This window comes from Paenibacillus macquariensis (assembly GCF_900156375.1).
Lineage (GTDB): Bacteria > Bacillota > Bacilli > Paenibacillales > Paenibacillaceae > Paenibacillus_AQ > Paenibacillus_AQ macquariensis.
Genome location: NZ_FTNK01000024.1, coordinates 1 through 57,671 on the forward strand (window position 1 = coordinate 1; position 57,671 = coordinate 57,671).

Sequence of the window (57,671 nt, forward strand, 5' to 3'; positions counted from 1 at the left end):
GGTAGTTATCCCAGTCTTACAGGCAGGTTACCTACGTGTTACTCACCCGTCCGCCGCTAAGTTGTTTTGAAAGCAAGCTTTCAAAACAACTCCGCTCGACTTGCATGTATTAGGCATGCCGCCAGCGTTCGTCCTGAGCCAGGATCAAACTCTCCAAATTGGTATTTAGAAAGAGCGAAATGCTCATTTTGAAACAAACTGGCGAGAATTTCCATTCTCTATCAAATGATTTCTCATTTGTTTTGATTTCACTTTCGTGAAATCTACTCACTCGTTGTTCAGTTTTCAAAGACCAATTATTTCGTTTCGTTAGCACCAGATGTTCTCGGCGACAACTTCTATATCTTATCATGTCCGGTTTGATAATGCAAGTGTTTTTTTCAAAACCTTTTTAACATTTTCATTTCTTCACTGAGTATTTCTTGTCCTCTCAGTTTCCGGATTTAAAATATACCACGCCCTTCTACATCTATGCAAGTTATAAATATTTACAATTATAATTTCACTCCTTTCACCATTAGAAGAGCAATGATCTACGGTGTAACTATCCCATATTTTTTTTGCTAATGAACCATTAATATAGATCCTACTTGTCACTTGAAAGCGCGTAATTCTGAAAGGGTTAAATTATAGCTATATAATGAAGGGATAACTTCATCCCCTGCAATTACCACACTAATATCAAATGTGTACAGATAATATGAGTGGATATAACGCATCTCAGTTTCATGTAAACAACCCCTCGTTCCCATTAGATTTCATGGATACGAGAGGTTGTATTAAATCCTTATAGTAGTCTACAAAGTAGGAGCATTTTCCCCACCCTGTCTAGAAATTGCAAATAATGCTACCCATATCAGAACAAATCCAAGGATTTGAGTCTGAGTGACGACAATGTCGAATACAATCCAATTGATAATCACACCCACCATAGGGAAACTCAACTCCGCAAGTGTAGCTACGGAAGCTTTAGTAGTCGTAAGTCCTTTATAATAGACCAGTAAACTGAGTAGTCCAGGTAATAGTGCTTGCCCAAAAAGATTCACAGCAACTGCAATCATAGCGGTCGATCCTGTTGGTAAATTCCAAATCCCGCCCTCACCCCAGGAGATAACAAGTAGTAACGGTAATGCTAGGATGAATCTCATCGAAGCTACTGTTTCATATTTCATCTGTCCGACCATCAGGCGACCCATCACGGTTGACCCTCCCCACAAAGCAGCTGCCCCGAGAGAAAGTAAGCTTCCCACTTGAACGAAGTCATTCCAATGTCCTACAGGAAATTCAAATCCGAAAGTAAGTAAATACGTTCCAAAAAGTGCTATAGGAAACAAGAGCGAGAAATTCTTCGGCAATCGTTCCTTCAATAACATTCTCGCCATAATAATTGCGAACAGTGGTTGTAACTTCTGAAGTAACAATACAGCATTAAGATTCCCATTAGCGAGACCCATTGTAAACAAAATCGTTGCTATCGCAGATCCACCCCAGGATATAAATAGTAGTGCAACAGCATGCCGCATACGCAATCCACGAAGTTCATGGCGATTCTTCCATAACACTGGAGCTACAAACAAGGCAATTATAATATGCTCAAGCAGAACAATCTGAGTTGAAGTCAGTGATTCCAATAAAATAATCCGGAATAACGGATCTACACCCCATAAAGCCGCTCCTAATACCACTAGCCAAAATCCACTCTTTGAACGTTTCTCTCCTACTGATACACTTGAATTAACACTCTCCATCTTCTCTGTCCCCTTCAACTGAATATGGGGTCTTACAGCAGAAATCCCCCGTCATCGACAGATGTCGACATTACGAGGGATGATCAAATAAGCGTGCGTGTAGCAAAAAAACCACATCATGCATTATTGTTGATCTTCTCCCATCCGGACTTTACCGTCGGCCTTGGAATCACACCAAGTCAGTCGCCTTCATCATTTCATGAAAGACGAGTCGCGGGCTATAAGTTCATAATGATGGATTGCCAAACCCAATCTCGCTTGGCTTAACAATCTGTCATAAAAAAGAACTCTCACCGCCGGTCAGGAATTTCACCTTACCCCGAAGATCCATATTCAATTTTGTATTTGTTATAGAATATCATCATCATACGATAACAATTGCTATATCTCTATTAAAATCGTCACACTGAAATTAGTCAATGATTTGTTTCTGTAAATTAAATATAATTTCCAAATAGATGTTTTCAGCGCTCATTATTCATTTACAGCATTATGAAAAATAAGTTGTACACAAACTGCAACATTTTTCTAGTATTACCCATCTATAGATGTAGAGGTGATACAAATGAAAAAACAATTATTCAAGTTCAATACCACTAAGACCGCTGTGGCTTGTGGTATCTTGGCAGCATCGCTGTCTTTTGGCACATCCGCACTTGCCTTCTCAGATCTGTCGGGTAACCCAGCTGAATCCAAAATCAATGCTCTACAAGCTGAAGGCGTAATAAACGGAATTACACATGATCTATTCGCTCCTAAGTCCAAAGTAACTTACGCTCAAGGAATTCAGTTATTAGTTAACGCTTTCGATTTACAACTGAATAACAAACAATCTAAAGCAAGTGTCTACTTCACTCAAGTAGCTGATAAAGCTTGGTATTCCCAAGCCTTCCTAATCGCTCAGCAGAATGGACTATCCGTCGATAAAATGGTAAATCCTACAGATCCAATGACCCGCGCTCAATTTGCACACTTAGTCCACCAAGCACTCATGACGAAAGGGAACTTCCCAGTAACCCTAATGTACATTAACATCTCAGACGGTGAAAAGCTCTCTCCAGATGTTTCGAACAGCTTGCAGGCTCTATTAAACATGAGACTTATCACTTTAAGTGATGATGGAAAATTCCGTCCAAACGAAGCCATTACCCGCTCCGAAGCAGCTGTATTGATATATGATGCTACGGAGTTCGTTAAGAAAATTGTACCTGTGAAAGAGGTCGTTACACCTACAAAGTCTTACGAGGGCATTGTTGCATTAGAAAAAGCTGCAGTTGGCGTTAACAAAGTATCCCTTACCGTTGATAATCTTCCTAACTCAGGTTATACGACCTCCATTAATCGTATTGAATTTGGCAAAGATCTGACTGCAACTCTGTACTTCAATATCAATCAACCCGATCCTGGCCAAATGAATTTACAAGTTATCTCTAAATCTACTGCCGTTACTTATGTACCATCCAATTATAAAGTAGTGGCAAAATACGAGGCTTCTTCCGTAATAGTAACTGATCCTTTCTCTTTGCTACTTCCTTACGGTGAAGGTCCAACGACTCCAATAAAGAACCCTGAAGATCTAATCGCTAAGTAAATAACGTATATTGTTCAACACGAAACCGTTCTTATATAGTGTATTGTAAACAAGCTTGTGTCTATTTATAACAAACAAGGCTCCTGCGGTAATCGCAGGAGCCTTGTTTGGTGTATGATTCATTTCATTCATTTGTTCTTCTACAATGTCTCACACAACATATTCACGATATTTCTCAATAACCATCGGTCTACATTCTATATTTAAGCGAGTACCTGCAGGATCGTATGCGGTAGATATCACGTGGGCGTGTTCATTAAGATATGAGACCACTTGTCCCTGTTCGTAAGGAATAAACATTTCGCAATGAATATAATCTTTAAAGACATGGGACGAAATGATATCTACAAGTTCAGTTAGACCCACTCTCTGTTTCGCGGCAAGGTAGATACTCTGATCCTTCACAAGAGGAATCGTGCAATCAACCATATCACACTTGTTATAAGCGAGCACGGTATCGATATCTGTGATGCCTATTTCTTTTAACGTGTTATCCGTAATATCCATCAAGTTCTCATGCTCGCTATTGGAATAATCAATAACATGAATCAGTAGATCCGCCTCAGCCACTTCTTCAAGCGTAGAACGAAATGCCTTAACTAGATGATGCGGCAGTTTACTTACAAATCCAACGGTATCCGTAAGTAGAAAGGATTTATTATCTATGAGACGGATCTTCCGAACCGAAGTTTCGAGTGTTGCGAACAACATGTCTTTTTCAAATACCAACTTCTCACTTGATGGCCCGAACGACTCTACCATTGCATTCATAATTGTTGATTTGCCTGCATTGGTGTATCCAACCAGCGATACTACGGGAAGTTCGTTTCTTTGACGCTTCTTCCGTTGGGTCTGACGCTGAGATACGAGGATCTCTAGTTCTTTATTTAAAGCACTGATCTTATCCTCAATTCGGCGACGATCAAGCTCTAGCTTCGTCTCCCCTGCTCCCTTGTTCTTGGTCCCAACGCCACCGCCTTGTCGACCCAATGATTCCCGTAATCCGATAAGTCTAGGTAACATATATTGCAGTTGCGCGACTTCTACTTGAAGTTGTGCTTCCCGCGTCTTGGCCCGCTTCTCAAATATATCCAAGATGAGAATGGTACGATCGATTACTTTACACTGTAATCCTGCTTCCAAGTTACGAATCTGAGAGGGAGACAATTCATCGTTAAAAATAACCATGTTCGCCCCTTGCATATCATACAACGCCTTAACCTCTTGCACTTTCCCTTTTCCAATATAATGAGAATTGTTCACGCGTTCTAAGTTCTGTACAAGCTGTCCTACCACTTCTACATGACAAGCGGAAGATAAGTTCCTTAATTCCTCCATAGAGTACTCAAAGTCCTCCTGATGTTTCACGTTAACACCTACTACAATCGCTTTCTGTTGTTCTTCCATAAGTAAAACCTCCATTACGTTCAAAATAAAAAACCTCAGGCTGATCTCCTGTGGCTTAAGCGAACGAGATATATCCATCATTACCCACATGAATGCCTTAGTTATACACTTCCATACAACTAAGGGTCTTTTCGGTCCGTTAACCGTGGATTCTAGGGTTCAATAATGCATAAAGACAACAAAAAGAGGGTGGAATAGTTCTCCCTCTTTATTCATGTAGATATTCGCATTATTAAATAAATGGCGTTCTCTTCAAAATAAACAGACCAATCCCGTTCGCCCTGCACGAGGAGCAGAGCCTTTGCACTATTCAATTAGTGGCACAAAGTGTAGTAACGGAATTTATCATTCATCTCTTCGAGAAGCCTCCGATCATTATAGTTGCTTCCATATTAACACAGTTCAACCCATCTCACAATTAGGTTAGGCTTGCGCAGTTTAGGTTAGGTCCATGTAGCACTGATCTTGTTGATTTTTGAAACAATAAGCGCATAATAGAAACCATTGTAATCACCATGTCTGGAGGACGCCTTATTGAATGCCGATTTAGCAATTCTGTTACAGCAATTTGAACGTGCATCGCTTCTTCTCAGCTGCTTATTCTTTCTAACCCTTATTCCACAATTCAAGGAAATTTTCCAAAAGGATATCTACCATCCTAAACAACTAATCATTCTATCTGCCCTCTTCACCCTGTTTGCTATTCTGGGGACATATTCGGGCATTAATGTAGAAGGATCCTTAGTAAATGTTCGAATGATCGCTATCATGTCTGGCGGAATTCTATTCGGCCCTGTTGTGGGGATTAGTACAGGAGTTCTCTCAGGGGTACACCGTTATCTCATCGATATTCATGGCATTACTTCCCTACCTTGCCTTATCGCAAGTATTGTTGCGGGGATTGTTGCTGGATACATTCATCTGAAATCACCTAAGAAAAAACAGTGGATTGCCGGTATTATTGCTGGAATGTTGTGCGAAGCTTTGACTATGATTCTAATTCTGGTATTAGCTGAGCCTCATTACCTAGGTGTAGATATCGTATCAAAAATTGCTGCGCCCCTTATTCTTAGCGAGATCAGCGTGGGTCTAATCGTACTATTGATCCAAGGGGTAGAAGGTGAGAAGGAGACAATTGCAGCTAAACAAGCTAAGCTAGCGCTTGATATAGCGAATAAGACCCTGCCTTATTTCCGTTCCATTAACAAGGAGTCCCTGAACACCATCTGTAACATTATTCGGGAAGATATCCAAGCGGATGCGGTCGCTATAACGGACACCAAGAACATCCTAGCTTATGTAGGCATGGGATCTGAATACTATAATCTTGGTAACGAAATGATTAGTGACGAGACGAGGGCCACCATCCAAACTGGGGAAATAACGATCCGCAATCATGAAGAACAGCATAACAATCCTTCCATTAAGTCACTCATTATTATCCCTCTTCGGGAGAAGGGTGACGTCACCGGGGCACTGAAAATTTATTACCGCAAACCTCAGCAGATTACTTATCCTCTGCAAACGATGGCGATTGGATTGTCTCAGATTATTTCTACCTTGATGGAAGTATCCCGCATTGAGCAGATGAAAGAAATGGCCAATAAAGCAGAGCTAAAAGCATTACAGTCTCGCATCAATCCGCATTTCTTGTTCAATGCGTTGAACGCGATTATTTCTTCCATCCGGATCAATCCAGATAAGGCACGGGAACTCATCGTCAATTTGTCCGGTTATTTGCGATACAATCTGGAGTTAAATGATCCCTTTATTGATATTAATAAGGAGCTTCAACAGGTCCGTAACTATGTGGAGATTGAGACCGCTCGATTTGGTAATCGTCTGCAGGTCATATATGATATTGATGATGTTAGTATCAACATCCCAAGCCTTATCATTCAACCTTTAGTGGAGAATGCCATTGTTCATGGTATTTTGAAATCCAAAGGTGTTGGAACGGTAACGATTGGCGTTAAGGATGAAGGGAATCATGTGAGGATATCCATCGAAGATACAGGTGTAGGCATCGAGGAAGCTATTATCAACAATATCTATACAGGACAAGTTCCAGAGAACAAGATCGGTCTCTACAATGTTCACCAACGCGTGAAGCTCATATATGGCGAAGGATTAACGATTCGTAGACTGGATAAAGGAACTCACATACATTTTGTAATACAGAAGGAGATTCGATGAAAGCAATTCTAGTGGAAGATGAATACCTGGCACGAGAAGAATTAGAGTACCTAATTAAAGCGCATAGTGATATTGAAATCGTTGGGCGGTTCGAAGATGGGATTGATGCACTTAAGTTCGTGCAGGAGGCGCAAGTGGATGTTATTTTTCTAGATATTAATATCCCTTCGTTAGATGGTGTCCTATTGGGTAAGAGTATTAGCAAATTTGCGAAGAAACCTTATATCGTCTTTATTACTGCTTATAAGGAGCATGCACTTGAGGCTTTTGAAATTGAGGCTTTCGATTATATTCTCAAACCATATCACGAGTCTCGCATTACCTCCATGCTCCAAAGATTACAAACGGCTCATGCTAGAGATATTGAAATCAATCATCAACCCACACTAGAGCGTAGTGGCATTAAGAACAAAATCAATCTGTGGAAAAACGAGAAAATTATGGTGACCGATATTGATGATATCTATTATGCTTCTGCTCAAGAGAAAGTGACCTGTGTGTATACAAGGACGGATGAATATTCATTACACATGAGCATTTCGGAATTCCACAATAGTCTACCTCAAGACCTATTCTTCCGCTGTCATCGTTCATATATCATCAACATTTCTAAGATTAGAGAAATCATTCCTTGGTTTAATAATACTTACCTTTTAAAAATGATGGATCTGGACTATGAAGTCCCTGTTAGTCGTAGTCATATTAAAGAATTTCGGCAGATCATGAATATCTGAATGCATTTGGTACCGCTTTCAAAGCATCTCATGCCATAACCGCCCATCCAACTTCTACAAGGGCTATAATTCGGTTATAAGGTTACATTAACATCATGAGAAATGAGAAAGAGGGGCCAAACCTATGAAAAATACACCTATGAACCGTTGGCTAATCGTTCTTGGTACGATCATCGTTCAGATGGGACTTGGAACGATTTATACATGGAGCTTATTCAATCAACCACTCGTAAGTAAATTCGGCTGGGACCTCAGTTCTGTTGCGATGACCTTCTCTATTACTAGCTTTTCGCTCGCTTTTTCAACGCTCTTCGCAGGTAAGCTACAAGATAAGTTAGGTATTCGTAAACTCATCACCATCGCAGGAATAGTCCTTGGTCTCGGTCTCATTGCAAGCTCCCAGGTACATTCATTATTCCTAATATATCTGCTAGCTGGTGTGGTCGTTGGGTTCGCAGATGGTACTGCCTATATCACTTCTTTATCTAATCTGATCAAATGGTTCCCGAACAAGAAAGGTCTAATTTCTGGTGTGTCTGTTGGTGCTTACGGCATGGGCAGCTTGATTTTTAAATATATCAATTCTGGGTTCATCAGTTCAGCAGGTGTGTCACAAGCGTTCCTAATATGGGGAGTTATCGTGATGATCATGGTCATATTGGGCGCTCAGATTATACGCGAAGCTCCAGTGGCTGAACAGTTGAGTTCGGCTCAACTTACTCATGGTGATGACAAGAATTTCACAGTCAAAGAAATGCTACGAACCAAAGAAGCTTATCTCTTGTTCATTATTTTCTTTACCGCTTGTATGAGCGGGCTGTATCTTATTGGTATTGTAAAAGACATCGGAGTGCAATTGGTTGGACTCTCTGTTGAAAGTGCAGCTAATGCTGTGGCTATGATCGCCATCTTTAATACAGCAGGACGAATAATACTTGGAACGCTCTCGGACAAAGTCGGTCGATTACGCGTTGTTGCAGGTGCACTGGTTATTACGACGGCTTCCGTACTCGTGTTGAGTTTTGTGCAGCTGAACTATGGAATATTCTTTGCTTGTGTGGCAGGAATCGCCTTTTGCTTCGGTGGTAACATCACTGTATTCCCAGCGATTGTCGGAGATTTCTTCGGCCTGAAGAATCACAGTAAGAACTACGGAATCATCTACCAAGGTTTCGGGCTCGGTGCATTATCTGGTGCATTCATCGGCTCCATCACTGGAGGATTTAAACCAACGTTTATCGTCATAGGCATTCTCTGTATCGTCTCCCTCATTCTGATCACCATTCTTAAACCTCCAGTTCGAGGTAAAGTGAAGAATAAACAGATGCATTTGAAACCAGATGGTACGTTAGTGTAACAAATCTATTGTTTGTGAAGCGAAGCTTGGTGTCACATCACATTTCCTTCTATCCTAATGTGGATGGGAGGATTATTGTGTTGTAGATGAGTAGTCATTCTTTATTCGTACGTCAAATCGAGTGAAGCACTCTTAGCTAATTGCACTTCCATCCTTACTTTACAGTTAGACCTCAAATAACTTCCACCCTCTACTTCTATTCTATAATCTGTGAACCCGAGAATTTCCCCCACATAATCGATGTGATCCTCATATAATATCTCTACAATACTTTTAGAATCCAAACAGTACGCCAACTGATCAGAACTCAGAATAATTCTCCATACCTTAATTTTAACCAATGATTACCGACCTCCATGAATAGATCAAATAGATCAATACACTCTCCACCAGTGCCATAGATAGTATGGGAGATGATCTGAGAATAGATACGATTAAATCGCCATCAACATTATACAAAATATAACATATAACCAATATTATTAGTTTGTTTATAATAAATAATTCCAAGGCACAAAAAGAAGGTAACTTTCTTAACTTGCTACCCTCCTTTCTAAACGCTATTCATCAGGTTTTGTTACACCTTTTTAAGGAAAATATTAAATATTTCTTCATTTTACTTATCATTAAATACAGCCATTTATAATATATGGAATTTAATATAAAAGTGTTATTTTAATGGTAATTAAAATTGGAAATATATGTTTTTATCATGTTGGATAATCGATACATAATGAAAAAAAGACCTGAAAGAAGATCACTTTTCACAAAGTGTCTATCTTTCAGGTCAAAGTTGGAATATTAGAACATAGCGTTGTAGGGCCAGATAATCGCGATTTGTTGCATTCTCAAGTTTACTTCGTAGTGTTGGGTACAACTCCTTGATTAGGCTCGAACTTATACAGCTTCGATTCGGCTCCCTTTAAAGATACTTTCAAGTAACTTTCCTCAACATTCGTTTGAGCCGTCCACATGTCTGTTATTTTGTAGGAGGAAACTCCTTTACTATTTATCCCACCCCGCTTTAGATCGATTAGTCGTTCTACTGGCCTTGCAGTATAGTTGAAGACAGCTAGGTAATATGTGCCCTTATCCGCGAGCATAAATACATCTGCCGCATTAGTGCCCGTGTTGCCTTCTACTGCTCTGAAAGCCTTCCCTTTTATAGCAAGTGCATTTACTTGAGGATTGGTTAACAGGGTTTTCATATACTGCTGAGCCGTTTCATCGAACACATTATCGGAATTTAAAAAGACGGTTCCCGAAATGACTGCCGCATTGACCCGGGATTGTGCACCCTCCTGTGAACCACCTTTGCTTAAGGACATATAATCTGGGTCGGTATAATGATAAATTGTACCGTTCTGCCACCACCCGTAAGTAAGGTTGTTAAGCTGGTATTCCGTACTATTGAGACTTCCGTCAATGTCGCAGGAAATCCGCCGACTATGCGCATATTGGCTCGGGAACAGGGGCGCAATGCGCAGGGCTTCCCCAAAATGCAAACGGTGTCCAGTACGTACCGGGCTTGTGCCCGTTCTGCCTTACACTGTTCAGTGCATCCTTCATCTCTTCTGAAGTCAGATTGTCCCAGAAAGCGTCAAAATTGATGTACAGCGTATCCTCATTCTGAAAACCTAGCGACTGCGTTTCCTCTTTCAAGAAATCACTTGTCGAGGTATACAGCTCATAACTTAACTCGCTCATCGCGGCAGACCAGCTGTTCCACCCGAACGGTACGCCGCCATCCCACTTCAACGAAGCTGCGATGCGGGTGTTCGCCCATCCGTATGTCTCAAGCCCTTCTCGATAATCTTCATAGAATCCAGCAAACACAAGTGGAGATTCGATACGCGTACCCAATACATAACCATGCGGCTGTGAATCGCGTGTCATGACACCCGTTGCCCCGCCATACAATTCAAGCTCATCCAATTTTTCAGCTTGCTCGCCTTTAATCCGAATACCTGTTTTCCATACATCATGCGAGATGGATCCCAAGATGAACCCACGCCGACTATGAGGGTGATACAATGCGGTAACTTCATAGCTTTCGGTTTCTAATGGTAACGGCACGCCCCCGTATGATATTCCCGACCGTTCCATCGGAAGCCACTGCGTACTTCTTTTAATAAAACCATTCCTTGACCTTCACAAGAATACTGGCCGTTTTCCAGATCTATTATAATGTGTACCCGACCATTATCCACGTGAAGGAGTGACTCTGACTCCACGCTCACACTCACGACTTTTTCATTGTTCACGTTCATTATTTGCCTCCTTGTCGTTGCTGCACCTTAAATTGCAAAAGCTGTACAATTGGCATATATTCGCAGCTTACTACCATTATAGAAGACACAATAAAGCGCTTTCTAAACTTCAAAATTCCGATCTATAACGGGAAGTGCCTTATCTTTCTAGTTGTACAGAAACGACTGGATTCATATCATTCGTCCCAGTAGACAGCTCGATTTCTATGAACCAATCGTAGATGCCCTGTGCTTCCACAACGGCAACAGCCTTGTGCTCCATGGCATAGGACACATCATCTAAGAATCCAGTAGCCGGTTCGATCGCCACGTGATACTGCCCCTGATATCCCCCTGCATTCGCCCAGATGGATAGATAAGGAACCTTATCTTTTGGGAAAACAATCGTTAATTCCTCTCCTGTAACCGGATCGAAGAGTGAGGCCTTACCTTCTGGTAACTCTCCTTGAAAATAATACTTCTCCGCCGTTTGTGCCGTAGCCGCTTCAACAATATTCAATCTCGTCTGCTCTTGGTCTGCAAAGGGGATGGGCCACTTCTGGATATCACCCATCTGCCCAAGCCGGTCATCTTGTGAATAGGAGACAACCACCGTATTCAGTTCGCGAGGCACGATGATTTCCATGCCTTCTTCGACTTGAAACAGTGGATGTGCCGCCCATAAGAAAGAGAAAGGGAACGGACTGAGATTCTGAACGGAATAATCAATCCGTAATCGTTGTTCTTTCGTAAAAGAGTAAGATTTCTTCAGATGATACGGCAATCTCACCCCATATACGTCGCAATTAAGCTGCCCTTCCTGTACTACGGCATGCCAAGGAATCGACCACACCTCACCATGATCAGGCAGTTCTACCCCCTGCCAAGGAAATTGTGGATAATGACAGGCGTTAATGGTTGGGAACATTTCGTCCCAGCCACTGCCGTCACTATCTGAGAACGAACTCGCATATCCTTTGTTACCCAGAGGATGATCCGTCTTAGATAGCCATTCCCGTCCTGTTTTTAGATTTCTCAGTGAAATGACCTTACTTCCTAGATGAGGTGCAATCGTGAATTGTATGATCGAGTTCGTGCCTGTCCATACCTCTTGATCGTCCATCTGATGATGTTCCCAATGCAACATAACTGCGTTCCCCTTTCTCTTCTGTACAATATGAGAATACCTCTATCGAGGGCATTCCTGATGAATAACCGCGTGTAGAGGTAGGTTTGAATATTGTCTAATGCTCTTGAGCACTAATTAAATTATGATGCGCCCTGAAGCGCGAGTTCCATATGGATGGCTGCCCCTTGATGGTTCGGATCGAGTTCAAGCGCCAGCTTAAAGTTCTTCACCGCTTCGGCTTGATTTCCAAGACCCAAATGTCCAAGTCCCATCATGTAATGACAATGAATTCGATTCTTCTTATTCAAATCCTCATCAAATACGAGGAAGTCTGGCAAGGATACCGCAAAATAATCGATTTTTTGACTTAAGAAAATATATTGTTCGCCATAGTCTACAAGCTTGTTAAATCGGCTACGAGCCGCTTTCTCATTGCCCAATTGACGTAACGCAACACCTTGATAGAAAATCATGTGCGGCGGTTGGTCATTATAGAACATCGCGCTTGTCGGTTCATCCAGCCCTTGGGAAGCTTCGGCAAAATACTGCATGGCTTGTTCATGTTCCCCGAGTTGTTGATGAGCAAGCCCTAAGTAGTAGTTGATATTGTTCTCTTGGGCTCCATCTAATTTACCTTCATTCACATTCAACGGATACTGCTTCGCCGCTAGCAACTGTTCGATCGCTTCCTTCGCTTGGCCTGCTTCAAGTCGTTTCTTAGCCCACTCGACACGCGCTAGCACGTATTGAGCTGGCACTTTGCCTTCGCCGCCTTCCCACGGATGGAAATGACGATTCATTATCAACGCAATTGCTTCTTCATGACGGTTCAAGGCGTTGTACAGTGTAATGTACTCTAAGTACAAATCATCACGTATGATTACTAATTCCTTGTGTTGCTCCAGTGTTGCTAATCGTTGTTCAGACGAATAGTTAAGTTTCTTGTACAATTGATCCAGCTCATAGAATACTCGAGCGTCTGATGTATTTAAAGAAAATGCTTTCTCTAGTGCAACAAGCGCTTCATCTGGATTCTGCTTTTTATTGAAATAAGCTAAAGCTAAGTTACGATGTACCGTTGCAAACGTATCAATCAACGCTACGGATTTCTCCCAATAAGATACCGCTTCATCATGGCGCTTCTTATCAAATAACAAGTTACCGAGATAATAGGGTGCCTTCGAATCGTTCTCATGTGTGGCTGTTACATGCTTCAACACAACGTAATCTTGAATGGAGTTCGGGAAGCAATACGATGGATTTGCGTCTTCAGCAAGACGATAATACGAATCACATGCAGCAAGATCATCACACTTCATGTTGTAGTATCCTTGATAGTAATGAACCATTGGATACACGTTACCGCTTGAAAGATCAGCAATGCGACCTAATACATCCAATGCTTCTGTATACTGTCCGGCATCCGCGTAATCTTGTGCAAGTGCAATATAATTGTGCGCATCGTCACGCATCAGATTCACTAACATTTGCTTCGCTTGAATAGCTTGTTCTTGATCCCCTGATTGCTCATAGATGTAGATCAATTCATTTCTTGAACCGAATTCCATTGGGTCAAGACGTATCGTTTCCTGCGTAAGCTGCTCTGCTTCAGCTAGACGATTTAGATTTCTCAGGATGACACTCTTCAGATTACGCGCTTTGTAATTTCGTTGCTGAACCGTAAGGGATCGGTCAATCAGTTCAAGTGCTTCTTCATATTCATGCTTTTCACTAGCAATTTGCGCTAAAGCGAAATACCCAGTTGCCTGCCATGCTGCGGACCAGACGGCTTTGTAGAATGTCGCTAACGCTTCTTCCAGACGACCTTGCCACTTCAATGTTTTCCCTAAGTTGTAGAGCGGTTCACTGTCATAAGGTCTTGCATTGTGCCGAGTTAACGTCTCAATCGCCTTTCTAAAGTATACTTCACTTTCTTCCAGCAACCCTCTACGTAGCAAGAGTAGTCCGTAAGCATTATTCAGACGAATATCTTCTGGATCACGCTTCAATCCTTCCAAGTAATAAGCATCAGGCTCATACGTAGCATGACGATACTGTTCTAGATGAAGACCCGCTAAATATAGAGCTTCTGTATTCTTCAATTCTTCCGGTGTCCCAATAGCCTTCGCAGGATCTGGAGTTTGCTCGATTCTCTTCGATTTCGGTTGATACGAGATCAACTCTCTACCACTTGCAGTTAAGACCACAAGTACTAAATCTTCTTCTAGTTCATTCTTATCGATTGCAAGTTCAACCGAGAAAGTATCCATAGGAGAAATCTTAAGTGTCTTATCTAGGTACGTTTGACGAGCGCTTTTGAGAATGACACGCGCATCCTCGAATACCGAAGTTGCATAGACATGTACTATCGCTTGCTGACCGGTAACTTCTAGATTCACAGCCGCATCAATGGAAGCGTTCTTCACCATACCGACCTGTTTGTATGGCATGAAATATTGCTTAAAGCTCTTCTCTTCATACGGTTGAAGCCATGTGAAATCCGGTTGGTTGTCGGTGTAGACACCGGTCATTAACTCAATGTAAGGACCATCTTCATCTGTTAGATTGCGATCCCATGCTTGACCGAATTCTCCATGTCCCCATGTCCATTGCTTCTTACCCGGTGAGACATGTTTGTTCGCAATATGCAGAAGCCCTGCCTGGACATTATGATCATAGCCGCCGATAAAATTATAATCCGACTGATAGGCCATATAGGATGTTGGTACAGGGATATTAGTGTATTTTGAAATGTCGACGCCTTCGGAGTAGTCCATCTTGTAGTACGTTCCGGTTGCAATCGGGAATTTAGACACATCACGTTTCCCATGATCGAATACGGCATGTACATCTGGAGGAAATACCGATTGACTATGATCATTGGCAGCCAATGCTGGATTCGCCCACCATAGGAACGTCTGAGGCTCCGAAGTACGATTATACATTTGCGCATGGATCTCTAAGTAAGCTTTTCCAGGGTATAGTGTAAAACCTGTTGTCACTTTCGTGCCATACATCCGGTCGATCTCGCCCACCCATACCGTTTTACTGCCATCATCATTCGCTTCGATGCTGTATTCGACAGGTCCATACGTGTTCGGACGGTGATGTTGCGGCCAGTTAAACTCAATACCGCCAGAAATCCATGGACCAATCAGACCAACTAACGCAGGTTTAATCACTTGATTGTGGTACACGAAATCATAGTTATTCGTCTTATCGATTGCTCGATAAATACGTCCACCGATTTGCGGCATCATTTGAATTTGAACATATTCATTCTCTAAGAACACCATTTGATAAGATTTCATAACCTTCTCATCATAGATTTTATCGATAACCGGATGCGGATAGACACGACCTGAGCTACCTTGATAGACCCGTTTCTCCAAGAACATCGGATTCTTGTCTGGTTCACCTACTTCATACGTAGGAATCTCAATCGTTTCTTCCCATACTTTTACTTCAGCTTGTTGTGTCAACATGTCTCATCCTTTCAGGTACAAGATGTATTTGCTATACCCTCATCTTACGGATTTACAACTCGAATCTCCATTGACGATCGAATGAACATGATGGATTATATGATGATTTATTACGCATTTCTCATTTGACAAATTTTCTCTGAGACAGCATAGTATGGTTATGAATCATATTAAAAAAACAGACGGCTTCATGTCGCAAAAATTGATCGTTCTTCCTGAACATATCATTGCCGAATACGCCACTCACCCGCTCATCCGTTCACTTTATATTACAGATATTGGATTCTTCCCTCATGCGCTACATCACTATCGGGAACGTCCTACGGGTAGTGTTGCCCATATCGTCATGTACTGTATTGAAGGTGAAGGCTGGGTCAGTCTAAATGGTCAAAAGAAACAGAACATGCGGAAAGGTTCAATAATGGTGATACCGGCAAATATGCCTCATGAATATGCATCATCCGAAACTCACCCATGGACTATATATTGGTTTCATATGAAAGGAGAGAACGCAGTTTCCTTCTTTGAAGGCATCGATCAACACGCAACGCCTACGCTTGTCTCCGTAGAGAAATCAGCTAAAATTATCGAGCTGTTTCATGAATGTTATGATCTTCTGCAGAAAGGATACTCGTTAAACCGTATTATTTATGTCTCTCAATTGGCTTGTCATCTAGCAGCCCTCATTCGATTCTCGCAACAACAGCCTAACGTGGCATGGAATCAGCAGAAGAAACATGATATTGAATTCTCGCTCCAGTTCATGATGGAGCACTTAGAGAAGAATGTCTCCTTACAGGAATTAGCAGATCAAGCGAATCTATCCGTCCCGCATTATACGCATGTATTCAAAAAAACGACAGGCTACTCCCCGATCGATTACTATTTGCGTCTTAAGATACAACTAGCCTGCCAGCATCTGGACCTAACCGAGCAAAGCATCAAGGAAATCAGCATTCGACTCGGGTTCCAAGATCCTTACTACTTCTCACGCCTCTTCAAAAAAATAATGGGGAAGTCGCCTTCCGAGTATCGCAATACTCGAAAGGGGTGACTTCCCCTCTGCTTGCTTATTCTTGTTCTTGAATGCGGTACATCAGACTATCGAAATCGCCACGCAATGGTAGCTCAACCCCAATGTTCATCAATGCTTTGCCTGTCCATGTTCCCGAAAGTTCATCGATCACATACGTCTTATCCGGATTTAACCCCTGCAAGCGTAGACGTGGTAGCCCATCACCCAATCGCTGCGAATGAAGGAAGGCGAATACAACGGTCTCAGATGCTTGCTTATTTACATACTGCACCGCTGTAACTCCTTGTTTCTTCAGAGCATCTATACGGTATTGCTGACCATATTGTACTAACGGACGAATCTCTTTGTACTGCTCCACGAAGCCTGCTGACTCTTCAATCAGCTCGTCGCTCCATTCGTTCAAGTTCGAACCAATCCCAAGCGTCCCCATCATTGCACTATGGAACCGGTATTTCAATGAAGTTACACGCTTGTTCATCCCGCTGACAGCTTCTGTTACCCAACAAGTCATCATCTTCGGCGCATAGACATACGAGAATCCTTCTTGAATACTTAGACGGTCGAACGCATCCGTATTGTCGCTCGGCCACGTCTGATCCGCATAACGAAGAATTCCTAAGTCAATCCGTGAACCTCCACCTGCGCAAGTCTCAAATGCAACATGCGGGAATCTCTCCCGAAGTTCAGCCCATATTTCATATAAGGTTTGTGCATGTCGGATCCAAATTTCCTTCTGTCTATTCAACGGGTGATCCTTCATTCCCGGCTGTGTAATGGTCCGGTTCATATCCCATTTAATAAATGTAATGTCATGATTCGATAAAAGATCCGTCATGAATTCAAGGATATAACTCTTCACTTCCGGCTTGGAGATATTCAACAACAGTTGATTACGTAATTCCGTCCGTCCACGTGTAGGGAAATGATAGACCCAATCCGGGTGCTGACGATACAAGTCACTATCTGGGTTAACCGATTCCGGCTCTACCCATATCCCGAACTCCATCCCTAAATCATGAACTTTGTTAATTAATTCGTTCAAGCCATTCGGGAACTTCTCCTCGTTCACGAACCAGTCGCCTAGACCTGCACGATCATGATTTCGTTGCCCGAACCAGCCATCATCAACAACGAATAGCTCTACACCTAATTTAGCAGCGCGCTCGGCTAATGCCATCTGATCTTTCGCGTTCACGTCGAAGTAGGTCGCTTCCCAAGAATTATAAAGTACCTTCCTTGCTTCTTGATTCGGAATCACATAATCATATTGATATTGATGAAGTTGACGGCTCATGTTACCAAATCCACCTGTCGTGTAGCCTCCAACAAACTCAGGTGCTTCGAAGCTTTCACCTGCTCCTAAAGTCCATTCACTATCAAAGTCGCTGATTCCTCCGGTCACTTTCAATTGATTGAATGATGTCTTCTCCGCTGTAATCTTCCAGTTACCGCTCCATGCAAGAGCGCCGAACCATACATTCCCATGATCTTCGGTTGCATGTCCATTATCGATGGCGAACCAAGGATTCGCATGAACGTCTGTGAATCCTCTTCTGGATTCTAGTACTTTCTTTCCTTCGGATAGCACGGTATTACGAAGTTGGAATTCTCCCGACCATTTCCCGGTCACATGCGTCAACCGATAATCTTGCAAATTTGGAATCGGCCAAGCTGCAGATTGAACATTCTCCAAGATGATATCATGTGTTCCCGTATTCACGATTTTGGCAGAGCGTACAACCAAGTCAAACTCAGGGATCACTTTATACAACAATTGTGTCTCTAACGGATAGACTTCATCTTGTAACGTGATGACTAATGTCTCTTGTCCCTCTTGTTCCATGATGTGATGACTTACATACTTCATGGATAGGTCACGCACACCATCGTGCATTGTCACCTTAAGAGATGGCTCGGTATAGACAAGATCACCCCAGAAACTGTACTCTTCCATTTCTCGTTCTACTTCCGCATCGAAGGAACTATGCCCCCAAGGTCGAAGCAGCGGAAGGCAATCTTCCAATGCCACGGAAGCTCCCCAGTAAAGATGCTGGAGGCTTCCTTTCTCATTTAACCCAAATACATAGGATGTTTGCTTCATTTGTATTGCAAAGACATGATGTTGCTTGTTATATTGGATTGTCATATAATCACCTACTAATTAGTTTTATTTCCACAATTCCAGACGTTGTTTATAGTTCTCGTTATAGAGTTTCTCTAGCTTAGGAAGACCAGCTGCATCTGATTCCTTGATCATTTGGTTGTATATTTCTGTTACTTGTTGTTCCGAAGGTGCTAGTGCCATTTTCAAGTAATATTTTTTTATAATTTCATCAACTTTTTGTTCCATAATCGCTTCCGCTATACCCCCAGCAGCTCCTAAGTTATCGTATAGAGCTGTGTCGTAAGCCGTATCTGCTAGATTCTTAATTGCCAAATCTGTTGTAGGATCGGTTTTGAAACGTCCAATCAAGTCATATGGTGCACCGTTTGAATGTCCATTGCATACTACCAATATCTTCCTATTTAGTGTCGTCGGAATAGAAGGCTTGCCGTCGATTGTCGGATATTTTTCTTTGAATCTCATATGCAAATCTTCAAACTCTTCTGCTGTGAAGGACTCGCCGTTATTCACTTTATCGCCTACACCTAGTTCACCGCCCGATCACTAGAACTAAAACGAATCAGCTCTAGTAATTCGGACGGTAGACGATTTAATCATTGCTTATTTATAGGTTGGAAGCCAGTCCCCATGCGCTTCAATTAAATCATCGCACATCGCTTTGATGTCATCCATCGACAGCTCAGCACCTGTATGTGGGTCCAGCATCGCTGCGTGATAAATGTGCTCGCGTTTGCCGGTAATTGCCGCTTCGATTGTGAGCAGCTGTGTATTAATGTTCGTACGGTTAAGCGCAGCACATTGCGGAGGCAGATCGCCAACAAACGTCGGTGTTACACCGTTGCGGTCTACTAGACAGCTAACTTCGACACACGCCTCTTTCGGAAGATTCGTGATAAGGCCTGTATTCATGACGTTGCCGCCAATCTTGAACGGAACATTCGTTTCAATCGCTTCGAAAATATACGACGCGTATTCATGCGTACGTTTATGATCCAGCTCCGGATTATTGACGAGCTCTTGTTTCAGTTTCTTCCAATTGCCGATTTGCTCAATGCAGCGGCGCGGATATTCATCCAACGGAATGTTGAAGCGATCGATCAGTTCCGGATAGTTACGTTTGATGAAATACGGATGGTACTCAGCATTATGCTCAGACGATTCTGTAATGTAGTAACCGAAGTTGAGCATCATTTCGTAACGCACCATATCCCAGTGCTTCTCATTTTGCTTCTCGCGCGCACGGCGTTTAATTTCCGGATACAAGTCTACGCCGTCTTTAGAAACTTCAAGCAGCCAAGCCATATGATTGATACCAGCGATTTTGGATTTTACGCCCGTTTGATCCATGCCAAGGCTGTCGAACAGTCCAGATACGCAGCCCTGAACACTGTGACAGAGGCCGACAGTATTGACACCGCCGTACGTATTCATCACATTCGTCAGAACCGCCATCGGGTTGGTATAGTTCAGGAACAATGCGTCTGGACATACTTCTTGAATATCTTTTGCAAAATCAAGCATTACCGGAATTGTGCGCAGGTTACGGAAAATGCCGCCGATCCCGACCGTATCAGCAATGGTTTGACGTAGCCCGTATTTCTTAGGAATTTCAAAATCGGTAATCGTACACGGATCATAGCCGCCGACTTGAATTGCATTCACTACATATTTGGCACCGCGAAGGGCTTCCTTACGGTCGGTATATGCTTTAATCGTAGATGTGCTTCCACATGTATTCTTGATGTGATTTAGCATGGTTTCCGATTCGGACAAACGCTCCGGGTTAATATCAAACAGGGCAATTTCGAATCCTTGCAGTGCAGGTGTGTGTAGACAGTCACCAAGTACATTTCTGGCAAATACAGTGCTTCCTGCTCCGATGAATGTAATCTTAGGCATGAAGATCCTCCTTAAAATATTCCGCATGTAAGCGGATTAATGTCTTTTTCATACTATCTACTATAGAGCAGAAAACGGCTAATTGAGTAGGACATAATGCATGTTTAATATGTACATTTGTAGTTTTTTCTTTTAGACTGAAAATACGAATATGCAAGCGAAAGTGAGAATTCTAAAAGATGTCCAATGAGGAAAAGTCCATCCGAAGCATGAATCACACATCGGATCATTATAAATTTACGGTCATGAACAATACGCAGCCTGCACAAGGTGAGTTATCATTACTATTCAGCGGAGAAGGAAAGCCCGTTCCCGGACACGCGAACGGGCCTTCCGTTCATAACTACTATCTGGTGCATACCGTCATCTCCGGACGCGGCAGGTTTGAATTGTGCGGACAGCGCTATACGTGTACGAAAGGCGATACGTTCATCATTTTTCCGGATGAGCTGTTTACCTATATCGCTGACGAAACTGAGCCTTGGCATTATATGTGGGTAGCCTTCAAAGGCCATATCTCGGAGCATTTACTGCTCAGCTTAGGATTCTCGCCTTCCCATCCGATTGTGCGAATAGACGATATCCGCCCGCTCACTTCGCTCTACCGCAAAATTCGTGCAACGTTTGAGCTTACACCTTATCCGGAGCTTGCCGATCTGGAGGCCGGCGGTCTGTTGCGCGTATTTCTGAAAGAGCTTGGGCAAAATAATGTAGGCAAGCTCGCCTTCCATTCACTTGCAAACGTCCCGGATATTGAGCGGCAAATTAACCAAGCCGTCCGCTGGCTATCCTACCAGTACGCACAGCAAATTTCAATTGAGGAACTAGCACGCAGTCTAGGTTATCATCGCACCCATTTATCCAAAATGTTCAAGCAAGTCACCGGTTTATCACCTATGCAGTTTCTGCTAAAGGTGCGAATGGAACGGGCGAAGGAGCTGCTCAGTGGTCAGATACATCTATCGATTAACCAGGTAGCCTTTTCTGTAGGCTATACTGACGCGTTGTATTTCTCCAAGCAGTTTCGCAAAACATTCAGTTGCTCGCCGTCAGAATACCGGATGCTGGCTCTCGGCCATTAGACTCCTCTTGACAAGGTCGCAATACAAAAAAGCAGTCGTATCCTTGCCAATTTGTTTTTTTGCCGTAATAAATAACAAGCCGAGATGAACGCAGTGATGCTTGCGTTCATCTCGGCTTATTACAGCTTAAATCATGCAGTTGACGTTTCGGCAGATTCTTACCACCTATGATTTCTTTTACATCCTGCATCAAAATCATCCCTAAAAGGGGGTTGCATTCAACAACAGCATTGATTTTCCCTTTAACCATCTCAACGTCGGAATTTTAGAACATAGCTTTCTTCAACTTCTGTACATACAAAGCTCTAATAACAATAAAGTATACAACTTGCACGATGAAGTATCCCACTACGGCTGTTAAAGAGGATTGTATCGTGGTAGCCATACCTAGTTCTGGACGAATAAGTTCCACCGTAATAATAGAACCTAGGGAAGCAATGAATAGTGGTAGAAAGAATAAGACCGAAAGTTGAATCGAGGCTGATCGACTCATCTCTTGCTCTGTCAGACCAATTCGCGATAATGACTGATACATACGTTGATCAGACTTTAAATCGCTGTACAATTTGAAATACAAGAAACTAACGGATGACACTGAGAACATAGCGGCAATAAAGATCCACACGAATTTAATAATGCTAAATCCTTGCTTCATTTGTAAGTAGTCCATGGCACGAAGAGAGATAGAAGATCCTAAGTCTTTATTCATTACCGTGTTGATCTCTCCAGTGACCTTCAACTCCTGTGAATTCTCCTGCGGTAAATGATCATTTGACCATTCCGGTATGATATAAAATACGGTAGCAGATGGTGACTGAGCATTCGGTCTACTTAATAGTAGCTCATACAGATCGTTAAATCGCTCATCAGACAATACAACTAATCGAGCATCATAGATTCCCGGCATGGCTGCCGATTGTTGCATCAACACATCGAATGAAGAAGATGTATTAAATGTGAGTGTTGGATAAGTTGTAAAGCCTTCTGTTTGCTTTTCCCCCGTACGTGTATACGTATTCGAAGTGTTGTTAATAAGAATGGCCTCTTGATCCTTTAGGACATCCACATCAGAGAGATTGTAAACCTCAACTAATTGCTTGTAGCTCGACAAACGCATTAATCCGAACAAGCCAGAAGTCTCCTCTTCAAACATCACATTTAGGCCTTCAAATTGTATTTGGTCATACTTAATTTCGTTGCGATCTAAGATCTGATCGATCCTCAAGATATCCTGATCCCAATTGGGGGTTACCGTATCATATGATTTATATTGAATCGCGAACGGATTGTTGGTAAATTCCCGTTTGTTCTGAGCGTCTCCACTCAATACAATACTAAGGAACCCGCAAGCCATCGCTGTCACGACAGTGATGATGAAGAAGATACGTGCACTGTCTTTGATTTTGTAAGCCATCTCTGACAGCCAAAGTAGATTGACTCCACGGTAAAAGAAAGCCTGACTACGCTTCATAAGACGGATCATATACACACTTAGCTGTGTGAAAAAGAAGTACGTACCAATAGTCCCTAAACCTAGCACGAATATATAAGTCTCACCAATATCCTTCTGCGCTAGGAAAAAAGCACCGCCTATACAGGCTGCCGACAGGAGTGACAGGAATATCGATGCTTTCGGCTCTGTTTTGGGTTTACTACTCCCTTTCAGTAATTCCAGCGTTTGTTGCTTACGTAGAAACAACGTCGTTGTGAACGAAATGATAATAAAGAGTGCTGCAAAGGCTCCTGCTGTTAACCCTATCGCTTGCGTTGGGAAATAAAAGTTCAGCCCTTCAAGACCCGTCATTTCGGTGCTTAACAATAAGAAGAGTTTGGAGAATAATAGACCGAAGCCTAGACCACTTACAATGGAAAGCGCTCCGATGATTAGATTCTCCATGAACACAATCGTATAGATCTGAGATTGCTCTGCGCCAAGTATCGTTAGTATGCCAAACTCCTTCTTCCTCGCCTTGAGAAAGGAACTAATTGAATACAAGACAAAGAAAAATGAGAAGAAGAATATAACGTATTCTGCGGCTTGCATCCCCACATGAACGGACATCCCAAGTTCGTCGCCCATCAGTGCAGGGTGAAACATGAAGATCGCATACGAAAAGAAAATCGACACTGAGAATGTGCTGCACAGGAAGTAAGCCACATAAGCACGCGCATTGCGGGTGACATTGTTCCAGGCAAATTGACTAAATGTCACGAGACTCGCCCCCTAAGAATGACAACGTGTTAATGATCTCTTGATAAAATGTCTGCTTATTCTCTCCTCGGCGTAGTTCATTGTGAAGCTGACCGTCTTTGATAAAAATAATTCGCTGACAATAGCTAGCCGCGACCGGATCATGCGTCACCAAAAGGGTCGTTGTATGATCTTCACGATTCAACGTCTCCATCATTCTCATGACATTACGAGCTGAATTGGAATCAAGATTACCGGTAGGTTCATCCGCAAGTAATAGTGAAGGCTTATGAATGACAGCTCTAGCAATTGCTGCGCGCTGACGTTGCCCACCAGATATCTCATATGTGCGCTTGTCCAGGATATCTGCAATCCCGATTCGTTCAGCAATTTCCTGAACACGTATATTCATCTCAACGACACTTTTACGATCGAGTGATAACGGTAAGATGATATTTTCTTTAACTGTCAACGTATCGAGAAGGTTGAAGTCTTGAAACACAAGACCGAACTCACGACGGCGAAACGTCGCCAACTCCTTCTTCGATAGTCCTGTTGTTCTTTTATTATTAATAAGTATTTCACCTGAAGTCGGTTCGTCTATAGTCGAAATTAAGTTGAGTAACGTCGTCTTCCCGCTTCCCGACGGTCCCATAATCCCTACAAATTCTCCCTGCTGTATCTTAAATGTGATATCTGATAATGCTTTATAAGATACTTTGCCGTTATATATCTTACTTACTTGATTAAGTTGTAATGTCTCCATATTCAATCACTCATCCCTTCTGTTGTGTTACATATAACTTACCGTAATCACATATTAGGGATCGACTTGTTTACCTTACACTTTCCTTACATCCATGTAAGATAAGTCTCTTGGTACAGCAAAAGTCATACGAATCGTTGTCCCTGACCCTTGAACAGACTTCGCGTCAATCGTATGGGTTAAGCGCCGACATACTTCCTTAGCCATATATAGCCCCATCCCTGTTGACTCACGATACAACCGCCCGTTCTCACCTGTGAAATGGGCATCAAATATGCGCGGAATATCCTGTGATGCAATGCCAACACCGTAATCTTCGACTTCGATTACAACCAAGTTATCTTCCCTTAACAAACGAATATCGAGCTGATTTGCTTCTATGGAGTAACGTACCGCATTCGTTACAATCTGAGAGAAGATAAAAGCTAGCCATTTCTTATCCGTTATGATGATCAAACCTTCCTCTCCATGAACGGACGGATACAACTCATTCTTAATAAGTAGACGACGATGATCACGTAATACCTCATTTAGTAGTTCAAGCATATCCGTTGGTTCAAGAAAGAAATCCAGTTCGAAGCTCTCAAGACGTGACATATACAAGACCATATCAAGCCCCTTCTCCATCCGGTCTAGCTGCTCCTGGATATCTACAAATATCGGATCTGGTCGCCCTTTTGCCAGTAGATTCGCAACCGATAGAGGGGTCTTCATTTGATGAACCCATTGATTCATGAACAAGATGTGCTGTTTCTGACGTGATTCAAACTGCTGTACATCTTTCATATATAGCTGATATTGCTTATGTAATAGTGCCTCTGTCCGCTTGGCTGCATAAGTGTGAGCCTTCAGTTGTAAGGTATCATCAAGCTTACTCATCGTCTCTACTTGAGATAGTAGCTTATAATATGAATGATTCTGAACATAACGAACGATTAAATAAAGACTAAGTACAACAAACCCCAGTAAGAAAATATACATGAGTAATGATATCGTTGTGAATCCTTCCAACCAAAGAACCGATAGTAGCAAGTATAATTGCAGAAGATTCATAGCGATCAGCATCAGGTGATCTTTTATAAAAGACTTCATGTATTGTCTCCTATCTTCAGCCTGTATCCTACCCCTCGGATCGTTTCTATCGATTGTTCGAGACCCATGACCTCAAGGCTCTTCCGCAAACGTGTAACGTAGACATTAAGTGTATTCTCCCCTACGTAACGATGATCATCCCAGAGCGCATCCAGTAAAAAAACGCGACTCACCACTTGATTAGCATGCTCCATTAAAAGCGATAGTAAGGTCGTTTCTTTGAAGCTGAGTTCAGCTGTGACACCATTGTAGGAAAGCTCCTGTGTATCCACCTTCAAGCTCAGTTCCCCAGCCGTTATGGTGGTCGAAGCCGAAGCATAGTCTCCATAGGCTCGTCTCAATTGACTTTCTATTTTGGCTAACACCACTTCAGGATAAAACGGCTTCGTGATGTAATCATCTGCTCCATTCTGCAGCGCCACGACTTGATCCATCTTATCTGCACGTGCAGATATAAAGAGAATCGGACAGGTCGATACGGTGCGAATCTGTCTGCACCAGAAGAATCCATCGAATTTCGGTAAATTCACATCAAGTAGAACCAAATGCGGCTTAACGTGTTGGAACTGTTCCATCACGGTTCCGAACTCCGTAATCGCATGGACCTGATAGTTATATTTCTCTAAGTGTTCCTTCAGTAATTGCCGTAACTGAGGATCATCTTCAATAATTAAGATCGTCTGCATCATCAGCACTCCTTCAAGTCATTCGTTGTTTCGAGGGTAACCTTAACCTAGGAAGTGAAATGATGCAAGTAGCTCGTCCCATCGGACGTAACCTTACATCGTTGTAAGAAAAGTGTAATGTTAAACTATCGGAAGTCTTAAAGGGATCTAGTAATGTTTAAGTCTAACCTTTACTAAATATACGACTTAGGCGGTCCTCAGAAAGGAATTCCCTTATGAAAAGAATGATTACACTTGATGTTCTACGCGGATTCGCGCTACTAGGCATCATCTTCATTAACATTGAGCAAATGGTTTATGTGAATAGAGATTATAGTCCAATCGATCTCCTGCTCTCCAACGTATCAAATATGGCAATCATCCATCGTTTTTTTGTTATTTTCTCATTCCTATTCGGAGTAGGTTTCTATATCTTCACTTCTAGAGCCAAAGCCAAAGGACACCGTCCTATAAAGCTATTTGTCCGTAGGTTACTTATTCTACTCATCTTCGGGGCTATTCATCACATCTTTCAACCTGGAGAATCACTATTGGTATATGCGATTATAGGGTTCTTGCTTCTTCCGTTCCACCGTGCCACACCTAGGGTCGTGTTATCTTTCGGGTTGGTCTTCACCTTAGCTGGCTGCTGGTTAGGCTTCCCAGTTCTTGTTCTAGGTATGTTCTTACTCGGACATTGGAGCGGACAAATTGGATTATTCGAAGATCCTGAACACTATCGAAGGGGGGTAAGAAGAATACAAGTGATATCCCTAGTGTTGATCTTTCCGATGTATTTCGTTCAAGAATTGATACTGAATGAGACAGGCTACGTAGACGTTGCACTCGCCGTGGGTGGACTTCCCGTCAGTGTGTTCTATGTCACGACGATTATCCTACTCATACAACGAAGTTCTGCTCAGCGTCTACTCACGCCATTAGCCAATATGGGCAGAATGGCGCTGACGAACTATTTGTTACAGACCGTTATTATTCTTACAATTGCTCATTCGCTCAACTGGTTCGGTACTGTGCATCGCTCTACACTTTATCTGATGGCTGTTATTATTCTTATGGGTCAGATGATCGGGAGTACACTTTGGCTACGCCATTTCAAAATGGGACCTGTTGAATATATATGGCGTGTGGGGACGTACTGGAGAGTTAAATTGTAAATTGTAGCTGGCAACTGAATATTATTTCGTATTAAAGAGAATAGACAGAAATCCATAAGTGGACTCCTGTCTGTTCTTAATGTCAGTGGTTCGGTCGTTTGTTACTAATGTTCCAAATTAACAATATCATTCTTCACTTTATAGATCACGTAACGATGATTCCAAATTTGAGATGTTATGATTGCTTTATCGTTATCTTTTTGAAAGAAATACCCAGACCCTTCTTGGGTAACATATGTCCAATGGTCCTTGTTCATTGCATCGATTAGGAGATTCTTTGTGTCCACACTCCTGCGGGTCAGATAAGATTCATAACCATCTTGTTCTTCTATTTGCACAACCACTTTATCGGAGAATTGCAGGTTATACATAGCCTTTGCATGTGAATATCCTATATTGCTAACGTAGACTACCATAAGTAAAATGACGGCAATGAATCCCACTCCAACTATCCATAGCCAGCGCTTTTTCTTTGTCAATTGATCATCGCCTCCGTATATCCGTTTTATATCATAACGTTATTGAGCATAGATAGGTTATTTTTTGAATATAAAGGGAAATTTAGTTCTCATGAGGAATAAGTCTAATCGTTAAAAAAAGGAGACCGCACCAAATTGTTTATGCGACAGTTGTTGGATAGCCAAGCGGCAATATGATTAGGATTGTTAGTATTTCGGATGTGCTGAAGGGAAGAGGGTAAATGATAGTAAATTCAAAGAGACCTTGGCCTGCACCTAGCAGTCCATGGATAATCAAACAAAGCTGGCGCGATCTATTGTTTCTACATTACCCGGTAAAAGCGGATGCTCTTAGGCCACATGTGCCCATTGGAATGGACCTAGATACGTTTAATGATCATGCTTGGATAAGCGTTGTACCCTTTGAGATGAGTGGAATACGATTCAAGGGGACTCCTCCTGCACCCTATTTGTCCAATTTCCCAGAACTGAACGTCAGAACATATGTTACCGTCGGAAGCAAACCTGGTGTGTATTTCTTTAGTCTGGATGCGAAGAGTTTGTTCGGTGTGTTTTTTGGAAAAAAAATTTATAAATTACCCTATTACTATTCCAATATGAGTATTGAGCGACAAACAGATCATAAGGTTATATATGAAAGCTCGCGAAAAGAGGATCATTTCACCTTCAAAGCAAGCTATCAGCCCATTTCGGAAATCTATCATGCCGTAGAAGGAACTCTGGATTATTGGTTAGTTGAGAGGTATTGTCTGTACGGCGAGCATCGCAGCCAAATATTAATGTCTGAGATCAATCATCAACCGTGGAATTTGCAAAAGGTTGCGTATGACGTTCGAGAAAATTCGATGATCCAGTTGTCGGGAATAGAGGTGTCAGAGCCATTGTGCGCACATTACTGCGAGAACAATGATGTTCATGTTTGGCCATTGAAATCCACCGAGATAACGAACAAAGCTGATTGATAACCAATCAGCCTTGCTTAAGGCTGCATCCATATCGTGATGATCGTTCCACTCGTCCATGTATATATTTTAGAACTCTGAACCTTTTATAAATATAATCTTTACCGCAATAACCTGATTATCATTATTCGTTGCGGTATAAGCCCCATAGGTACCGTCCCCCATACCTGTATGTGACACGACGCCCCCATCCAATACGCCAGCTTCATGACCACTCTCGGTAATATCACAACAAGATAGATACCAATCACTATCTGTATCCGTATCCGTCTCTTGGACATCAGAATCAGGAATTCTATACTTATTGATATCAAAAATCCCCGCTTGCCCACTATCCACGCCAACAATAAATGAACACTTCACCCATTCCAAATGTTCCACTTGTTCAGCGACTGAACTATGGAATGCCGTTAACTTGGAACATGCTTCGCCCCAATCTCTCACTTCCGTCTTCCCGACTTGAGCGACCCACGTTCCATTTAACACATTGTCTAAGACACCCATAATGATGGTATCCCGATTCAGTTCATAACAAGGGTCAGATACGACGATTTGCCCAGAAGTAAGTTCGAAATTGCCTAATTGAATATTATTCATAAGAGTTCCTCCGATAACAATGAGAGTAGTTGTAGTAGTAAAATAAACCTTATTATTATTCTACCTCATATCATTATTCTAAGGGAACGAGTTCGCCCATTGCGCTCATATCTTTGTGATAGTACCACTCAACATAAGATGATTCATTCGTCGCATTCAACTCGCTTTTATCATAAATAGAAGTATATTTATAATCGTACTCCCCATCAGCCCTAGGGGGAATTATAGAAAATGCATTGATAAATCAAAAAAGGACCCCCTCACAGATAACATATCTGAAAGAGTGCCCTTCACCCGGATTATAGGAAGTAATTCGTAATGGATTGGTCACGGGACATTACCGCTTCACTATCTAGCTTCTTCTTCAAATATGATTTGTCTGAGGAAATGAACACACCCATAATCAAATCCACGACGAACAAGAATGTAATATGATTGGACATCAACGCGCTGTTATTTACGGATATTTTGTCCGGGACGATGATATCGACATCTGCATTCTCCGTAATGGGAGAGTCATAGTAGCAGGTTATCGCGATCGTCTTCGCTTGATTCGTCTGAGCTATGGTCACGCCGTCCACGATCTCTTTGCTCGAACCCGAGCGAGAGAATGCAATGATGACATCTTCGGAATTACACTGTGAGGCTGCAATTTTCATCGCCCTACTATCACTGATTGCTTCGGACATGATGCCAATAATGGCTAACCGATTCTTTAACGCTATAGCTGCTAAGTAGGAGTCGAACAGACCGAACAAATAAATTTTACGCGAATTCTTCAGAATATCTACCACGCGATGGAGTTGCTCCTCGGTAACGAGTGCCGAAGTATTCAAAATCAATTCATTATAGTCCAGTGCAAGCGCATCAATGGCATTGATCTCACGTCTTTCTTTCTTCTTGGACTGCATTTCCCGGTAAAAGGCGTCTTGGGCAAAGGCGATTTTGAAATCAATAAAACCTTTAAATCCTACCTTCTTGCAGAATCGGTTAATGCTCGTCTCCGACACACCAATTTCGTTGGCAATGGCCGTGATCGTATTGCTAGTAATAAACTCCGGATTATGAATGACATAATTGGCGATCTGATTCTCACCATATGTAAGCTTTTGTGTTTGCGATACGATCTTTGCAATGACCGCTGGAACCTGTGAAGACATGAACCTCTCCTCCTGATCTAACGATGGAATATGGCTATTTCGGTAATCCCCGCTAGCATCCATCATTATATCACACCAAGTACGGTATTGAGAGTTCGAGATAGTAAATCATACCCAATTATTCCAGTCTTGCATGTTGTGCCTAAATTGTTCTATAGACATCGTCTTATTCTCTATTAGGTAGACATAGTCTAACAAATTCGGCAGGTAGGGAAGTCCTATAATCTCTTTGCAAAAAGCATGTGCTGCAATTTCACTGCATTTCACCACACTGGACCTTTTCGTATAGAATCCAAGTTTTAAGACGTCTATCGGTTCCAGAAGTTCATTGGTAAATCTCCCAGACTTGTACTCTAGGTAATGATAGAATTCATGCGCCAAATGAATATCAATGAGCCGATCTAGATCTGGACTCTCTTGATGACCCATAACGGTCTCAAGAGCCTGCTGCATCTCTGATAAGGAAGAAGAATAGATCATAATTTCTGGCGGATTTGTCGCAAAATCAATTTGTGCACGAAAAGAGACGTTATGGAATTTGCCTGACTTGCTCGTAATTTCATGCTTCAGTCCTTCTCGCTGACATAGCAATCTCACCGAGGTTCCCATATAATCCGCAGCCATCTGCCTCCCCATTTCTAGCGACGATCTCACATAATACGGAATTTGCCCCTTAGGTATTCGGTGAAATAAAGGATCCTGTTCGAGCTCCGCGCAAGCTAGCATTTCGTCAGAGAGTGCGTCTATCACTTCTCGCATCGACACGACCGTTCTCCCCTTCCTATTGGTAGGCTATTACAATCAGTTCGTCTTCGGCTGTCAGCATCTCCGTCTCGATCTCCAGAATCGACATCAACTGCTCCTTCGTCTGCATTCCTGTTAGATCTAACATCTTCTCTTTATAAAAGACAAATGCCTTCGGTATGGTTGCATTGGCATCAGAATATATCGTATTTTCATCCAGAAACTCACCGAGGTATCCTCCGAACTGGGACTTGGTAATCTTCGTGAATTGAACATTCCCCTTCTTGAAACGAACAACCCCTTCACGGTCAAGGACGCTTGCATATGTCGTTCTCTTCTTCATCAGACCGAAGAATGATTTCTTCACACTCTCATTGCTAAAAACACTCCATCTACCTGTCTGTGCCGCCAACACTGTTGATTCAACTGGCTGATCTACCGATTGGGCAGCTGTCGCACGCATATCCTCTATAGACATGGCCTCCTGCCCTAAATCCTTAGACCGAAGCTCCGTTGAACCTGTGGCTATGGCACGCAGAATGTTCTTCTGACTGTCGATTTCAATCGTAACCTCAACCGTATCTTCACTAGCACCTGATTTGACGATTCGCTCTAGCACTTCGGATCGTATCCGCTTAATATCGCCCTCGGTCGGATTAACAACCGTTCTCTCCAGTTGCTCCTTGACCATAGCCAAAGCAACACCAATCGTGGACACATAAGGCGCATTGTTGGCGATTCTGAATTTCATGTTCTCCCGCTCAGCCATCGCCGGAACGAGCACCGCCCCACTCCCGCCTCCGCCAACCAATGTTACGAAGGATCGATCCAATTCATAATCTTCAATCATGTCATTCACAGTCTTCATCGTCTTGTCGATCGCAATATTCATCACCGCTCTGGCTGCTTCCTCGACGTTCAAGCCGACATGCGAAGCAAGTGCTTCCCACGCTGTGATCGCCGCTTCCTTGTTACCTTCCGCATAATCTCCTTCAGGAATGTATCCAAGAATGTTAGCTGCACCAGCCAATGTATAGGAATAATCCTTCCCGTTCGCACATTCGCAAATCACATATTCCTGTGGATCTCCATTTCTGGGACTAATGAACTTCACTTTAGGATCCATGATCTGATCACTTGGAGCAAAAGCCTCATATTCTATGCCCGCAATGTGTGCACTTCGCGGTCCAATATCAGTGATTCTCCCATTTGCTACTTTAACCATGCTTCCTCCGGCGATACCAAGGGTACGAACATCCAGCGATTGCAGATACGTTCGATGTCCGCCGACCTGAGCATTCTTGATCATGACCTTCCCGTTCTTGATCACGGATATATCCACACTTGTCCCGCCGACCTCGAAGAAAATTCCATCTGAGATCTTCTCATACATCAACGCCCCAGCGACACCTGCTGCAAGTCCGGAAAGCATCGTGAGAATTGGACGCTTGCGTACTTCATCAATACTCATCACGCCACCATCACATCGCATGATCATCAGTGGGGATTTGATGTTCGCGTTCTTGACGGATTTCTCTGTCATGTTGGCGGTTTCCATCATCTTTGGAATGAGCGATGCATTGACGACTGCCGTTCTGGTCCTTGTCTTCAGTCCGTACAGCTGAGAGATTTCATGGCCTCCTGTCGCGTATATCCCTTTCTTATGCGCAATCTCAACCACACGAAGCTCATTCGTCGGATCGTCTACACTGTACGCTTCAGACGCCACAATGACTTCCGCCCCTTGCTTCGCTAGTTCATCGATCGCCGTAGCAATGTCTTCCTCCTTCAAGTTCTTAGAATCCAAATACGTATGATACGTCTTCAAATATTTGCCCGGAGCGAGCTCAATATTTCCCGGATTGGATTCCGAACGGGCACTAATTCCGTCTAGCCCAGAACCCATCCCAATAATTCCTACCCGTGCCACGTCACCCTCTAATAGCGCATTCGTTGCCTGCGTCGTACCGTGTGCAATAAAGGTAACATCATCTGGCAGAATACCCTGACTCTCCAGAATTTGATTCAAAATTTGAACGATCCCTTTCGCCACGCCATCTTCATCGTGGTGAGTGGTCGGTATTTTCATCTTGGCAATCACTTCATAAGTTTCATTGTCTATCACAGCAGCATCCGTAAACGTACCTCCAACATCTATCCCGACTCTAACCTTTCTTCTGTCCATCATATGCTCCTCCTAAATGACAGGCAGGAGCCCGCAAAGGGCCCCTGCCCGAGATAGTCTCATCCATTAGAAGATCATGAATGATCCGATAACCATGGAAATAAGAACAGCAACCACCATCCAAGGCAACGTCTTTTTCAAAATTTCATTGATATCACTCTTCGTGAAATCTGCTACCCAAACATTATGTGAGTTGGTCGGATCGGATACCGCTTGGACGTTACTGACAACACGCAAGGCAAGCATCGCAGCTATAGGTGTCATTCCAGCCGTTACGAACAGGGCAGCAATACCGCTACCGAGTCCCCATACATTTAGAGGTCCGCGGTAGATCGCAAGTGGCGATAACAGAGTGAAGAAAATAACATACGTCCACGGACTACTTGGAAGCACACTCTCAATGAGTGGTGAGATGAGTGATGCTACTTGTGGCGCCATGACCGAATTGAGCAAGATACCAATTCCGATCATCAAGGCCAGTGCCCCTGCAATATCTTGGATTCCTTCAACAAGCGCACTGGATAGAACATGAATTGGGCGCTTCGGCAACGTCAGAATAATCGTTACAATCGCACCGATAATAACCGCGGGCACGATATCAAGCTTGAATGCAAAGACAAGAATTACGGGAACGAGTGGGCTAATTAGCGCAATGGTAGGAACCTTCCGACCATCCCCACCGGTCCCGGTGGCCGTAGGCATCGCCCATGCTTTGCGTCCCTTACCGTCTTTTCGGATATAAAAGACAATCATCGCCAAGGAGACAATAATTAATGGCAATGCAGCAACCAATGTATAATCCGCAATCGTCTGCACGGACAGACCCAGTACATCAACATAGACCGCCCATGTAGAAACGTTGAACAACGCTCCCACACCGACCGCCGATAGCACGACGATAGAAGCAACGAACTGCGATATCCCCGCTGTCAGCATGATTGGAATCACAATCGTTCCGACCAAGATAACCATTCCTAGGCCACCCGCAGCCGAAAAGATAATGGAAGCGGTAACAAAAAATAATATTGCAATGATCATCGGCTTGTCACCGGCTAGTTCAGCAGCTTTTCGAATGATAGATTTCGTAATGCCAACTTTATTGAGTATTTGACCGAACCAGGCTCCGAACACTAGACCAGCGATTGCACCGGATAGCCTCATCGATCCCGCAGATAGAATGGTCTTGGCTATTGTCGTCGCTTCTGGATCGTTCGACATCCACGGAACCCCTGCGATCACCGCAAACAGTATAGCCATAGCGGGCAGTGCAAGAATCGTTGGTAGCTTCCTCGTCATCATTAACCCGATAAATACTAAAAAAATGACCAAAATCCCGATGGCTTGAACCCACATTAAAGATGTCACACGAATCTCCCCTCTCATATTGGTTACATTGGCATTCCATATCCATTCGCTAGTCTATACTTCCAGGTAGGCACCCTGTTCTTTCAGAACAGCCTGCACATCCTTGATGTTCACATCTTGAACCGTTGTCCCCTTCTTGACAGCTAGCGCTGCGGCAACACCTCCGGCATGACCAATGGCTCCTGTTGTAGGGGTTGTTCTCATCGCCGCTTGTGCCTCAAAGGTCGCTGAAATACATCTACCAATGACAATTAAGTTCTTCACCGATTCGGTAATCATACAGGAGTAGGGAATACTGTACATACCGCCCCATACCAGCTTCTGGTGCTTCGTTCCCTCACCGTCTGGACTATGGATATCGATCGGGTAGCCCGAATGGGCAATTGTGTCTTCAAATTTGCGCTGTTCAAGGAGATCCTCCGCCGTAAGCGTATATATGCCTTTGATCTGTCTTGAACTCCGGACGCCGATAGAAGGACCTGTATATTCTACGACAGCATTCTCAAAGCCAGGAATGTATTTATGTACGAACAATTCAAGCTCCCGACACTGCTTACGTCCTACCATTTCCGCCTTGCTCAAGCTGATCGCATCTGTGGCATCATGACCCAGAATTCGGGTCGTATTCAGAATAACTTCGCCGGGGTTGTTCGTCTCGAAGAACAGAATGTTCTCACGTGGGATCGATATTTCTCCCTTCGCCTTCGCTTCTCTAAATAGGCTATCGAAGCCACCTACAGATAACCGCGACGATGTCTCGATAATGGATGTATCTCCGTTATACAGCGGGAAATCATCTGGATGCTCATGTATGTATTGTTTCACTTTAGGAATATTCACGTTGTACATCTTCATATTGAGTGTCATCGGCTGGGTTGCCCCATCGGACTCTCGGCCTATTGTATACTCAACACCCGCTCTAGCAGATAAATCGCCATCTCCCGTAGCATCAATGAACGCGGAGGCATAAATTTCACTTAATCCCGATTTGTTACATACCGTAATGCTGACTACCGTTCCGTTCTCTGTCTTCACATCAGCCAACATCGTATGATATAAAATTTCGCCGCCATTCTCCACTACCATTAACTCCAATTCATGCTTCATGGCCTCTGCATCAAATGGCGTAACCGAATACGTAAAACCTACCGTATCCACGATGTGCCCTGGCGATTTACCCAGTTTCTTCAGTCGCTCAATGAGTTGGTCCGTATATCCTTGAATCGCCTGCTTCTCACCCGCATGGAACGTCATCATCGGGCCTACGCCATTGGCTGTTAACGTTCCTCCTAAGAAACCCTGCGATTCTACAATCAGCGTCCTTGCTCCTGTACTAGAAGCAGCAATCGCGGCCATAGCGCCAGAGATGCCACCACCCATCACGACAACGTCATATTGTTGATTATTTCCCAATCTCCTTCACTCCCTTTAGGTCATGACTCATCATTTCTTGATCATAGATTAACAAATCACCCTCAAAATGTAAATGCTTTCAGGATATTATTTTCTAAATAAACATAAATATAGAAAATCATTCACTAAGAAAAAAATCCTTGGGAGAGAGTAAGCAGAATTCATACCTGCTTACTCTCTCCCAAGGAGGATAATCGGTCTGGTGTGACCGGAAATTTAGTGATTATGATTGTTAGATTATTTATATGCTGCGGGTTCTGCTTCGATTCTCACAAGATTCTTCTTGGTATATTACGTATTAAGAATTCCGTTCTATCAGATAATACCACGTCTGGCTTCTCTGCAAGAAAATTTCACAGAGTAGCTTGCTCCGGTTTCTTCTTAATTCTTATGACCGCGCTCTGCGGAATGCGTGCATCGTGGTAAACGACAAAGGCTTCGCTAAAGTGTTGAAGATAGTCTGCTTCATGTGATTTGGGAGACAATATAATCATCTTACGAGCCAGTTCTTCCTCATACAACATGAATACATTTGATTTTCTGCTCTAGAGCGCTATCGAATTCATCCAAAATAATGTAACCAGGAACACTTCGGTTAAGCGAATCTTCCATTCTTCACATCGCACCTCTAACCTTTCATCTTCCTGCTGTCGCTTACTCTCTACTACCATATATAGAGAATATCCCATTCCATATACGGACTGCTTCACCGTTTTGCCATCACTCTCATAGTCGACCCTGCGAAGGATCCATCCCTGTCTCAGCCATTCCTGAAAAACAGAAGTTGCACCAGCTATTTTGAGTAAATCTTTCTCCAACTTACGCACCTTTGGACTGTAATATATCTTCAACAATTCATCCGAAGGATAAGTAGTCCCCTCCCCCTCTTCCGTAGGAAATGTATTTAGAATCATGTCGTTATTACCACCAGTAATGTTTCCTACTCTTTTACGCATTCTTGAAGATACTCTCATTATATTAATCTCGTAACCATGTTCCGACTCATAGAGTGTCTCATGTTCGAGCACACAACCTTTGTTCAAATAAAATGTATTAAGAAACTCGACGACCTCTGTTTGCAACAATCTATCGCCCTCCTAGCTGTTAGATCTACTTATCAATATAGCATATCGTATTTGAGTTCATGCGTACTAGACATGCGAATCCAAAAAGTAACAAGTTACTTGCAGGTGAAACGCAAAAAAAACGACATCGCTGCCGCTTCAGTGTGATTGATATGTAATGTTCTATTAAATTATGTTATTCCATCTGATTCTATTAATTTTCATTCATGAAATACGATTATCTCTTCGTCATTAGTACAGACTCCCAATCCTCTGGGAATCCAATTCTCTTCAATTCAACAACCTCATTATATTCAGTAAGTAATGCTTCTAGGCGTGTCACAAAATTTGTCCACTTATTTCGATCAGGAATGACTTCTTTCAATATATACAAATGAGCAAAAATTTTATCTTGTGCAAAACCCAGCTGTTTTGATTTTTGATCAAGCCTCGGTTTGCTTGTAAGAATCCTATTATATAACCGACCGTAATGCGCACATATATTGCGAATGTAAGACAAACACTTGAGCCAACTTTCGAGGTAAATAGCAGGTGCTCGATAATTGTTCTTCGCAATATGATGCTGATCATCACTTTTCATATTGGAAAACAACTTAGAGAGCGCTCCGAATGAGAGAACTTTAATAGCTACCCAGACAGGTACTTTTCCCTCATACTTCTTAACATGATGTTTGATAAATACCTCTTGAGAACGCCTTATCTCTTTCTCAAGTTCAATCAGAAACGCTTCATGATTTCTAAAGTGTTCTTGTTCCATATGTCCCATAGCACCGTAGGTATGAGCGATATAGTATGAGATATGGGCTCGGAAGGCAATTTCCACTTGCTCTACCATTTCCATAGTGATATAGCGAAGTCGTCGATCGAACTCGTATAAAGCAAGTAACTGTTCGAAGGTTGTCTCCGCATGATATTTATCATCACTTTTGAGACTTAAACCATATGCGCTCAGCCGATAATAATTGATTCGTTGTAAAGTCCGCACAGCCAAATCCTCATTGGTAACAATGAGCTCACGGCTTTTAAAAATATCAATTTGTTGTTCAAAAGTTGTCGGGGGTTTGAGTGACCAATCAGGTGAATGTCCCATAAATAACCTCCACAAAATAGAAAGGCCCACCTTGGTACGCATTGTTAAGAGGCGTGGTGGGAACTGTTAAATTCATCTTACATCACTCATTGACTATAGTCAATGAGTGATGGGGATCCTAGGGGAGATCGAACCACAGACTAGTTGGTGTTGACACTCGTCCAACCGATCCTTCGTGGCCGTAATTCCCAGTATAATAAAATGATTCTTGTAATCATTTCAATCAGAGGGTTATGATTTAAAGCAACTTAATCAGCTCTTCTAGCTCATCAACTAATACTTTTGCAAGTTCAAAATTAGTATCTTTTAAAGCCAATTCTATTTTCATTTCAACTGCTTTTTTGTTTTGTTCCGCTTCTAAATAGTCTTTATCAAAATGACTCGCATAAATCATCTGTTTAAATTTTTTCATTTTCATTTTTCTAATCGTCTTATTGTCAATGATTAATACATAATCCATACCGTTTACAACAGAGTAAAAATCATGAGATATCATGAGAATCGCACCTTTATACTCTTCAATGGCTTTCTCCAGTGCTATTTGTGTATAGGTGTCTAAATGACTTGTCGGTTCATCAAGAAGCAATACGTTTGCTTTACTGGCAGAAACTTTAGCCAATTGAAGTATATTTTTTTCTCCACCAGATAAAGATTCTATCTTCTGATTAACGATTTCGCCTTCAAAGCCATAGTGTGAAATATATGATCTAACCTCATCATACGTTTCAAACCCAGCATCGATGAATTCTTCTAGTATGGTATTAGAATCCTTTAGAACTTCGCCTTGAAGCTGAGATAAATAAGCCACTTTAGCATCAGCATTTATTTCAATGGATTCATGATTATTGTTAAATATATCTCGGAGCAAAGTCGTTTTCCCAGTACCATTTGCACCGATCAGGGCTACTTTATCCGTAGATTTGATCTCAAAGTTAACATTTTCTAACAGCAACTCATCAAAGGCAACACCATAATTACTGACATTTATAACCGTGGTGTCTTCTTCCAGTTCATTATCAATATCTAAGCTAATATTCGGTTGCTTAATATCTACAAATGGCGCTTTAAGTCTACGTGTTTCCAATCTTTCTTGAAATTTAACTCTAGCTTTGAGCGCTCTCCCTCTAGATGCTTCTGAATTATATTCTGCGATACTTCTAAGATTATCGATTATGATCTCGTTTCTCTCAATTTCTTCAGCCTCAGCGACTGTGAGTTCTTGTAACTCAATCTTCGTCTGAAGTAATGAGAAGTTATAATCAATATATCGCCCGTCAAATTCTTGGATCTCCATGTTCTCAAGGTGCAACATTTTGTTGAAACAATGATTCAATAGATATCTGTTGTGCGTAACAACTAGCAGCATTCCTTTGTGAGAATTAATCAGATTCTTAAGCGCATTTAGGTTCTCAAAATCTAAAAATACATCGGGTTCGTCCATAATCATTAAGTCTGGACTACTCAGCATTTCCTTCATCACTTGAATAAGTTTGAATTCCCCACCACTCAGGTCGGATACCTTAACATCTCTTAGCTTCATGAGGTTTGCAAGATTTAGTTGCTTATGAATGTTGCTCTCAAAATCATTCCCATCCATTGCATCAAATGCGTCTAAAGCTAATTGATACTTTTCTAGTAACGATTCAATATCCGTTGATGTTTCCATCTCCGTGCAAATCATATTTATTTCATTCTGTATCTTAATAAACTCTTCACCTATATATTCGAATACTGTTGTTTCTTTCGTTCTGTCTAGTTGTGAGAACTGACTTACATACCCGATTCTGCAAGTTGGGTCTATCTCTAGCTTGCCTTCGAACAAATATCTTTCTGGATCCATCAGTATATCGATCAGTGTACTTTTCCCACTGCCACTTGTTCCTATAAAAGCACAATGTTGTGCCTCTTCAAGCGTAAATGTAATGTTTCTATATAGTTCTTTTTGCGGAAATGAGAAGGATAAGTTATCGGCTTTTATCATAGTGTTACCTTTCTTTATAACTAAATTTGTGAGTATTATTAGATGTATTGAGGAGCATAGATTTTGAGTTTACCGTTGAGTTGTTAGAATAACACTGTTTACAGCCAACTACAATCATTTCACATTAAAGTTGTTCGTGAAATGGAAAAATACAACTTAGAACAATATGATAAGAGTTTGGGTTTGATCGCACAAATGAAGAAGCTTGCCTGTAATCTCCCCATTATAATTCTTAGAGGATATCATACCAATCAATTTCTTTTATAAAAACAAAAAAACTACAGCCACAGGGCTGTAGAGAACATAAATTAACTAATCCAAGGGAGTAAATTAGTAATAATGAATTTAACAAGATAATGAAAACCCTGTTTTTAAGCAAGTTCTTACGAAGAGATTCAGATGATATTAGTTGGATTGCTACAGAATTAATGGTTCGAAAGGAAAGTCCATTCCACGAAATAGGCACCATCATTGGAAATAGGAGTAAGGGACGTCATGTGACTCTCCAAAATATCTATCGTACACTTCATATATTAACTGCGAATTATCGAATATCAAGTCTACCAAAACAAGATAAATTAAACATTTCAATAACTTATTATGATGCTATTCGTCAAAACTTTTTAACCGAGTGGTCAGACTATAAAGAATATAGGCTTACACATATCGTATGTCTAGATGCCTTATCTTTAGCAGGTAATAAAGTTTTGCTTCAGTGTATGCCAGAAGGAAAGAAGCGAATAGATCTATCCACGCTACCAAAAATCATTCGAAAAATGACTGTAGATTGGTCTGCTCAAGGATCTTTGAAGTATCTGAAGGGCATGAGTGGCTCTAAAACACTCGCATCAGACTTGATAGAACAAATGAAGATCCGCAACACATGATATAGCATCCAAAATATATTCAGGTATAATCTACGAATTTACTCCAATTAGCAAAGTCCTCATCGTATCAGTGCGGTAAGTTTTGGTTTGGTGCGAACCTCCTAAATTTCAGTGGCAAACATACATTACCTGTACTTGGCAAGATTAAACGACTGTTCTTATGAATACTAACGCATGCATCTATAATAAACTTATAGCAAAAAGCTCATCAAACTCCTTATAGTTTAACTAAGTGCTTTTCACTTTGTAGAAATACGAACATAATTTTTCCAATTAGCTACTCTGTTTTCTAATGTACTAGTGATCTTTTCATGGTAATAATTTGAAACTGTGAAGTGCAATAATTGTTCTTTTGAGCTGTTCTCTTTTTCAACTAACACATCCTCGGACATGCAATGCTCAACTGTACTCCAGTTATCAATATATTTACGTCCAGACAAAAAACGATCCCACACTTGAAGTTCATCACATAACACGGCCAAAAATAGCATTGGATTATCAGTAAGATTAAATTTAGTATTAGTTAGATTATGATACGCTGTAGCCTTACATGCCGGTATTACATGCCGAATAAATACATTTAACGGATATTTATAGTATTTAGTTAACTCCTCATGTAGAGATGAATCTTTGTTCTTCGCTTCATTGCAAATCCAGTACCAAATAGACGAATATTTTAGTAACATCAAACCACTTGCTACGCCATGATCTACTACAGTATTTCCTGAATAACCTTCTGTAGCCATAGATATAGAAAAATCTCGTATAGTCGATTCATTTATATTAGTTTCCATAAGAGCATCTAGACCTGATACTGTTTTAAGTCCTAAGTCAACAAGCCATGGGATATGATCTAATTGATGTATAATATCTACCATCGAGTTTTTTGTGCAAATAGGAGTGATTTTATACTTTTCTTCAAATGTTCTCCATAACTCTTCAAGTTTCACATTATTTTCTTTAGACGTTATTCCTGCATATCGTTTAATACTATCTATATTAAATAGACTATCAAATATTGACACAGAAGACGGCTCCTCGGCATCTTTTTCTAATACTTCTGAAAAAAGGTAACCAATATCGTGAAGTAACGAAGCATATGTCCATTGAAATAAAAACATATGAATCGGATTAGAGCTCTTTATAGAATCATCAATAGGAGTTCTTAAAGACGGAATATTGTCATACACCCATATACCTAAAAAGAATAGGTATAGTGTATGGGCAGTATGATCCGTTTGCTTATCATAAGATATTCTTCTTTTAATCTCTAGTGTTGCCACCCCTGATCTTATCGGAACTAAATCGTAGAAATCTGTAAGTTCTAATATCCTTTCAGCTAATGCTTCTGCTTTTTGAATTCTTTTTATATCAGACCTAGTAATGAAGAATTGTTCTAACTCTTCTACTAATCCAGGAATCTTCAATCTAAGGTACTCTGCAACTCCCTCCCCTTCTTTTAGATGTTTATATAAGAGTTGATTAATAGTTCCGCTTTTTATTAACATTTGTAACCTCCTAATAATCAAAAAGTTTGTTTTACAGTAATAATCACCTTATTAATTAGGTTTAACTACATTAATAAACAAACTTATAATGATCTGCAGTGTTTATTTACTTAAAAACGTCCAGTATAACCTGCAGGTGAAGCTTTTACTTCAACCGGTGCCTTTGGTTGCTTTATTGATTTAAATATAGTTGGATCTAACTCAAAAATACTAATAGCAACTTGATTGTTTCCATGAACATGTGCAATTAAACGGTCATGTTTAGTAAACGGTGCTTGAGCTGTTGAACCCCCAAACTCGCCTGTGTTTGCTAAAATCACAGGTTGATACATATGATAGTGTAGAGCCCCTACCATGTTATCGAAGGTTTGGACATCCTTATTTAAGGCTGCCACTACGAAAATATCTGATACGTCACGCAGATCAGCCACAAGTGCTAAATCCGTAGCATCGTAACAAATGGCACCCGCAACACGAATTGAATCATTGGTACCTTTCTTGAATTCAACAAGTACTTGGTAAGGTCTATGTCCCTGTATTCCAAGTTTCTTCTCATCTTTTGTCATGTGCTGTTTTCCTTGTCGAACTTCGACAAATTCTCTACCTGTCTTTCGCTCAGATCTTAGTATCCAAACAGCTTGATTGATAGTTTTTTCTTTTGAGTGATTAAGTATAAACGTCATTCCAGCAAAAATACTTGCTTTTGTAGCATCAGACAATCGTCGCAACAACCACATATCATCTGGATGAATAGATAACTCAGGGAATACTATTAAATCAACCGTATTTGTATTGGTTCTCTGTTGAGCAGAAGACCATGTTTTTAATTTCAACCTAACTAGATTGCAAACTGAGGCAATATGTGCTCGATGACGTGCCCGGAATGAGTCTGTCCAGTGAGTCGGATCTTTATCATTAAAATCATCAATCTTTGGAAGTAATGTCTGGACGATCGCAACTCTAAACATTTTACTATCTGTTTCTTGATAACTTATAGTAGGGATTTCATAAACGGGCGTACCCGTTAGCTTTCCAAAGTAAACTAATTGATGATGAATTCGTTTAGTTATAATTTTTGAAAGATCCACAGCAGTTTTAGTATCATCAAAGTTTACAACCAAATCTCCTTGTATTGTTATTCCAGGCCATTGCAATAAACGGATCAACAATTCACTTATCCATGGTGAAACTGGATCTTGGTAACTGTTTAAACCACTTGGAGAATTAACTAAACCAAAACGTCTAGTGTACCATGTTGAACGCAGCCCTTTATATTGCCCTACATCCTCACGTGTCAAATAATTTGATGTGGTAAAATCAAACTCCCCTGTAAGACAAGAGCGTAGGATACGTCCGAGTCCATATAACCATGGATGGTTCATATTAATCCATGAGGGTTGCTCGTATAATTTGTTATCTGTTGATTGAAAGTCAATTCGAATAGAAAAATAACTATCGTTTTTATAATCTAAATGCTGAATTCTTTTCCAGTCACTACAATTCACAAAAATTGATTTGACAGACAAACCCTTTTCGAGTAATTCTTCAATGCCTTCATATTTTAATATTTTATAAGCTAGTAATAATAGAGCATTTTCTTGAGTGAAATGATTCTCATCACTTTGAATAATACGTAACAGCGAAATATCTTCATTATTAAATAAGATTAATCTTTGTTTTGAATTAATATCAAGTTCATCTGGAATATATTTTAGCCACTCTTTTTTTCGTGCTTTTCTTGAATTGCGAATTTCTTCAAGTAGATCTGGTCTATTCGTAATAAGCATAAAAATTAGTTCTTTTTTCTCAGACTCATCATCTAACGTACTAATTAAACTTACAAACCACTGTGCAAATTTTTTGGCATCAGAATGTAATTGTTGAGCCACAAGCATTATGGGAAACCAATCTTTTACTTTTACTCTTTTCAACTCAATTGGTCGATATAATATAGCTTGATGTAAAAGTTGGTAATCCCCCAGTCCAGTCTCAACTTTACCATCTTTATTCGCTTCCATTGTATCACCTATTGAGGCAAGGAAAAGATAAGCTTGTTGTTTAACATACCATGGAGAGTCGGGGCGATTATTTAAAACATGTTTTGCAAAAGATCCTAATTCTTGACGGAATGAATTAATATCTACTGATTCGGGATATTCAATTTTCGGACGAAATCCAATATCTACTGCTCCAGCACGAAATAAATCTGCTACAACATACTCACAAGTCTTTATTTCACGAATATCTATTTCATCTTGTTCATTAGTAGGAAACAGTTTACATTCTAAAGCTTCTAATACTACGTTTAATAATAATTTATCCGGAAACAAGTCCAGACCACATTTCAGCAATAATGTTAGAGAAGGGTTATTCGCCCAAAATCCTATTAATTTACGAGCCGTTGTTTCAAACTCATGATCAAGCATTTGACCAGAGGTAACATCATCAAGTAATTCTTCCTTGCTTCCCAAAGGTTCATGTAGATCAATCATTCCTCTTCGTAATCTAAGAGAAGAAACAATTCTAGTGGCAACAAAACGTTTCAAAGTGTCGTCACGAACGTCGATATTAGGTGTTGAAATCCGAGATAAATCTAACCAGTTTGTTTTCTCTGATAGTTCATTTATTAGTTGTTCTGAAGTTTGTAGAAGACCGTCTAAACCACCTGCCATCTGCTGTAACGAATCAATGTCAGGGGTTCCGCTTAAAACTCCTTGAAAGAGACTCATAAGTGACGAGATATTACTTTGGGTAGACATTTGTCTGTATGGTAAAACTTTAGTTTTTTTTTCGTTTATTTTCAAATGTACTTCTGAATCTATTTGATCAAGATACGCCTTTAAGTTTTGGGATATAAAGTCACTTATTTTTGCCGCAATTAATTCTTGATTAGTATCCTTTGTATCATAGGTTTCTACTACGATACGCAAATCGTCCACGTAACGGCAGTAATCTCTTAAAATTATCCTAGGGACGTGGTCGTCTTTTTGTTGAATCTCTTTATTTATTTGTTCTCCAATCTTATTATCAAAATCAATTAAGTATGCATTTGAGAGAAAGCCACTCGCTACGAGTCCTTGTGGAAGACCCTCAGGAAGTATATTTTTCTCAAGCATCCCATCATCTAATGTCAAATCTTCCCATTTCCATTTAAATATGTTTTCTAGAATTGTCCAGAACTTATCGTCAGCATAGTATTCCGATCCCAACTTATATGTATTAACGTATCTTTCGTAGATAATTTTTATTTGATTACGAAGTGCATTATGATCTATATTATCAAAAAAACCCTTTAAATCGATGGAAACAACAAACATATTTTGATTTGATGTTAATTTTGGAGCAAAGAATTGACAAATCTTTTTAGGACGTGATAGAAACAATCTGTAATCCTCATAAAATTTACGATAAGAATGCGAGTTACCCCATCCAAATTTAGCTTGTTTACGTTGATCAGTAACTTCAAACCATTCGCAATGCAACCTATTACCATAGCTATAAATTCTTTGCTTTTGTGCTTTTCGAAAATCTTGTTCTTCTGAGGGTCCTTGTTCAGATTCTACTGCATCTGCCAAACAAAGCATGGCTGCTGTCGCAAGTGTTTGATCTTTAATACTAAGATGTGCTAAGGGCCGAAGTCTCTGTTCACGCTCTGGATGCCAAGGATTTTTTTGACCTTCGTTAACATTATCTTCAAAAATCCATTGTGAATTTTTTGGCGCCGGTACAATTCTCATTTTATCAGGCTTATAAGTTTTTCTTTTAGACAATGCAGCCCAATTTAATATCTTATCCTCGATGTTTATAGTAGAACAATCTAATTCTAATACATCGGCATACCAGTTATGGCGACGTATATACTTCTGCGTTTTTTTCCATGCTTGAGCCAGAACAACAATATCAGTTAAGTAATCGGCTCGAGGTGCAATGAGTTCATATTTAATTCTATTCTCTTTCATAACTTTCACCTCTACATTATCAATCTTTTGATATATCGACTCTTTCTTGGAAATTATAACAAATTAGTTGGTTATCTGATATAGTCATTTTAATAGAAACATATACTTATACCCTGAACTATTTGGTCAATGCGCCACCTTAATCAAATAGGGCGGAGCTATCTTCGGCCGTGCCTCCTGAGGACGTGGGTCTATCTAGTGATTTGTACGACTATCGGCAAACAGCATCTCTGCTCCTCACCGGGATGCTTCCAGGTTCGGCCAGGCTGGACAGCTGGTAGTAGACAGCAGTTCTGAAGTGTACATCTCGGTTACTCCTATTCTGGTTCTGCTGGTCATGAAACTGCCGACGTTATGGAGTAGGTAGCCTTGAAAATCGTTGAAAAAAATAATGAAAGTGCTATAGATATTTACCAAATCCGCTATGAGACTATGTTCTTGTCCATGTTCGGCAATAGGGCTAAGTTCTTGTTTCGAGCAAAAGACAAGAACTTATACCTATAAAATGAAAAGTCCGCGCTCAGCGCGGGCTCCAATAGGTCTATTTTCTTGTCCTCTTAAAAGACAAGAATTATATAAGTGCTTTTCGTAAAGGCTACGAATATCGGCAGCCTGATGCCCACCCAGTTGGGTAAATACCGTCCATACCGAGCTGTTGATCCCAAACCAGTACCGTTGAGACCTTAACGGCATCCTTAGACAAATAAATTACTCTTTCTACATAGTGCTTAAAGTTTTTAATCTCTCTTCTCTCGCTATTACGCATCCCATATAAATTGAAATGAATCAGGTCCGCTGCAAATTGAAAGTTGCTCTCTTTGGATGCCTTATCCAATTCTGTTGTCGCCTCACTTTTGCAAAGCTCAAACGTCAATTGTGCTCCGCTATCATTGATCCAATCGGACGCCTGTTATCCCTTCAGCTAATGGCAGTCGATATTGACCATACGGAGCTAGCACACTAATGGTAGCGGAAGGAGCCTAACAACTTCACTTGGAAGTTGCAGAACGAATTGGTTAGCCTTATCATTGTTGTTCCGGCAACGGAGAACAATAACATGTGCATATTCCAGTTTTTACTTCTCCTATCTCAAAAACATTGAAGGTCAGTGTCTTTAATGGAAGATAGTTTGATAGTTTATTAGTGACATATCATACTTAATGCATATGTAACCATTGCCTGACCGTTAAGTTAATATATCAAATGCCAATTTAGATAAAGGTCTTCTTCCTAATTCATCTATTTTAAGATTGTTACCATACAAAAATAGATTAATTTCAAATCTATCCAGTTTCATTTCTGAAAACAGCTCCTCAAGTTGTTCTTTGTAAGTACTGGAATAAGCATATTTTTTATACAAAAGCTCTCTCACGTATTCTTTATGATGCTGATATAATTGGTTTAATCGAAAGAGTTCAATACTACTTTCTATTTCTTCTATACTTTCACTCGATTTATCAGCAGTAATACCTAACTCGAAATTACTATTATTTCCTATTAGGGAATTTATGTCACTATTACTTTTTAGCTTAACAACAAATTTAGCATCCTTTTCAAAACCATAATCATATGGATACAAAATATTTTTTCCTTTTGCTAGCTTAAATCTGGAGTTGCATATCTGGCAAGAAGGTATGAAATTATATAAAGACAGAGAAAATAAAGGAAAATAGGATTTGGGGAAAAAATGATCTAAATCAGCTGTGGATTTCTTTGTTCCCCCCTCATCATAATTTGTAGTATATTGTCTGTTACAGTAAGGACACACGCTGTTATTAAGCTTCACTAATAGCTCATGTCGCTTTTTCGATTCTAAAAAATCATATTGAATAAACAGTCTAATCCATTTATCTAGATCTTGCAGTTCATTTACGATATCTTTTATAAAGTTATGAAACTTCTTGTCACTTTCATAATAATTAGAATTCTGAATAATAGGGTCGATCCAATCATTTGAATACTTACTCACAAAATCTTTTCTAATCTTCTTACGTTCTTTTAAGGAACTAGCCTTAGGTAACTTTTCAGATATAGAAGTACTATAAAAAACTAATTTGCTAGTCAACATATAATTCTTTAGTTCAGGGTATTGACTGCTGGTTAATTCAAATGGATCTATTAATATACTTTTTATAAGTTGAATATTTAGTTTATTATTAGTTTCAAATAAATCAATAAAAGACTTATGAGTAACGTTTACCTGATTGGGAAAATTTATTTTATTTTTTTTATAAGCTTCTTCTATAAATTGAATGATGTATAGAAAATAATCTTTTGCAGTGCTATTAATAAGGCTATCATCTAATTTGATCATTGGTTTTCTTCCTTCATTCTCTTTAATAAGTTTATTTCTTTCTCCAGCTCATTTATTCTTGTATCAACGTCATTTTGAAAGAATAGAGTTGCCTTTTTTTCGTTTAAAAGCTCCATTAATTTATCTCGTATGATTTTCTCGCCTATTGCAGTAATAATCCCTTCCTTTTTCTTTATCTCTTTTCGAATAAACTCTCTTCTCTCTTCATTATCTGATTCACCTAAATCCAGCTCCTCAATGCTTGTAATTAACTTTTTGAAGACAGTTTGCGCATGTTCACCAATAGGAGAGTTGATAAAAAAGTCACTCTTAATAATGTCATAGAAATTACTCATTAATCCAAATTCCGCTTTCTTTATCACTCTTTTATTCGGATTTTTTTCATCTATATAAATACAATTAATAAATTCCTTCGGAACATCTGAAACAATAAAAGGGGAATGCGTAGTAATAATTAATTGGTATTTAACTTCTCGATCTAAATTGATATTCTCAAAAAACTTAACCAAGTTATAGATGTAAAGTCTAGACCATTCAGGATGAAAAGATACATCTGGCTCATCTAATAGAACCAGTATAGAACTTATTTGGGGGTTGTTCATCGCTATATCTATTGCTGTGTATAAGTTTGAAAACCCATTGATGAACTCCATCTGTCCAGTGCTTAAATTAGAAAAGCTAACGTTAATACTTTCGCTTTTGAACCCAAAAAAACTTGGACTATAACTATCTATAATTTGTAGTAGCTTATGGGTCGCTTCATTGAATTCTGTGTTTAGATTTAAACTAATAGTTGTGTAGGATGTAAAATAAGATATATCTATTTCTTTTAAGTTAGATACAAGTTCCTGAATGACTGAAATATCATAATTATAAGGTTCATCACTAAAATATTTCTCATTTGTACATATTACATTGAACACTATTTTTATAACTTCTATTAAATAACTAACTCGATTACTAAAACCGTCCTTTATAAATTCTATACCATCAATATTTTCACCGATATTTTTCTTATCAGTTTCTGTAATTAAATTAGTCCACAAACCTATAATCATATATTCAAGATAGCTAATTATATAACGTTGTTTATTTGTCCAACTTCTCTCATTATTTTTATTAGTTGACGGCAACATTCTTCCATATAAATGTAATGTAAATTTTTTATCAAATCCTAAAATTAAAGCGGGATTCTTATACAGATTTAATTTGATTTTTGCAACCTTATCTTCTTTAGTCCAAGCATCCTCTATATTAACCTCTTCCAAATTAATGACACATGATGCTTCATCCATATTAGAATGTGTTTCCCAAGATAAGTATTGCTTAACTACAAAATTATATATATTGGAATACTTAGGATTTTGCAGATATATCTTATTGAAGCTAACTCCATAGTCTGTTCCTCTACCTATTCTAGTGTTTTGAGTCCAATTTTTATTTCTATTACTAGTACAATACAATGAAACCATCTTTCTATTTAAAGAAGTTTTTCCTCTATCAGTTTTATCTGTTGTAAGGTTTACCTCTGTAAGTTGGGTGTAATTTAAATTATGGATCACTTGATTTAAATAATCGTATTTAACATAAAAACTATAATCATAGCTGTCACCTTCCGATGTAGTTTCTATGTTTTTTATAAGCTTTGGGTCATAACCTTCTATAACAAATTTATCATTCTCTATGTGATATACAGCAAACCATTGCATGTCTTGTATTTGTTTTACTTTAAACAATTCATTTCTCTCTTGCTTAATGGAACCTAGAATATCAAGTAAAGTAGTTTTGCCTGCGCCGTTTTTCCCAACAATCAAGTTGATATCTTGTATTGTTGGTCCCCATAAATTTTCATAGGGATTATAGTTTTGTTCTATGATTAAGTGCTCTTCATTGTTATAATTTATTCGGAAATCATTAGTGAAAACAAATCCCTGATTTTCAAAATTTCTATGAACTGTTCCTATGTATAAATAAACTAATTTAGGATGCAAATAAATCCTTCCTTTCAGATAATAATTTATAATTTCGGCATGCATCGAATCCTTCTTTTCGCATCTCAAGACAGAGAAGTTGTATCTTCATCAGTGTAAGTCAGAAGCCGAGATACATCAAGCCGTTGAAGACTATATCTACTTTTATAACTATCAACGGTTTCAGGCTAAACTCAAACAGCGCGCGCCGATTGAGTATCGGCACGCGCTGGCTGCATAGCTTTTTTTATCTGTCTACTTGACAGGAGAATGACCATTTTTCAAGCTTTTCATCGTTAAGTTATGTTGGCACATTCAGTTGTGTCATTGGACACCCCTGATTGTCGTCTCATTCCTCGTTGTATTATCAATTCATAACTTGCTATCCATTATCCCTATGACTTCAATCTCAGAGCGTGATAATTTCTCTATTTCAGCTAGTTTAGATGAAATGTGAATAATATAATCATCATTACTTGCAATCACCGGATCTACATTAATTATATTTGTTCTCTGTTCCATCTCATTCTTTACTGTGTAATTAACTATTAGTTTAATAAGAAAACAGCTCCTTTTATTACTACATATATTAGAGGGATTAAGGAAATACTATTTCAAAAATATGGAGTGATACTGCTCTGAAGGTTGACTTATGACTCGTACTGATAATTGAATTAATACATCGTCCACTCTCTTCATCAACTTCTTAAGAGATGCTGTTTCCATGTGCTCGATGGGAGATATATCTATGAGACTTGCTAGAAAGTGCATGGAATGTATAAACATCACGGTATCCAACTCAGGACCTGACTCTTGAACTGTAAGCTCCACCACATCTTCCAGTGATAATGAATGCGGAGGAAACACAGTATTCTTCTCTTTCATGTACAGCGCCTGAAGCATGGACTTCAATGCTCTATCGCTAAATATAATACACACATGAGGTGAGTGCTGATGTATAAATAGAAGTGTGCAGTTCATATGGATCTGTGCAAGATTATGTAGATTATATATAGTCTTAGATTGGGTGCCATGCCCCTGTGTTCTGGTTATCTTATTGGTATGATCTCTGCATTCAGCCATGAAGGTTAGGTTATTCACATGCTTCAGCTCCCACTTCCGTTATTGCGCGATTTTATTGAGGTATAATGTATGTTTCACAATGCTAATATACAAATGTTAATGGGTCATTCTAGAAAGTAAGGAACTTCCTATCTTCCTATCTTCCTATCATTATTCTCATTTACAATATATGTATTATATCACGATTTATATTTTGTGGGCAATAGCCTACAGAAACAACCCTATGAAATGGCATATGATTATCTTTAACTATCAAAAAGGGGTTTTAAAGTTGGCAACTAATGATGATAAGAAGAAGTTAATTGAACTCCTCGCATTTGGAAGGGCCCTCCGGAGGCTTCGAAAAGTGAACCAACTAACTCAAGACGAACTCAGTTTATATTCCCGTGTCGATCGGTCTTATATTAGTGAACTCGAGAACGGTGAAAAGGCTCCTTCTTTACTTACTATTATCTCGCTAGCCAATGCATTACATATTAAACCATCCGTTCTCATAGAGAATTTCGAGATGGAATTCAAAGAATAACTATTTCAAACTTTAAAAATTGAATTAAAGTTCGTGTTCCCCCAAATTCTTCTACATAGATACTAAAAAAGCTGATTGGAATTCCAATCAGCTTTTTTAGTATCTATTATTCATGTTGGCTTCTCCGCCTGAATTCTAAGTAGTTTGCGCTGAAGATACTCAGATAACTCGACATCATAGACCAAGAGATAATTCGACTGGATCAACTCATCATACAGGTTATCCGAAATTAACTTGAGAAATCTAAGGAATAACCTCTCCTCATCACGTATATACGTGAAGGGGAGAGGTTGATATAATCGATTTATCAAATAGACAAAGGGTGAGCACAGTGTCTGTTAAAGTACAAAAATGGGGGAACAGTTTAGTGTTACGAAATCCTGTACAATTCACCTCAATGTTAGGTATTGATGAAGGTACTGAAATGAATTTGGATTCCGATGATAAGGGTGGTCTAAGCTTGATTCCTGTAATACAAAAGCCGACTCTGGAAGAATTACTCTCTCAAATTACCCCAACGAATCAGCACAAAGAAATTGACTTCGGAAAATCAGAAGGGAATGAATCCCTCTGAGTAATATTAGATCTGCTTCATAAGCCTCTCCCCCGCCGATTCGTTCAGTCCAATTCAACTTTATGAAACTGAAAGTTTCAAGCCTTTATGTTTTTGGTCAGTTCTACTCATTATCATCTCGAACTGACTCATCTTTAAACAACTGCTTTTTATACATCTTTGGAACCTTATCATAGTCCTTCTTCACTCTAAAAAGACCATCCCAGTTAGCACGTAACTTCGGAAAGTGCTTCCTCATAACTTTTCTAGTGAAACTTTGCTTAGAATTGGAGGTAAGAGAAATATATTGCGCGTTAGGAACTAATAATATGAGCATAGTCAAAGCACTTAAACCTAAAAAAGCTAGACTTAGAAGCCAGAAATCCTTAGGGAAAAGTCCAATCTTAAATAAACTAAAACAACCCGAGAAATAAAACAAAAGTAATGAGATCACTGTTACACCTTTTATTGTTTCATATAGGAATTTCATTGATTCAAAGTAAAACTTCATCCAATAAGGTTTTGTCTGAATATATTGATGCCAATTAAAATCACGATAAAGTAAATTTGTTGAATTTCTATATCCTTCATTTACCTTGTAAAATATCACACATTCAAAGTTGTAAAAAAATTCATCCCAGATTTCCTCATCGCGTTCTCGCTTAAATTTATTATAACTATCGTTTAATTCATAGAACGTATCTAATAACTCTAGGCTACCAATTTTATAAATGGGAGTATCACTTGCAAGATACTTAACAAAAAAAACATCAATTAACTCTTCTCTTTCCTTAGGCTTTTCACAAGAAATTATTTTCAGCATTTCATGATACATAGGGCTAAATAATTTCTCGAGATTTTCTTCTGTATATTGCATGAGCCTATCATTCTTTTTGGTTCTTGTCCCAAACATAAACCCAAGAACAACTGACAGTATTGCTGCTATAACAGGTAAATATTTAATATAATCAATCTCCATATTTCACCTCGTAGAATCTGCGTCAATTTACATCATAGTCCTTTTGATCTAAATCGCAACAGTAAAATGCTACCATAATTTGTCGAATCAAGATAGAAGTTTCAAGCATATCTCCAAAAAAACATATATACACCAAAAGGGAACAGCTAGGATGACTGTCCCTTCGTATACAATCCTTTGATTAGCTATATTTCTTTACTGATAAATCACAAAAATATCGAGTTCAATAAGATCAGTCTATACTTTCAACTAACTAATTCCTTTAAAAAATCCTAGCCAACCAGATCAGTTACAACCATGTTTTGTAAAGTATAAAAAATTTCGATATTTACTATCCCCTCAATATATCTAAAAACAAAATCCACTCATAAAGAGTGGCTTATCTTTAACTATACAATCTATTGCTCTCTGTTTATCTTCTTCGCTCGACATCGAATACCTTAGAATCATATCCGGTGAACTATTCCCACTCAATCGTTGCAGGTGGTTTCAATGCTACGTCGTAGACGATACGGTTAACGTTGTCTACTTCGTTTACGATACGCACCGAGATTTTCTCTAGCACATCCCAAGGGATACGTGGGTTTTGAGCCTTTTTTATGATAAAACCACCGTAAATCCCAATGCCACTACCTACATCAATAGAGTGAATTACCTGCTACAATTTTTGGTCATTACATGTCTATTATTGTGCTATTTTAGTCGTTTAAGAGACTTCGCCTATAGAAAAGTAAGAATATATTTTGTCCTCAGAACAAAGTACTAAAGCAATCGATTAAACGTTCTCAAATCAAACAGATAACTCTCTGTAGCATTAACTTCATCATTTTCCCTGTGAATATACTTGTGAAGTAACGCTTTACCTGCTTCTATCTCTTGCATTAAAAATTGAAAAGAAACTTCCCAAACACCATATAAGGGATGAACCGAAAACGAGTTCCATTCTAACTGTTTCCAGTTTACCCAGAAGTATATCTCTGCATCTGGATACTCCTTCTTGTAGTAAACATAGTCTTTGTGATTAAAAGTAACAGCGTACTGGGGATCATAACCTTTTTTTCCAATAGTAAAGAAAGGTGTGTTTTGAACCTTTAAATCAGCAACATTGCCATTGTCTTGATTTAATAGGTCAATAAATGTCTTACGTGTCGTCTTCATCGGATGTTTGATTAGATTTTTTCTTATCTTCGGAACAACCTCCCTTACAAAGGCTTCCTCCTCTAACTCACCTTTTTTACACCAATAGCCTTTATCCTCAGTATCATGTTCGATTGCTGCATTTCTCATCACAATACTTACGTTGGTAGCTATAAAACCTCTATTTCCTGATTCTATGTTAAATTCGACAGTTTGTCCTACAGTTAATGTCTTAAAACCCTCACCTCTGATGTTGGTGAAATGAACAAAGACATCAGATTTATCTACATTCTTTGTAATGAATCCATATCCTTTATCAGAGTCAAAGCGTTTAACTTTACCATAATAACACTCATTGTCCATTGTACACCTCTGATACTTTAGTCTTGAAGCCCAAAGTAGTCTCTCCTAATTATTGGTGTAAATTCTTGACCCACTTCTTCAAATATATCCAGCAACTCAGAGTATGTACTGTCGCTTGCACCAATCTTATTCCAAAGACTTGCTCCTATTAAAACACTTGTAGCGTCATCAAGGTTTAATAACTTATACGGTATAGTAAAACCCGAACTTCTATAGGGTTCTCCCTCTCCAGCAGGATTAAATGGTAAAGCAAAGTATGCTTCTACATCTGTTCCTCCAGCTACTAAGCGCAACATATCTCTTTTTGCACGTTCAGTTTGATCAAGATTAGGCTTCACTGTTTTGAAGGAGTAAAATTCCTTCTTACCATTTTCTCTTAAAATATACAGGTCAGACTTAACTGTGACATCTTCAAATCTTTCATTATTCAATGCTAGTATTTCAGATACCTCTCTGTTCCAGTCTGGAGTACTTCTATTCTCTCTTTGAGCCTTCAGTATTTCATCAATTTTTTCTATACGCCAAGTACATACCCTAAAACTTTCATCATGCTGATTACTGGCAATAGCACCACTGCCTTCAGCTATGATTTTGGCTAATTGTTCAAATATACCTTGCCCAAGTGTAGTAACAAATGACCTTTCGAACTTTGCACCCTTCCATACTTCAAGTGGTACAAGTCTATATCCAAACGGATTTGAAATCATGACTTGATTTTCGCCAAATGGCTCCTCTAATCGCCTTGTAATGATCTTACGCATTACACCTGCCAAATGGGTTTTTATATGTTGTTTAGTCGTTTCGTTCACGTTACACCGCCCTATATATTATAAAATACAAAAAAGGTGTGGGAAATTATTCCCACACCTTTAATACTATATGCTTTATCTTGTAACTGCAACTTCATTGACCATTTTGTTCCATGCAGTAATTTCTTGAAGCAACCTCAAGATAGATTTCCCTAGTATCTCAGCCAATCCAACTGGTACTGCATTCCCGATTTGGATATATTGCTTCGTTAATGAACCTGAAACTCTATAGTCAATTGGAAATTGCTGTATCGTTAAATACTCTTCAATACTCAATGGACGGTCTTCATATGGATGACCAAGATTGGTACTTTTTTGTATCGGAGAAGTTAACATGGTTGGTGCAGGACGATCAATCCAAAGTCTCCTGAAAAATCCAACCTTCCCACCACCAGATTCATATGCTCCACCCATGGCGTTTTTAACAACATCATCAGGTAAATTTCTCCAATACCCACCACCTTGAGGGATCATCTTCATATACTGAAGTCTATCAGGGGAGTATTCAACAAAGTGATGTTCATTAATCTCTATTGATTCTAATGCATCGCCTACACTGACCCATTTTTTTTGCCGTCCCAATCCATCCTTACTG

At 40.0% G+C, this 57,671-nt stretch carries 45 protein-coding genes, 1 rRNA gene, 2 pseudogenes and 1 riboswitch (1 of these 49 running past the window's edge); of the genes and pseudogenes, 12 read left to right on the forward strand and 36 right to left on the reverse strand.

The genetic code is table 11. The features are described 5' to 3' along the window. Positions 1-160, reverse strand: a 16S ribosomal RNA gene (locus BW961_RS25900); the annotation flags it as partial. Between the two features lie 637 nt (positions 161-797). Further along, entirely contained in the window at positions 798-1,748 is a 951-nt protein-coding gene (locus BW961_RS25905) for a DMT family transporter (protein WP_068584841.1), read from the reverse strand. A 128-nt stretch (positions 1,749-1,876) separates the two neighbouring features. Further along, positions 1,877-2,079, reverse strand: a riboswitch (FMN riboswitch). Between the two features lie 234 nt (positions 2,080-2,313). On the opposite strand from BW961_RS25905, the gene BW961_RS25910 reads away from it, so the two are divergent. Next, entirely contained in the window at positions 2,314-3,339 is a 1,026-nt protein-coding gene (locus BW961_RS25910) for an S-layer homology domain-containing protein (protein WP_068584840.1), read from the forward strand. 150 nt (positions 3,340-3,489) lie between these two features. Here the strand turns inward: BW961_RS25910 and hflX are convergent, their stop codons facing one another. Further along, positions 3,490-4,746 (reverse strand): GTPase HflX, encoded by a 1,257-nt coding sequence (hflX, locus tag BW961_RS25915; protein WP_068584832.1) that lies wholly within the window; start codon positions 4,744-4,746, stop codon positions 3,490-3,492. A gap of 534 nt (positions 4,747-5,280) precedes the next feature. Here hflX and BW961_RS25920 point away from each other — a divergent pair. The 3 genes from BW961_RS25920 (at position 5,281) to BW961_RS25930 (ending at position 9,033) form a co-directional block, all read left to right on the forward strand. Next, the gene (locus BW961_RS25920) at positions 5,281-6,942 is read left to right on the forward strand and encodes a sensor histidine kinase (RefSeq protein WP_170878612.1); all 1,662 of its coding nucleotides are present in this window, start codon (positions 5,281-5,283) and stop codon (positions 6,940-6,942) included. Further along, a complete protein-coding gene (locus BW961_RS25925; protein ID WP_068584829.1) occupies positions 6,939-7,676 on the forward strand; it encodes a LytR/AlgR family response regulator transcription factor in 738 nt (245 codons plus the stop codon). The genes BW961_RS25920 and BW961_RS25925 overlap by 4 nt, the downstream gene beginning before the upstream one ends. Before the next feature lie 124 nt (positions 7,677-7,800). Then, the gene (locus BW961_RS25930) at positions 7,801-9,033 is read left to right on the forward strand and encodes an L-lactate MFS transporter (RefSeq protein ID WP_068584825.1); all 1,233 of its coding nucleotides are present in this window, start codon (positions 7,801-7,803) and stop codon (positions 9,031-9,033) included. A 101-nt stretch (positions 9,034-9,134) separates the two neighbouring features. Here BW961_RS25930 and BW961_RS25935 read toward each other — a convergent pair whose 3' ends face one another. From BW961_RS25935 to BW961_RS25960, 5 genes are all read right to left on the reverse strand, one after another. After that, positions 9,135-9,374: a hypothetical protein gene (locus BW961_RS25935; RefSeq protein ID WP_068584822.1), complete on the reverse strand. Its 240-nt coding sequence runs from the start codon at positions 9,372-9,374 to the stop codon at positions 9,135-9,137. A 513-nt stretch (positions 9,375-9,887) separates the two neighbouring features. Next, positions 9,888-10,538 carry an alpha-galactosidase gene (locus BW961_RS31375; protein ID WP_244556059.1) on the reverse strand — a complete coding sequence of 217 codons (651 nt, stop codon included), beginning with the start codon at positions 10,536-10,538 and terminating at the stop codon, positions 9,888-9,890. Continuing rightward, positions 10,480-11,109 carry a hypothetical protein gene (locus tag BW961_RS31380; RefSeq protein WP_068584818.1) on the reverse strand — a complete coding sequence of 210 codons (630 nt, stop codon included), beginning with the start codon at positions 11,107-11,109 and terminating at the stop codon, positions 10,480-10,482. The genes BW961_RS31375 and BW961_RS31380 overlap by 59 nt, the downstream gene beginning before the upstream one ends. Before the next feature lie 333 nt (positions 11,110-11,442). Then, entirely contained in the window at positions 11,443-12,429 is a 987-nt protein-coding gene (locus tag BW961_RS25955) for an aldose epimerase family protein (protein WP_068584813.1), read from the reverse strand. A gap of 122 nt (positions 12,430-12,551) precedes the next feature. Next, complete coding sequence (locus tag BW961_RS25960; protein ID WP_068584810.1) at positions 12,552-15,896, reverse strand: DUF5107 domain-containing protein; 3,345 nt, start codon at positions 15,894-15,896, stop codon at positions 12,552-12,554. Positions 15,897-16,050: 154 nt separating this feature from the next. On the opposite strand from BW961_RS25960, the gene BW961_RS25965 reads away from it, so the two are divergent. Next, positions 16,051-16,950: an AraC family transcriptional regulator gene (locus BW961_RS25965; RefSeq protein ID WP_244556060.1), complete on the forward strand. Its 900-nt coding sequence runs from the start codon at positions 16,051-16,053 to the stop codon at positions 16,948-16,950. A gap of 16 nt (positions 16,951-16,966) precedes the next feature. Here the strand turns inward: BW961_RS25965 and BW961_RS25970 are convergent, their stop codons facing one another. The 3 genes from BW961_RS25970 to melA all read right to left on the reverse strand — a co-directional run bounded on the left by BW961_RS25970 (position 16,967) and on the right by melA (position 20,956). After that, positions 16,967-19,078, reverse strand: coding sequence for an alpha-galactosidase (locus BW961_RS25970; RefSeq protein ID WP_068584807.1), 2,112 nt, complete (start codon positions 19,076-19,078; stop codon positions 16,967-16,969). Between the two features lie 21 nt (positions 19,079-19,099). After that, the gene (locus tag BW961_RS25975; RefSeq protein WP_068584804.1) at positions 19,100-19,567 is read right to left on the reverse strand and encodes a hypothetical protein; all 468 of its coding nucleotides are present in this window, start codon (positions 19,565-19,567) and stop codon (positions 19,100-19,102) included. Positions 19,568-19,657: 90 nt separating this feature from the next. After that, positions 19,658-20,956 carry an alpha-glucosidase/alpha-galactosidase gene (gene melA / locus BW961_RS25980; protein ID WP_068584801.1) on the reverse strand — a complete coding sequence of 433 codons (1,299 nt, stop codon included), beginning with the start codon at positions 20,954-20,956 and terminating at the stop codon, positions 19,658-19,660. A 179-nt stretch (positions 20,957-21,135) separates the two neighbouring features. Between melA and BW961_RS25985 the strand changes: the two genes are divergently transcribed. Beyond that, a complete protein-coding gene (locus tag BW961_RS25985) occupies positions 21,136-22,038 on the forward strand; it encodes an AraC family transcriptional regulator (RefSeq protein WP_244556061.1) in 903 nt (300 codons plus the stop codon). A 265-nt stretch (positions 22,039-22,303) separates the two neighbouring features. On the opposite strand, the gene BW961_RS25990 is transcribed toward BW961_RS25985, so the two are convergent. From BW961_RS25990 to BW961_RS26005, 4 genes are all read right to left on the reverse strand, one after another. Then, positions 22,304-24,250, reverse strand: a complete 1,947-nt coding sequence (locus BW961_RS25990) for an ABC transporter permease (RefSeq protein WP_068584799.1) — start codon at positions 24,248-24,250, stop codon at positions 22,304-22,306. Then, positions 24,240-24,995, reverse strand: a complete 756-nt coding sequence (locus BW961_RS25995; protein WP_068584858.1) for an ABC transporter ATP-binding protein — start codon at positions 24,993-24,995, stop codon at positions 24,240-24,242. Before BW961_RS25995 ends, BW961_RS25990 begins: the two co-directional genes overlap by 11 nt. Positions 24,996-25,070: 75 nt before the next feature. Next, entirely contained in the window at positions 25,071-26,087 is a 1,017-nt protein-coding gene (locus tag BW961_RS26000; protein WP_068584797.1) for a sensor histidine kinase, read from the reverse strand. Continuing rightward, positions 26,084-26,773 (reverse strand): response regulator transcription factor, encoded by a 690-nt coding sequence (locus BW961_RS26005; protein WP_068584796.1) that lies wholly within the window; start codon positions 26,771-26,773, stop codon positions 26,084-26,086. Before BW961_RS26005 ends, BW961_RS26000 begins: the two co-directional genes overlap by 4 nt. 215 nt (positions 26,774-26,988) lie before the next feature. On the opposite strand from BW961_RS26005, the gene BW961_RS26010 reads away from it, so the two are divergent. Further along, a complete protein-coding gene (locus BW961_RS26010) occupies positions 26,989-27,927 on the forward strand; it encodes a DUF418 domain-containing protein (RefSeq protein WP_068584788.1) in 939 nt (312 codons plus the stop codon). A gap of 104 nt (positions 27,928-28,031) precedes the next feature. Here BW961_RS26010 and BW961_RS26015 read toward each other — a convergent pair whose 3' ends face one another. Then, positions 28,032-28,406 carry a hypothetical protein gene (locus BW961_RS26015; RefSeq protein ID WP_068584786.1) on the reverse strand — a complete coding sequence of 125 codons (375 nt, stop codon included), beginning with the start codon at positions 28,404-28,406 and terminating at the stop codon, positions 28,032-28,034. A gap of 221 nt (positions 28,407-28,627) precedes the next feature. On the opposite strand from BW961_RS26015, the gene BW961_RS26020 reads away from it, so the two are divergent. After that, positions 28,628-29,368 carry a YqjF family protein gene (locus BW961_RS26020; RefSeq protein WP_068584784.1) on the forward strand — a complete coding sequence of 247 codons (741 nt, stop codon included), beginning with the start codon at positions 28,628-28,630 and terminating at the stop codon, positions 29,366-29,368. 69 nt (positions 29,369-29,437) lie between these two features. On the opposite strand, the gene BW961_RS26025 is transcribed toward BW961_RS26020, so the two are convergent. The 9 genes from BW961_RS26025 to BW961_RS26065 form a co-directional block, all read right to left on the reverse strand. After that, positions 29,438-29,965 (reverse strand): DUF4241 domain-containing protein, encoded by a 528-nt coding sequence (locus BW961_RS26025; protein ID WP_068584759.1) that lies wholly within the window; start codon positions 29,963-29,965, stop codon positions 29,438-29,440. Positions 29,966-30,264: 299 nt separating this feature from the next. Beyond that, a complete protein-coding gene (locus BW961_RS26030) occupies positions 30,265-31,125 on the reverse strand; it encodes a MurR/RpiR family transcriptional regulator (RefSeq protein WP_068584752.1) in 861 nt (286 codons plus the stop codon). 108 nt (positions 31,126-31,233) lie between these two features. After that, positions 31,234-31,884 (reverse strand): hypothetical protein, encoded by a 651-nt coding sequence (locus BW961_RS26035; RefSeq protein WP_082867448.1) that lies wholly within the window; start codon positions 31,882-31,884, stop codon positions 31,234-31,236. A gap of 22 nt (positions 31,885-31,906) precedes the next feature. Beyond that, complete coding sequence (locus BW961_RS26040) at positions 31,907-34,057, reverse strand: hydantoinase/oxoprolinase family protein (RefSeq protein WP_244556062.1); 2,151 nt, start codon at positions 34,055-34,057, stop codon at positions 31,907-31,909. A gap of 63 nt (positions 34,058-34,120) precedes the next feature. Further along, positions 34,121-35,419 (reverse strand): citrate transporter, encoded by a 1,299-nt coding sequence (locus tag BW961_RS26045; protein WP_244556063.1) that lies wholly within the window; start codon positions 35,417-35,419, stop codon positions 34,121-34,123. 54 nt (positions 35,420-35,473) lie between these two features. Further along, positions 35,474-36,832: an FAD-dependent oxidoreductase gene (locus BW961_RS26050; RefSeq protein ID WP_244556064.1), complete on the reverse strand. Its 1,359-nt coding sequence runs from the start codon at positions 36,830-36,832 to the stop codon at positions 35,474-35,476. A gap of 545 nt (positions 36,833-37,377) precedes the next feature. Next, complete coding sequence (locus BW961_RS30940) at positions 37,378-37,917, reverse strand: hypothetical protein (RefSeq protein ID WP_068584748.1); 540 nt, start codon at positions 37,915-37,917, stop codon at positions 37,378-37,380. A 217-nt stretch (positions 37,918-38,134) separates the two neighbouring features. Beyond that, positions 38,135-39,007 (reverse strand): Abi family protein, encoded by an 873-nt coding sequence (locus tag BW961_RS26060; RefSeq protein WP_068584746.1) that lies wholly within the window; start codon positions 39,005-39,007, stop codon positions 38,135-38,137. Between the two features lie 238 nt (positions 39,008-39,245). Beyond that, on the reverse strand, positions 39,246-40,988 hold the full coding sequence (locus BW961_RS26065; RefSeq protein ID WP_068584744.1) for an ATP-binding cassette domain-containing protein: 1,743 nt from the start codon (positions 40,986-40,988) through the stop codon (positions 39,246-39,248). A gap of 497 nt (positions 40,989-41,485) precedes the next feature. Here BW961_RS26065 and BW961_RS26070 point away from each other — a divergent pair, with 497 nt between their 5' ends. Then, positions 41,486-41,875, forward strand: coding sequence for a hypothetical protein (locus BW961_RS26070; RefSeq protein WP_156510118.1), 390 nt, complete (start codon positions 41,486-41,488; stop codon positions 41,873-41,875). A 239-nt stretch (positions 41,876-42,114) separates the two neighbouring features. Here the strand turns inward: BW961_RS26070 and BW961_RS26075 are convergent, their stop codons facing one another. The 5 genes from BW961_RS26075 to BW961_RS26095 form a co-directional block, all read right to left on the reverse strand. Beyond that, the gene (locus tag BW961_RS26075; RefSeq protein ID WP_068584738.1) at positions 42,115-43,383 is read right to left on the reverse strand and encodes a hypothetical protein; all 1,269 of its coding nucleotides are present in this window, start codon (positions 43,381-43,383) and stop codon (positions 42,115-42,117) included. Positions 43,384-43,493: 110 nt separating this feature from the next. Then, the gene (locus BW961_RS26080) at positions 43,494-47,342 is read right to left on the reverse strand and encodes a reverse transcriptase domain-containing protein (protein ID WP_068584735.1); all 3,849 of its coding nucleotides are present in this window, start codon (positions 47,340-47,342) and stop codon (positions 43,494-43,496) included. Between the two features lie 595 nt (positions 47,343-47,937). Continuing rightward, entirely contained in the window at positions 47,938-48,216 is a 279-nt protein-coding gene (locus tag BW961_RS26085) for a hypothetical protein (RefSeq protein WP_068584732.1), read from the reverse strand. Positions 48,217-48,528: 312 nt separating this feature from the next. Next, positions 48,529-49,656: a hypothetical protein gene (locus BW961_RS26090; RefSeq protein WP_068584727.1), complete on the reverse strand. Its 1,128-nt coding sequence runs from the start codon at positions 49,654-49,656 to the stop codon at positions 48,529-48,531. Further along, on the reverse strand, positions 49,653-51,647 hold the full coding sequence (locus BW961_RS26095) for an AAA family ATPase (RefSeq protein WP_170878613.1): 1,995 nt from the start codon (positions 51,645-51,647) through the stop codon (positions 49,653-49,655). The genes BW961_RS26090 and BW961_RS26095 overlap by 4 nt, the downstream gene beginning before the upstream one ends. Before the next feature lie 34 nt (positions 51,648-51,681). On the opposite strand from BW961_RS26095, the pseudogene BW961_RS26100 reads away from it, so the two are divergent. Beyond that, positions 51,682-51,867 (forward strand): annotated as a pseudogene (locus BW961_RS26100) (IS3 family transposase); the annotation flags it as partial. A 368-nt stretch (positions 51,868-52,235) separates the two neighbouring features. On the opposite strand, the gene BW961_RS26105 reads toward BW961_RS26100, so the two are convergent. Next, the gene (locus BW961_RS26105; protein ID WP_068584721.1) at positions 52,236-52,727 is read right to left on the reverse strand and encodes a hypothetical protein; all 492 of its coding nucleotides are present in this window, start codon (positions 52,725-52,727) and stop codon (positions 52,236-52,238) included. Between the two features lie 217 nt (positions 52,728-52,944). Here BW961_RS26105 and BW961_RS31645 point away from each other — a divergent pair, with 217 nt between their 5' ends. Together BW961_RS31645 and BW961_RS26115 are read left to right on the forward strand one after the other, a co-directional pair. Next, the gene (locus BW961_RS31645; RefSeq protein WP_068584843.1) at positions 52,945-53,235 is read left to right on the forward strand and encodes a helix-turn-helix domain-containing protein; all 291 of its coding nucleotides are present in this window, start codon (positions 52,945-52,947) and stop codon (positions 53,233-53,235) included. A gap of 331 nt (positions 53,236-53,566) precedes the next feature. Further along, on the forward strand, positions 53,567-53,809 hold the full coding sequence (locus tag BW961_RS26115; RefSeq protein WP_244556066.1) for an AbrB/MazE/SpoVT family DNA-binding domain-containing protein: 243 nt from the start codon (positions 53,567-53,569) through the stop codon (positions 53,807-53,809). A gap of 103 nt (positions 53,810-53,912) precedes the next feature. Here the strand turns inward: BW961_RS26115 and BW961_RS26120 are convergent, their stop codons facing one another. The 5 genes and pseudogenes from BW961_RS26120 to BW961_RS26140 all read right to left on the reverse strand — a co-directional run. Further along, the gene (locus BW961_RS26120; protein ID WP_068584716.1) at positions 53,913-54,767 is read right to left on the reverse strand and encodes a hypothetical protein; all 855 of its coding nucleotides are present in this window, start codon (positions 54,765-54,767) and stop codon (positions 53,913-53,915) included. 460 nt (positions 54,768-55,227) lie between these two features. Further along, positions 55,228-55,347, reverse strand: a pseudogene (locus tag BW961_RS26125) (GMP synthase (glutamine-hydrolyzing)); the annotation flags it as partial. A 182-nt stretch (positions 55,348-55,529) separates the two neighbouring features. Next, the gene (locus BW961_RS32010) at positions 55,530-56,267 is read right to left on the reverse strand and encodes a cold-shock protein (protein WP_068584713.1); all 738 of its coding nucleotides are present in this window, start codon (positions 56,265-56,267) and stop codon (positions 55,530-55,532) included. 17 nt (positions 56,268-56,284) lie between these two features. Next, on the reverse strand, positions 56,285-57,076 hold the full coding sequence (locus BW961_RS26135; RefSeq protein ID WP_068584710.1) for a TdeIII family type II restriction endonuclease: 792 nt from the start codon (positions 57,074-57,076) through the stop codon (positions 56,285-56,287). Positions 57,077-57,151: 75 nt separating this feature from the next. Then, positions 57,152-57,671: the end of a DNA cytosine methyltransferase gene (locus BW961_RS26140; protein ID WP_068584708.1), read on the reverse strand. The gene runs 617 nt beyond the window's last position; 520 of the gene's 1,137 nt are visible here — the last part of the coding sequence; the start codon falls outside the window, past its right edge; it ends in the stop codon at positions 57,152-57,154.

Bases quoted from the DNA above. Each gene is read 5' to 3' on its own strand.
- BW961_RS25905 (WP_068584841.1), bottom strand. From the start codon at position 1,748: ATGGAGAGTGTTAATTCAAGTGTATCAGTAGGAGAGAAACGTTCAAAG.
- BW961_RS25910 (WP_068584840.1), top strand. From the start codon at position 2,314: ATGAAAAAACAATTATTCAAGTTCAATACCACTAAGACCGCTGTGGCT.
- hflX (WP_068584832.1), bottom strand. From the start codon at position 4,746: ATGGAAGAACAACAGAAAGCGATTGTAGTAGGTGTTAACGTGAAACAT.
- BW961_RS25925 (WP_068584829.1), top strand. From the start codon at position 6,939: ATGAAAGCAATTCTAGTGGAAGATGAATACCTGGCACGAGAAGAATTA.
- BW961_RS25930 (WP_068584825.1), top strand. From the start codon at position 7,801: ATGAAAAATACACCTATGAACCGTTGGCTAATCGTTCTTGGTACGATC.
- BW961_RS25955 (WP_068584813.1), bottom strand. From the start codon at position 12,429: ATGTTGCATTGGGAACATCATCAGATGGACGATCAAGAGGTATGGACA.
- BW961_RS25960 (WP_068584810.1), bottom strand. From the start codon at position 15,896: ATGTTGACACAACAAGCTGAAGTAAAAGTATGGGAAGAAACGATTGAG.
- BW961_RS25965 (WP_244556060.1), top strand. From the start codon at position 16,051: ATGGTTATGAATCATATTAAAAAAACAGACGGCTTCATGTCGCAAAAA.
- BW961_RS25970 (WP_068584807.1), bottom strand. From the start codon at position 19,078: ATGACAATCCAATATAACAAGCAACATCATGTCTTTGCAATACAAATG.
- melA (WP_068584801.1), bottom strand. From the start codon at position 20,956: ATGCCTAAGATTACATTCATCGGAGCAGGAAGCACTGTATTTGCCAGA.
- BW961_RS25985 (WP_244556061.1), top strand. From the start codon at position 21,136: ATGTCCAATGAGGAAAAGTCCATCCGAAGCATGAATCACACATCGGAT.
- BW961_RS25995 (WP_068584858.1), bottom strand. From the start codon at position 24,995: ATGGAGACATTACAACTTAATCAAGTAAGTAAGATATATAACGGCAAA.
- BW961_RS26000 (WP_068584797.1), bottom strand. From the start codon at position 26,087: ATGAAGTCTTTTATAAAAGATCACCTGATGCTGATCGCTATGAATCTT.
- BW961_RS26005 (WP_068584796.1), bottom strand. From the start codon at position 26,773: ATGCAGACGATCTTAATTATTGAAGATGATCCTCAGTTACGGCAATTA.
- BW961_RS26010 (WP_068584788.1), top strand. From the start codon at position 26,989: ATGAAAAGAATGATTACACTTGATGTTCTACGCGGATTCGCGCTACTA.
- BW961_RS26020 (WP_068584784.1), top strand. From the start codon at position 28,628: ATGATAGTAAATTCAAAGAGACCTTGGCCTGCACCTAGCAGTCCATGG.
- BW961_RS26025 (WP_068584759.1), bottom strand. From the start codon at position 29,965: ATGAATAATATTCAATTAGGCAATTTCGAACTTACTTCTGGGCAAATC.
- BW961_RS26030 (WP_068584752.1), bottom strand. From the start codon at position 31,125: ATGTCTTCACAGGTTCCAGCGGTCATTGCAAAGATCGTATCGCAAACA.
- BW961_RS26035 (WP_082867448.1), bottom strand. From the start codon at position 31,884: ATGCGAGAAGTGATAGACGCACTCTCTGACGAAATGCTAGCTTGCGCG.
- BW961_RS26040 (WP_244556062.1), bottom strand. From the start codon at position 34,057: ATGATGGACAGAAGAAAGGTTAGAGTCGGGATAGATGTTGGAGGTACG.
- BW961_RS26060 (WP_068584746.1), bottom strand. From the start codon at position 39,007: ATGGGACATTCACCTGATTGGTCACTCAAACCCCCGACAACTTTTGAA.
- BW961_RS26065 (WP_068584744.1), bottom strand. From the start codon at position 40,988: ATGATAAAAGCCGATAACTTATCCTTCTCATTTCCGCAAAAAGAACTA.
- BW961_RS26075 (WP_068584738.1), bottom strand. From the start codon at position 43,383: ATGTTAATAAAAAGCGGAACTATTAATCAACTCTTATATAAACATCTA.
- BW961_RS26080 (WP_068584735.1), bottom strand. From the start codon at position 47,342: ATGAAAGAGAATAGAATTAAATATGAACTCATTGCACCTCGAGCCGAT.
- BW961_RS26090 (WP_068584727.1), bottom strand. From the start codon at position 49,656: ATGATCAAATTAGATGATAGCCTTATTAATAGCACTGCAAAAGATTAT.
- BW961_RS31645 (WP_068584843.1), top strand. From the start codon at position 52,945: ATGATTATCTTTAACTATCAAAAAGGGGTTTTAAAGTTGGCAACTAAT.
- BW961_RS26120 (WP_068584716.1), bottom strand. From the start codon at position 54,767: ATGGAGATTGATTATATTAAATATTTACCTGTTATAGCAGCAATACTG.
- BW961_RS32010 (WP_068584713.1), bottom strand. From the start codon at position 56,267: ATGGACAATGAGTGTTATTATGGTAAAGTTAAACGCTTTGACTCTGAT.